The sequence below is a fragment of the Paenibacillus alvei DSM 29 genome (assembly GCF_000293805.1).
GTDB lineage: Bacteria > Bacillota > Bacilli > Paenibacillales > Paenibacillaceae > Paenibacillus_B > Paenibacillus_B alvei.
Window position 1 is genome coordinate 288,358 of the sequence record NZ_AMBZ01000006.1, and the last position, 56,200, is coordinate 344,557.

The 56,200-nt window shown below is 45.8% G+C and carries 69 protein-coding genes and 4 riboswitches (2 of these 73 running past the window's edge); of the genes, 53 read left to right on the forward strand and 16 right to left on the reverse strand.

Annotation, left to right across the window (positions count from 1 at the left end; all coding sequences use genetic code 11):
* The 7 genes from PAV_RS20565 to pdxR form a co-directional block, all read right to left on the reverse strand.
* Positions 1–125, reverse strand: partial view of a hypothetical protein gene (locus PAV_RS20565; protein ID WP_005549505.1) — the 5' portion only. It extends 358 nt beyond the left edge of the window; the window shows 125 of its 483 coding nt (coding positions 1–125); the start codon lies at positions 123–125; its stop codon lies beyond the left edge, outside the window.
* Between the two features lie 129 nt (positions 126–254).
* Positions 255–1,115: an amidohydrolase family protein gene (locus PAV_RS20570; RefSeq protein WP_005549507.1), complete on the reverse strand. Its 861-nt coding sequence runs from the start codon at positions 1,113–1,115 to the stop codon at positions 255–257.
* Positions 1,116–1,129: 14 nt separating this feature from the next.
* Positions 1,130–4,231, reverse strand: coding sequence for a GNAT family N-acetyltransferase (locus PAV_RS20575; protein WP_005549509.1), 3,102 nt, complete (start codon positions 4,229–4,231; stop codon positions 1,130–1,132).
* A gap of 460 nt (positions 4,232–4,691) precedes the next feature.
* Positions 4,692–5,090, reverse strand: a complete 399-nt coding sequence (locus PAV_RS36950) for a DivIVA domain-containing protein (RefSeq protein ID WP_005549511.1) — start codon at positions 5,088–5,090, stop codon at positions 4,692–4,694.
* A 207-nt stretch (positions 5,091–5,297) separates the two neighbouring features.
* Positions 5,298–5,468 carry a hypothetical protein gene (locus tag PAV_RS35350; RefSeq protein ID WP_005549512.1) on the reverse strand — a complete coding sequence of 57 codons (171 nt, stop codon included), beginning with the start codon at positions 5,466–5,468 and terminating at the stop codon, positions 5,298–5,300.
* Positions 5,469–5,565: 97 nt separating this feature from the next.
* Entirely contained in the window at positions 5,566–6,498 is a 933-nt protein-coding gene (locus tag PAV_RS20585) for a D-alanine--D-alanine ligase (RefSeq protein WP_005549514.1), read from the reverse strand.
* Positions 6,499–6,501: 3 nt separating this feature from the next.
* On the reverse strand, positions 6,502–7,953 hold the full coding sequence (gene pdxR / locus PAV_RS20590; RefSeq protein WP_005549516.1) for a MocR-like pyridoxine biosynthesis transcription factor PdxR: 1,452 nt from the start codon (positions 7,951–7,953) through the stop codon (positions 6,502–6,504).
* Positions 7,954–8,169: 216 nt separating this feature from the next.
* Here pdxR and PAV_RS20595 point away from each other — a divergent pair, with 216 nt between their 5' ends.
* The 3 genes from PAV_RS20595 (at position 8,170) to PAV_RS20605 (ending at position 10,727) form a co-directional block, all read left to right on the forward strand.
* Positions 8,170–9,141 (forward strand): aldo/keto reductase, encoded by a 972-nt coding sequence (locus PAV_RS20595; RefSeq protein WP_005549517.1) that lies wholly within the window; start codon positions 8,170–8,172, stop codon positions 9,139–9,141.
* 247 nt (positions 9,142–9,388) lie between these two features.
* Entirely contained in the window at positions 9,389–10,123 is a 735-nt protein-coding gene (locus PAV_RS20600; protein WP_005549519.1) for an MBL fold metallo-hydrolase, read from the forward strand.
* A gap of 301 nt (positions 10,124–10,424) precedes the next feature.
* Entirely contained in the window at positions 10,425–10,727 is a 303-nt protein-coding gene (locus tag PAV_RS20605; RefSeq protein WP_005549521.1) for a DUF5316 family protein, read from the forward strand.
* A 126-nt stretch (positions 10,728–10,853) separates the two neighbouring features.
* On the opposite strand, the gene PAV_RS20610 is transcribed toward PAV_RS20605, so the two are convergent.
* The 3 genes from PAV_RS20610 to gcvH form a co-directional block, all read right to left on the reverse strand.
* Positions 10,854–11,447: a GNAT family N-acetyltransferase gene (locus PAV_RS20610; RefSeq protein WP_005549523.1), complete on the reverse strand. Its 594-nt coding sequence runs from the start codon at positions 11,445–11,447 to the stop codon at positions 10,854–10,856.
* Positions 11,407–12,267: a glutamate racemase gene (gene murI / locus PAV_RS20615; RefSeq protein ID WP_157267058.1), complete on the reverse strand. Its 861-nt coding sequence runs from the start codon at positions 12,265–12,267 to the stop codon at positions 11,407–11,409. The genes PAV_RS20610 and murI overlap by 41 nt, the downstream gene beginning before the upstream one ends.
* Positions 12,268–12,419: 152 nt before the next feature.
* Positions 12,420–12,809 carry a glycine cleavage system protein GcvH gene (gene gcvH / locus PAV_RS20620; protein ID WP_040736355.1) on the reverse strand — a complete coding sequence of 130 codons (390 nt, stop codon included), beginning with the start codon at positions 12,807–12,809 and terminating at the stop codon, positions 12,420–12,422.
* Positions 12,810–12,996: 187 nt separating this feature from the next.
* Positions 12,997–13,105: riboswitch (glycine riboswitch) on the reverse strand.
* 163 nt (positions 13,106–13,268) lie between these two features.
* Positions 13,269–13,363: riboswitch (glycine riboswitch) on the forward strand.
* 3 nt (positions 13,364–13,366) lie between these two features.
* A riboswitch (glycine riboswitch) is annotated at positions 13,367–13,490 on the forward strand.
* A 98-nt stretch (positions 13,491–13,588) separates the two neighbouring features.
* Here gcvH and gcvT point away from each other — a divergent pair.
* Genes gcvT through gcvPB form a run of 3 tightly spaced genes read left to right on the forward strand, consistent with a single transcriptional unit; the run spans position 13,589 to position 17,522 of the window.
* Positions 13,589–14,716 (forward strand): glycine cleavage system aminomethyltransferase GcvT, encoded by a 1,128-nt coding sequence (gcvT, locus tag PAV_RS20630; RefSeq protein WP_005549527.1) that lies wholly within the window; start codon positions 13,589–13,591, stop codon positions 14,714–14,716.
* Entirely contained in the window at positions 14,713–16,068 is a 1,356-nt protein-coding gene (gcvPA, locus tag PAV_RS20635) for an aminomethyl-transferring glycine dehydrogenase subunit GcvPA (protein ID WP_005549528.1), read from the forward strand. The genes gcvT and gcvPA overlap by 4 nt, the downstream gene beginning before the upstream one ends.
* Positions 16,065–17,522, forward strand: coding sequence for an aminomethyl-transferring glycine dehydrogenase subunit GcvPB (gcvPB, locus tag PAV_RS20640; protein ID WP_005549530.1), 1,458 nt, complete (start codon positions 16,065–16,067; stop codon positions 17,520–17,522). Before gcvPA ends, gcvPB begins: the two co-directional genes overlap by 4 nt.
* A 107-nt stretch (positions 17,523–17,629) precedes the next feature.
* On the opposite strand, the gene PAV_RS20645 is transcribed toward gcvPB, so the two are convergent.
* The 3 genes from PAV_RS20645 to PAV_RS32535 form a co-directional block, all read right to left on the reverse strand.
* Positions 17,630–19,207 carry a PASTA domain-containing protein gene (locus PAV_RS20645; RefSeq protein WP_040736453.1) on the reverse strand — a complete coding sequence of 526 codons (1,578 nt, stop codon included), beginning with the start codon at positions 19,205–19,207 and terminating at the stop codon, positions 17,630–17,632.
* 228 nt (positions 19,208–19,435) lie between these two features.
* Entirely contained in the window at positions 19,436–20,134 is a 699-nt protein-coding gene (locus tag PAV_RS20650; RefSeq protein WP_238555874.1) for an NAD(P)H-dependent flavin oxidoreductase, read from the reverse strand.
* Positions 20,135–20,634: 500 nt separating this feature from the next.
* On the reverse strand, positions 20,635–21,093 hold the full coding sequence (locus tag PAV_RS32535) for a helix-turn-helix domain-containing protein (RefSeq protein ID WP_005549533.1): 459 nt from the start codon (positions 21,091–21,093) through the stop codon (positions 20,635–20,637).
* A gap of 615 nt (positions 21,094–21,708) precedes the next feature.
* On the opposite strand from PAV_RS32535, the gene PAV_RS20660 reads away from it, so the two are divergent.
* The 44 genes from PAV_RS20660 to PAV_RS35355 all read left to right on the forward strand — a co-directional run bounded on the left by PAV_RS20660 (position 21,709) and on the right by PAV_RS35355 (position 51,222).
* The gene (locus PAV_RS20660) at positions 21,709–22,026 is read left to right on the forward strand and encodes a hypothetical protein (protein ID WP_005549534.1); all 318 of its coding nucleotides are present in this window, start codon (positions 21,709–21,711) and stop codon (positions 22,024–22,026) included.
* The gene (locus tag PAV_RS20665) at positions 22,023–22,235 is read left to right on the forward strand and encodes a helix-turn-helix domain-containing protein (protein ID WP_005549535.1); all 213 of its coding nucleotides are present in this window, start codon (positions 22,023–22,025) and stop codon (positions 22,233–22,235) included. The genes PAV_RS20660 and PAV_RS20665 overlap by 4 nt, the downstream gene beginning before the upstream one ends.
* 172 nt (positions 22,236–22,407) lie before the next feature.
* A complete protein-coding gene (locus PAV_RS20670) occupies positions 22,408–24,483 on the forward strand; it encodes a Mu transposase C-terminal domain-containing protein (RefSeq protein WP_005549537.1) in 2,076 nt (691 codons plus the stop codon).
* 15 nt (positions 24,484–24,498) lie between these two features.
* Positions 24,499–25,488, forward strand: coding sequence for an AAA family ATPase (locus PAV_RS20675; RefSeq protein WP_005549538.1), 990 nt, complete (start codon positions 24,499–24,501; stop codon positions 25,486–25,488).
* A 9-nt stretch (positions 25,489–25,497) separates the two neighbouring features.
* On the forward strand, positions 25,498–25,851 hold the full coding sequence (locus PAV_RS20680; RefSeq protein WP_005549540.1) for a hypothetical protein: 354 nt from the start codon (positions 25,498–25,500) through the stop codon (positions 25,849–25,851).
* A gap of 63 nt (positions 25,852–25,914) precedes the next feature.
* Positions 25,915–26,205, forward strand: a complete 291-nt coding sequence (locus tag PAV_RS20685; RefSeq protein WP_005549542.1) for an AbrB/MazE/SpoVT family DNA-binding domain-containing protein — start codon at positions 25,915–25,917, stop codon at positions 26,203–26,205.
* Positions 26,202–26,834, forward strand: a complete 633-nt coding sequence (locus PAV_RS20690; protein ID WP_005549543.1) for a hypothetical protein — start codon at positions 26,202–26,204, stop codon at positions 26,832–26,834. The genes PAV_RS20685 and PAV_RS20690 overlap by 4 nt, the downstream gene beginning before the upstream one ends.
* 14 nt (positions 26,835–26,848) lie before the next feature.
* The gene (locus PAV_RS20695) at positions 26,849–27,256 is read left to right on the forward strand and encodes a regulatory protein GemA (RefSeq protein WP_005549544.1); all 408 of its coding nucleotides are present in this window, start codon (positions 26,849–26,851) and stop codon (positions 27,254–27,256) included.
* Complete coding sequence (locus PAV_RS20700) at positions 27,240–27,605, forward strand: hypothetical protein (protein ID WP_005549545.1); 366 nt, start codon at positions 27,240–27,242, stop codon at positions 27,603–27,605. The genes PAV_RS20695 and PAV_RS20700 overlap by 17 nt, the downstream gene beginning before the upstream one ends.
* Positions 27,493–28,341, forward strand: coding sequence for an ATP-binding protein (locus tag PAV_RS20705; RefSeq protein ID WP_040736360.1), 849 nt, complete (start codon positions 27,493–27,495; stop codon positions 28,339–28,341). Before PAV_RS20700 ends, PAV_RS20705 begins: the two co-directional genes overlap by 113 nt.
* Before the next feature lie 13 nt (positions 28,342–28,354).
* Positions 28,355–28,534, forward strand: a complete 180-nt coding sequence (locus PAV_RS20710) for a hypothetical protein (RefSeq protein WP_005549547.1) — start codon at positions 28,355–28,357, stop codon at positions 28,532–28,534.
* Positions 28,535–28,580: 46 nt separating this feature from the next.
* Entirely contained in the window at positions 28,581–28,808 is a 228-nt protein-coding gene (locus PAV_RS20715; RefSeq protein WP_005549548.1) for a hypothetical protein, read from the forward strand.
* Positions 28,805–29,227, forward strand: a complete 423-nt coding sequence (locus PAV_RS20720; protein WP_005549551.1) for a hypothetical protein — start codon at positions 28,805–28,807, stop codon at positions 29,225–29,227. The genes PAV_RS20715 and PAV_RS20720 overlap by 4 nt, the downstream gene beginning before the upstream one ends.
* On the forward strand, positions 29,224–29,967 hold the full coding sequence (locus tag PAV_RS20725) for a peptidoglycan recognition protein family protein (RefSeq protein WP_005549552.1): 744 nt from the start codon (positions 29,224–29,226) through the stop codon (positions 29,965–29,967). Before PAV_RS20720 ends, PAV_RS20725 begins: the two co-directional genes overlap by 4 nt.
* A 51-nt stretch (positions 29,968–30,018) precedes the next feature.
* Positions 30,019–30,345 (forward strand): Mor transcription activator family protein, encoded by a 327-nt coding sequence (locus tag PAV_RS20730; RefSeq protein WP_005549553.1) that lies wholly within the window; start codon positions 30,019–30,021, stop codon positions 30,343–30,345.
* A 111-nt stretch (positions 30,346–30,456) separates the two neighbouring features.
* Complete coding sequence (locus tag PAV_RS20735; protein ID WP_005549554.1) at positions 30,457–30,888, forward strand: hypothetical protein; 432 nt, start codon at positions 30,457–30,459, stop codon at positions 30,886–30,888.
* Positions 30,888–31,184: a hypothetical protein gene (locus tag PAV_RS20740; RefSeq protein WP_005549555.1), complete on the forward strand. Its 297-nt coding sequence runs from the start codon at positions 30,888–30,890 to the stop codon at positions 31,182–31,184. The genes PAV_RS20735 and PAV_RS20740 overlap by 1 nt, the downstream gene beginning before the upstream one ends.
* A complete protein-coding gene (locus tag PAV_RS20745; protein WP_005549556.1) occupies positions 31,181–31,498 on the forward strand; it encodes a hypothetical protein in 318 nt (105 codons plus the stop codon). The genes PAV_RS20740 and PAV_RS20745 overlap by 4 nt, the downstream gene beginning before the upstream one ends.
* A complete protein-coding gene (locus PAV_RS20750; protein WP_005549558.1) occupies positions 31,498–32,058 on the forward strand; it encodes a phage protein Gp27 family protein in 561 nt (186 codons plus the stop codon). The genes PAV_RS20745 and PAV_RS20750 overlap by 1 nt, the downstream gene beginning before the upstream one ends.
* Positions 32,051–33,814, forward strand: coding sequence for a phage terminase large subunit (gene terL, locus PAV_RS20755; RefSeq protein WP_005549560.1), 1,764 nt, complete (start codon positions 32,051–32,053; stop codon positions 33,812–33,814). The genes PAV_RS20750 and terL overlap by 8 nt, the downstream gene beginning before the upstream one ends.
* A 13-nt stretch (positions 33,815–33,827) precedes the next feature.
* The gene (locus tag PAV_RS20760) at positions 33,828–35,399 is read left to right on the forward strand and encodes a DUF935 domain-containing protein (RefSeq protein WP_005549566.1); all 1,572 of its coding nucleotides are present in this window, start codon (positions 33,828–33,830) and stop codon (positions 35,397–35,399) included.
* Positions 35,383–36,117 (forward strand): phage head morphogenesis protein, encoded by a 735-nt coding sequence (locus PAV_RS20765; protein ID WP_005549567.1) that lies wholly within the window; start codon positions 35,383–35,385, stop codon positions 36,115–36,117. Before PAV_RS20760 ends, PAV_RS20765 begins: the two co-directional genes overlap by 17 nt.
* A gap of 121 nt (positions 36,118–36,238) precedes the next feature.
* A complete protein-coding gene (locus PAV_RS36955; protein ID WP_274517672.1) occupies positions 36,239–36,937 on the forward strand; it encodes a phage protease in 699 nt (232 codons plus the stop codon).
* Complete coding sequence (locus tag PAV_RS36960) at positions 36,913–37,263, forward strand: phage protease (RefSeq protein ID WP_274517673.1); 351 nt, start codon at positions 36,913–36,915, stop codon at positions 37,261–37,263. The genes PAV_RS36955 and PAV_RS36960 overlap by 25 nt, the downstream gene beginning before the upstream one ends.
* 37 nt (positions 37,264–37,300) lie before the next feature.
* Positions 37,301–37,702: a hypothetical protein gene (locus PAV_RS20775; RefSeq protein ID WP_005549572.1), complete on the forward strand. Its 402-nt coding sequence runs from the start codon at positions 37,301–37,303 to the stop codon at positions 37,700–37,702.
* 30 nt (positions 37,703–37,732) lie between these two features.
* On the forward strand, positions 37,733–38,653 hold the full coding sequence (locus PAV_RS20780; protein WP_005549574.1) for a Mu-like prophage major head subunit gpT family protein: 921 nt from the start codon (positions 37,733–37,735) through the stop codon (positions 38,651–38,653).
* A 14-nt stretch (positions 38,654–38,667) separates the two neighbouring features.
* A complete protein-coding gene (locus tag PAV_RS20785; protein WP_005549577.1) occupies positions 38,668–39,114 on the forward strand; it encodes a gp436 family protein in 447 nt (148 codons plus the stop codon).
* 2 nt (positions 39,115–39,116) lie between these two features.
* Entirely contained in the window at positions 39,117–39,617 is a 501-nt protein-coding gene (locus PAV_RS20790) for a phage virion morphogenesis protein (protein ID WP_005549578.1), read from the forward strand.
* A gap of 2 nt (positions 39,618–39,619) precedes the next feature.
* A complete protein-coding gene (locus tag PAV_RS20795) occupies positions 39,620–40,135 on the forward strand; it encodes a hypothetical protein (RefSeq protein ID WP_005549580.1) in 516 nt (171 codons plus the stop codon).
* Complete coding sequence (locus PAV_RS20800) at positions 40,122–40,340, forward strand: hypothetical protein (protein WP_005549582.1); 219 nt, start codon at positions 40,122–40,124, stop codon at positions 40,338–40,340. The genes PAV_RS20795 and PAV_RS20800 overlap by 14 nt, the downstream gene beginning before the upstream one ends.
* Positions 40,333–41,757, forward strand: coding sequence for a DUF2586 domain-containing protein (locus tag PAV_RS20805; protein WP_005549583.1), 1,425 nt, complete (start codon positions 40,333–40,335; stop codon positions 41,755–41,757). The genes PAV_RS20800 and PAV_RS20805 overlap by 8 nt, the downstream gene beginning before the upstream one ends.
* Positions 41,758–42,192, forward strand: coding sequence for a hypothetical protein (locus PAV_RS20810; RefSeq protein WP_005549584.1), 435 nt, complete (start codon positions 41,758–41,760; stop codon positions 42,190–42,192). It abuts the gene before it with no gap.
* 47 nt (positions 42,193–42,239) lie between these two features.
* Positions 42,240–42,584 (forward strand): DUF6848 family protein, encoded by a 345-nt coding sequence (locus tag PAV_RS20815; protein ID WP_005549585.1) that lies wholly within the window; start codon positions 42,240–42,242, stop codon positions 42,582–42,584.
* 537 nt (positions 42,585–43,121) lie between these two features.
* Positions 43,122–45,488, forward strand: a complete 2,367-nt coding sequence (locus PAV_RS20825) for a phage tail tape measure protein (RefSeq protein WP_005549587.1) — start codon at positions 43,122–43,124, stop codon at positions 45,486–45,488.
* An 11-nt stretch (positions 45,489–45,499) separates the two neighbouring features.
* Entirely contained in the window at positions 45,500–46,129 is a 630-nt protein-coding gene (locus tag PAV_RS20830) for a hypothetical protein (RefSeq protein WP_005549590.1), read from the forward strand.
* Positions 46,130–46,140: 11 nt separating this feature from the next.
* The gene (locus PAV_RS20835) at positions 46,141–46,893 is read left to right on the forward strand and encodes a hypothetical protein (protein ID WP_005549592.1); all 753 of its coding nucleotides are present in this window, start codon (positions 46,141–46,143) and stop codon (positions 46,891–46,893) included.
* 14 nt (positions 46,894–46,907) lie between these two features.
* A complete protein-coding gene (locus PAV_RS20840; RefSeq protein ID WP_005549593.1) occupies positions 46,908–47,195 on the forward strand; it encodes a hypothetical protein in 288 nt (95 codons plus the stop codon).
* A gap of 1 nt (position 47,196) precedes the next feature.
* A complete protein-coding gene (locus tag PAV_RS20845; protein WP_005549595.1) occupies positions 47,197–47,610 on the forward strand; it encodes a contractile injection system sheath initiator in 414 nt (137 codons plus the stop codon).
* Positions 47,603–48,733, forward strand: coding sequence for a baseplate J/gp47 family protein (locus PAV_RS20850; protein WP_005549597.1), 1,131 nt, complete (start codon positions 47,603–47,605; stop codon positions 48,731–48,733). The genes PAV_RS20845 and PAV_RS20850 overlap by 8 nt, the downstream gene beginning before the upstream one ends.
* A 4-nt stretch (positions 48,734–48,737) precedes the next feature.
* Positions 48,738–49,346 carry a hypothetical protein gene (locus tag PAV_RS20855; protein ID WP_005549600.1) on the forward strand — a complete coding sequence of 203 codons (609 nt, stop codon included), beginning with the start codon at positions 48,738–48,740 and terminating at the stop codon, positions 49,344–49,346.
* 11 nt (positions 49,347–49,357) lie between these two features.
* The gene (locus PAV_RS20860) at positions 49,358–49,678 is read left to right on the forward strand and encodes a hypothetical protein (RefSeq protein ID WP_005549601.1); all 321 of its coding nucleotides are present in this window, start codon (positions 49,358–49,360) and stop codon (positions 49,676–49,678) included.
* A complete protein-coding gene (locus PAV_RS37895) occupies positions 49,668–50,690 on the forward strand; it encodes a phage tail protein (RefSeq protein WP_005549603.1) in 1,023 nt (340 codons plus the stop codon). The genes PAV_RS20860 and PAV_RS37895 overlap by 11 nt, the downstream gene beginning before the upstream one ends.
* Before the next feature lie 17 nt (positions 50,691–50,707).
* Positions 50,708–51,070 carry a hypothetical protein gene (locus PAV_RS20870; RefSeq protein WP_005549604.1) on the forward strand — a complete coding sequence of 121 codons (363 nt, stop codon included), beginning with the start codon at positions 50,708–50,710 and terminating at the stop codon, positions 51,068–51,070.
* A gap of 11 nt (positions 51,071–51,081) precedes the next feature.
* Complete coding sequence (locus tag PAV_RS35355) at positions 51,082–51,222, forward strand: hypothetical protein (RefSeq protein ID WP_005549605.1); 141 nt, start codon at positions 51,082–51,084, stop codon at positions 51,220–51,222.
* A 4-nt stretch (positions 51,223–51,226) separates the two neighbouring features.
* On the opposite strand, the gene PAV_RS20875 is transcribed toward PAV_RS35355, so the two are convergent.
* Positions 51,227–51,787, reverse strand: coding sequence for a nitronate monooxygenase (locus tag PAV_RS20875; protein WP_005549606.1), 561 nt, complete (start codon positions 51,785–51,787; stop codon positions 51,227–51,229).
* A 414-nt stretch (positions 51,788–52,201) separates the two neighbouring features.
* On the opposite strand from PAV_RS20875, the gene PAV_RS20880 reads away from it, so the two are divergent.
* Genes PAV_RS20880 through PAV_RS20890 form a run of 3 tightly spaced genes read left to right on the forward strand, consistent with a single transcriptional unit; the run spans position 52,202 to position 54,568 of the window.
* The gene (locus tag PAV_RS20880; RefSeq protein WP_005549607.1) at positions 52,202–52,456 is read left to right on the forward strand and encodes a FeoA family protein; all 255 of its coding nucleotides are present in this window, start codon (positions 52,202–52,204) and stop codon (positions 52,454–52,456) included.
* Positions 52,453–53,187, forward strand: a complete 735-nt coding sequence (locus PAV_RS20885) for a FeoB small GTPase domain-containing protein (protein ID WP_005549608.1) — start codon at positions 52,453–52,455, stop codon at positions 53,185–53,187. The genes PAV_RS20880 and PAV_RS20885 overlap by 4 nt, the downstream gene beginning before the upstream one ends.
* A complete protein-coding gene (locus tag PAV_RS20890; RefSeq protein ID WP_005549611.1) occupies positions 53,165–54,568 on the forward strand; it encodes a nucleoside recognition domain-containing protein in 1,404 nt (467 codons plus the stop codon). Before PAV_RS20885 ends, PAV_RS20890 begins: the two co-directional genes overlap by 23 nt.
* 172 nt (positions 54,569–54,740) lie before the next feature.
* On the opposite strand, the gene PAV_RS20895 is transcribed toward PAV_RS20890, so the two are convergent.
* Positions 54,741–55,511, reverse strand: coding sequence for a CAP domain-containing protein (locus PAV_RS20895; protein ID WP_040736364.1), 771 nt, complete (start codon positions 55,509–55,511; stop codon positions 54,741–54,743).
* 6 nt (positions 55,512–55,517) lie between these two features.
* A riboswitch (cyclic di-AMP (ydaO/yuaA leader) is annotated at positions 55,518–55,646 on the reverse strand.
* A 162-nt stretch (positions 55,647–55,808) separates the two neighbouring features.
* Positions 55,809–56,200: the 3' end of a dihydroxyacetone kinase subunit DhaK gene (dhaK, locus tag PAV_RS33675; protein ID WP_005549614.1), read on the reverse strand. The gene runs 1,369 nt beyond the window's last position; only the last 392 of its 1,761 coding nucleotides appear in the window; its start codon lies beyond the right edge, outside the window; it ends in the stop codon at positions 55,809–55,811.

Consider the following 56,200-nt stretch of genomic DNA (forward strand, 5'->3'; position numbering starts at 1 on the left):
TTTTGATTCATGTAAGGCGCAGAAGCTTTCGTTCTGCCCGGCTTGCTGATAGTTCTTGAGGTAACTTTAGGCGAGGCGGACAACTTTTGCTTCGGCGTCGTACCTTTGCGTCGAGACGTTCTCATGATGACGACCACCTTTACCTCTGCTAGTGTGAGTGGATTCCACTAAAGAGTGGAAGCCTTACAAGATAATCTATGCGCATCCTCAACAACTCGTATGGGTTCATGTCTCTTCCCCTTGCTTTTGTGCTATTACCTAACAAGCGGAAGAATCTTAGGAAACACCCGTAAGGCGTTGTGATAAAATACATTTTCTTGATATTTCTCGGGAATGATCGACTTCACAAATTCAATATACGTCCCAATCGGCGCAAGCGGCCAATCTGTACCGAAAAGCAGCTTATCATAATGGTCACAATACACGATGGCATGGCGCAAATGCTGGAAAAACAACGGTGACTCCTCATCCAAACGGGCAAACCTTCTTGAGTCTCCTACAAGCAGTCCCGACAAATCCGCATACACATTACGGTTCTTGTACACAACCTCGGCCCCATCCAGCACCCATGGATCACCGAAATGCGCCATCATCATCGTCACTTCCCGATGCTTAACCGCAACCTCATCTATCGTTAATGGGTGTGAATACTTCAACAGCCCTCTTTCTGAGTAGGTATCACCGCTATGAAATACAACCGGCACCTCATATTTCGCCGCTAATTCGTATACGCGATCATAGACTTGGTCGTAGGCATAGAAGGGATAGTAGCCAAGATATAATTTCAATCCAACGGCGTTAGGCTTCTGAAGCTCCTGCTCAACCCGCTTCCACGAATCTTCATCACATTGATACGGATTAATGCCAATACAGTAAGCAATCGAAGCCGGCATATCATCTGCCATATCGAGTATCATCGGATTTATTGCGTCTGCGTCCGGGAACCCATCCGCCTTAGTTTCTGCCAACCCCATTCCAATTCCGAGCACAACATTATGGTCTGCGTATTCTTGCAGCAATCCATTTGCACTATAATCTACACCCGATAATTGCCTAGCTGTTCGATGGAATTCTTCGATATGAGATAGGTGCATATGGGCATCAATGATTTTCATGCCTTGTCCACCTCCTAGTCAGATTGGGAAAAGCGGATTGCGCGAAGATCAGTTAATGCCTCCGGCTCAATTCGCTCCATAGAGAACTGCAACATGACAGGCGAAGTTCGCAGTGTCTGACCGTTCGGGATGTTCAGATCATGGGTAATACTTGCAAGTGACACCTCTTTATTTACATATACATTTGAACGGGCAGCAGTATGATCGGAGATGATATGAAGCAGCGCTGTCCTGTCATTAGAGCCGAATCGACAATCTGAATTTTCATAAATATCAATGACACCCTTGCCTTGAGGGAAAGCAATTGTCCGTCCGCAATGGGCATATGATTCCACCCAGCTGTCCTGCATCGCTTCACCCTGATGAACAAAAAATTGTTGTTCTAACCGATCACTCAAAAATGCCCGGGAATTCTGCAGCACATCCGTGAAATAACACAAAATCGGTACTCCTGGCAATAACAGATAGTAATTGCTCAGGCATATCCCTTTATACTTCTCATGCTCTTGAATGTTTAAATCAACACGAATTCCTTGCCATTCATTATGATGCTGATCGGACAGCTTCACAAATTGAGCTGACCGCTCTTGCTTCAGCACCGACATCGATCTAAGTTGATTCAGATCGGAGTAGATACCTCCCACAAACGGATTCCACCATGACTTCACGTCTCGTGACGGGTAGTTGTTCATAAGCCATTCTTCTCCTTCTACTTCGAGCGAGAACAGAGAAGTATAATAATCAGGCGCCGCCTTTATTCGGATAACCCCATTGTCAGCAGCGAAAACTTTATAGTTTGATTCTAACGTCTCTACACATTCGATCGGTTCCGTCAATTGGCGGAAAATCGCTGCTTGGTACTGGCCAAGCTCCGTATCCAAGCTCGTGCTTACATCTACGACATCTATGGATTGAAGCAAGGGCCGCAATGTTATGCTCACCTGGGTTGCCTCTTCCTCTGGCGTGATGGTAGACTGTGCTTCAATATCAGCCGAATAGCGATAGGACATTTCCACATTCCCATTCCAAGTGCTTTGCTTTCGATCCTGCAAGATCAATGTCGGCTCCCCCTTCACGAACGGATTCCGATCACCGATCATTAGTTGGGTCTGCGGGACAAGATGGACAGGCTCATCCCAGCCAGTCTGCATTGCAAGTGCACGAAATGACCGCCAATCCGTAAAACTTCCCAGAGATACGATAATCGTATCACTCTTGACAGTTGCACGAGCATCAATCGCTCCAAAGCTGGTGTTCAAATCAAAATGCCAGCTCTGAAAATTCAACTGGTAGGCCTCGCTCCAACAGATCCCGATCGGCAAGCCGTGACCACGGTTGAACAACCAGCGCTCCGTAATACGATTGCTGTCCCAATACTCATAAGCGCTCCCAATCGAATCACTCATTTCAACATACTGACCTTCATAAGGAATAATTGCTCGGAAGAGATCTTTTCGAATGGATTGGGATACCCATAGCTCGTGCGACATAGGCTTGTCCCCTTCATTCGTTGCTTCAAACCAACGTTCAACGATGCCATCCCCATGTAACCGGGTCATCACCTTCAAGAGAACATGCGGGAAGGCCGAGGAGCGAAAGTGTACAACCTTTAACATTGCTCCATTCGCTTCTTGAATAAATTCCACTTCAGCAGGTGCTTTCTTAGAGAACTCGTCCGAAAATGGCGTCCCAAGCTTCGGATATGACATAAATAATTGCTCTTCCATTCCTATGCATCTAAGCTCCGAGTCATGATGCTCCTTGTTCATAGTTACAGCATATTTCCCATTTCCGATATGCCAACCTAGATTACTCTTGCCTTGATAGGCAGCACCTACTCCTGGGAATGCCGCACCAATCCGTTGCACAAATGTCAGCGAATCGCCAGACTCTGACTCAGCATAGATTTGAATATCGGCTTGATAGTAACCAAATTCAAGAACATTATAATGGATGGCAATAGATTGTCGAGCAAGCGGCTCTAAGCTAATCTCGAGCTCGCTCTGTTCCCATACGATAAGCTCTTGGGATGGAAGGAAGAAGCGGAATGTGGCCCGGTCTGATAGATGGCTCTCAAAGTCAATATAAGCAATGCCTTGCCTTCGATGGTACACGCCGTCATTTGGCAGCTTCATTTCCACTTTGGCTGGGAGCTTGGGAAGAACACCAACACGAAATTGCGCAGCTTTTCCGTTAATGAGCAGCTCTGTGCATACAGCAGGGCTTGTTTTCCATTTACTCAGCTCTTCCTGCAGTTCCTGGACATCGAACTCAGCTGTTAAGCAGACATCTCCTATCACATCAACAGCAGAATGCCAATCAAAATGAATATTGCGATCACTTACGCCCCGAAGTTCAATGTGAAGAGGCTTCTGCGTCTTATTGACAAGACGATAACGGATCGAGTACGTTCTTCCGCAAATAAGAGCAGAAGAGTCAACCTCCGCTGCCAACAAATAATCGTCTGTCTCAATCAGCCTCATCCCTCGCCCTCTGCGTTCAAACTCAACTCGGAGTCTCTTGCCGGACTTTCCCCATTCATAAGCATAGTAATCGAAGCCATTTTGTTTGATTCCGTCGGGGGTTACATTAATTTCGCGAATGGAATCTTCGTACCAATCTAGCTGCTCAAAATAGGGAGCAAGTGCTTCGGTGCGAACGACGGTCGGGATAAAGTTCATGAGATGTGTAGTATCGTCACGATCTTCCCAGAAGAATCCGCACTTTTTATACAATGGGACTGCCTTGGTATTACTCTGCCATGTGTAGAGATCCAACCTCGGCCAGCCTAGCTCAATCGTATCCTCAACGGCTTTTGTAACGAGCAGCTTGCCGATCTTTTGACCGTGATAATCAGGATGTACGTTCAATAGCTGCACATAGAGTGCTCCTGTATCTTCCCGATACTCGCATATTTTGCAATACCCTACTACCCGTTCTCCATCAAGTGCCAGGTATAAGGCAAGAGTATCCGTGTTCTCCTCCTGCTGCCTCACCTGCTGTGCAGTCATTCTCGAGTTTCCGCCGCCGAATGATTCATTACTATCATTCCACATCTCGGCGATCGCTTCTGCTAATTCAGGTCGATATTGCTCTAATCGAATAGTACGAATCATGCCGCATCCTCCCAAGCAATACAAAATTAGTTTCTTGCGCGAATCATGATGCCATAATATGTCATCACCAATTATGATTATATCATCATCATCGTGGATAAATGTTACATTTGGAGGATTGCACCCTTAATGAATCCATGGGACAACCTTGGAGGCAGCGAGTATTGATTTAGTCTTCATAAGCGGGATCACTTGGGGGAACAAGGGCAGGATTCGGACAGCATAACCAGAAGTTAACGCGAGTTTCAGAGACACCCTGATTTTACCTTTTCGATAAGCTGCGGCGGCTCATCACTTATTGTATGTCTGACAGTTAGGGAAGCTGCACATATACCGCTACTCTACGAGAATCAGCGAGCGGGAAGCGAAGACTTGATTACATGCTAAAAAACCCGCGGCTTCGCGGGTGTCTTTATGTATTGGGCCAGCGGCACACCTTACAATTGTGCCCCTGGTCTCATTACATGTCTTTTTCTGTTTCTCGTTCGATGGTCATACGATATTTCAATTCCGTAATATTCTGCTCCATTTTACGAACGATATCCTCGATGAACTTCACATCAACAGAAGGACCCTTGTTGAGGGATTCATCACGTTCACGGTGCATCATCGAAATCTTGTTCGCTCGTTCTTGCAGCTTTAATTCCTTGTACTTCTCCAACAAATCTGAAATTACCGCATAGAATTGGCTATAGTCCTTAATGATATCATCAAGAAATGCATCTACTTCATCTGGATCGTATCCACGGAATTTGATTTGAAAATCCTTCTGATGAATCGTGAACGCGTCCAGCGTAATGCCCAGTTGTTCAAACAATTCTTTTTGATGGTCATATTGCTCGTTCTTATTCTCTTCCATCTCTGTTCCTCCGTTCCATGCCAATCAGATCAAACTTCAATGTTTGATCGATTCTATCTAAAGAACACAGTATCAGCACTAACCGAACATTTCAAGTGTTTCCTTGTAATCTGTAAGGAAATGGCATAATGCCGCATTATCAATCTTCCCCATATAGGAAAATGCCTCAGTCTCTCTCGCAGAAACTGAGGCAAAATGCTGATTCAGTTAAGATACAGTATCGTTCTTTCTCGTTGCAGAACGATTGGCCTCTGCTTGCTCGAATGCTTCCCCACTGAACTCTGTATCCGTGTTATTCTCAGGAACAGGAAGCTTATTCAGCTTCGTCGTTTGAACCTCAGCTTTTGTTGCATGATCATGAGACGGCTTGTTGTTCATTGCTGCCCCTCCTTTCCTAACCTAGGATCGAAGGTTATTATGTGCATGTACAAGCTTTCCCATTCATTTAGAAGGTATGGCTGACGGCTTGCATCTTTTATTTCACAAGCTCACCATGAATGGGCTGACGCGTATGTTCTTGAAGGGAAATTTCAATAATTTGAGTAAGCAGTTCACTGTAGGATATACCCGCCGCTTGAGCACTCTTTGGCAGCAAACTATTTTTCGTCAATCCAGGAAGAGTATTCACTTCGATCACATACGGAACTCCTTGGTGAAGAATCATATCAATACGTGCATATACGCTGCATTGTACTGCCTTATACACACCAAGAGCCGTCCGACGCACCTGCTGCAAAATTGATTCAGGTAGCTCAATTACGACTTCATCCGCACCGCCATCCTCATATTTAGAGGAATAATCGAAAAATTCCCCCTTAGGCTTAATAGATAAAACCGGAAGCATTTGCCCATTCAAAATGGAACATGTTATCTCGTCGCCTTGAATATATTGTTCTATCAGTATCTCTGTGTCGTAACTGAACGCTTCCTGCAGGGCTGTCTCTAGCGATTCAGCATGATGCACCAGCTGCACGCCAATGCTTGAACCACCTGCATTAGGCTTGATGACTAGCGGGAATCCGAGTGCTGCGCCAATTTGGTCAACATCGTATGCTGAACCAGCTTGCATCAAGAGCCAATCAGCAGTTGCGAAACCTTCACACTTTACAATCTTCTTTGTTAACAGCTTATTCATGCACAGACTGCTTGATAAAATGCCGCTGCCTGTATAGGGAATACCAAGCGTATCAAGCGTTCCTTGGATCGTTCCATCTTCTCCGAACGCACCATGAAGAGCAAGCAGCGCAACATCAATACCTTTCACTTTATCAATCAGCTCTGCCTTGCTGTTCAATACGATAGGCACAGCTTGATATTTTCTATCTAAGTTCTTGATCATTTCCTGACCTGTCATAAGTGAGACGTCTCGCTCCGAAGATACGCCCCCCATAATGATACCAACCTTCATCTGTTACCCCTCCTGGATGATTTGCTTTATAACATTCCCGATTATTTGGGTACCCCGCTCGATATCCGCTTCTGAAACGCGTGAAAACCCAATACGGAAGGTGTTTTCCCCTCCCCCATCCGTAAAGAAGCGGCTTCCTGGCGTAAATAAAACACCCTTCTTCTGACATCTGCTTAGAACTTCTAACACATCAACAGACGCATCTAGTTCAATAAACAAATGAAGACCGCCGTCACCCCATAATTTACGGAATGGAATATGCCGCTCGCAACTATGCACAGCCCATTCGTACTTGCGTTTATATACGGATTTTGCCTTTTTTAAGTAAGACTCGAAATGTCCATTGTGCAAATATTGATAGAGAACAGCTTGATCCAACGTTGAGGTATGAATCGTTCGTGCGCGTTTCATACTCACGAGATAGGAAATCAGCTGCTCATCTGCGATTATCCAGCCAATTCGCATTCCGGGAAATAATATTTTAGAAAAGCTCCCAATATAGATAACATGATTAGCTCCTCCAGCGCAGGCAATAATCGGTGCAACATGTGCGCCGGAATAACGCAGTTCCTCACTAAAACCGTCTTCGATTACAGGAATGCCGTGCTTTGCGAATAGACGAATTGCATTCATCCGCTTGCTAGGAGACATTACGACGCCCGTTGGGTTCTGGTAGGAAGGGATCAGATAAGCCAAATCATAGGGTCTCTCCTCTACTGCAGCGGCCAATTTCTCCATGTTCACACCATCATGCTCCATTTCAATGCCATCGATATCTAGACCGTGCATCTTGAATAGCTTAATCGCACTATGATGGGTTGGATTCTCGCAAATGACACGCCCATGGCGCTTCTCAATTGCAGAGAGGACAATGTCCAGCCCTTCGGTGAATCCATTCGTAATGAGCATATCTTTGCCTTTCATGTCGATGCCCTTGGACTCCATATATTGCTTCAACTCTTCAATAAGCGGCTGATAGCCCTGTGCATATCCGTAATTGAGCATGATTTCGCCTTCTGCCGCAATTCGGTCTACTAAGGCCTGCTTTACATATTGAAGTGGAAATAACGATTCGTCAGGCGCAATGCTCATGAATGAAATCATGCCGCGCTCTCCGCGTACACCATGTTTCATCGCATCCATGCGCTCAGCGATTTGCGCCTTTTCACTCATTCTCTCGTTCCAGTTCATATTTGCATCGATTGTGTTGGATCGCTCTGCAGGTGAAGCATAACTGCCTTGGCCGGGAATCGAATAAATAAGTCCTTCATCAGCCAGCTCTTGATAAGCTGCGATTACTGTATTGCGGCTTACCCCCCATACATTGCCAAGCTCCCTTGTCGAGGGTAGCTTCTGATCAGCCGTCAGCCATCCGCGATTAATAAGCAACCGCAAATAGTCTCGAACCTGCAAATATGCCGGTTTCCCCGGGATAAGCTTAAAGTCTTGGAACATGTGCTCAACTCCCCCTTCTTATCTTGGCACATTCTAATCCGATTGAGAAGAACCACATTCAGGTTATTTTCCAGCAGATGCGGTTCTTAGGCGAAGAAGTGGAATCTCGTACACTACTGTAGTACACTAGTACTGTTAATCCAGAGCGATTTGGACGAACACTATAAAGCAACACGCATACGATTATCATTGACTACAACATTGGAGTGATTGCTTGTGACAACGTTACCATTGAATGAACGCGGAATTCCAGCTAGCCGTATTGTGCTTGGGTGCATGGGGATGGGTGGAAGCTGGGATGCTGAGCCGTATACGAAGGAGCATGTCAAACATGCGGAAGCCGCGGTGGAAGCTGCGCTTGAAATTGGCATTAACATGTTCGACCACGCGAATATATACGCTCGAGGAAAAGCCGAGCAAGTATTTGGCGAGGTACTGAAAGCGCAACCAGGCTTGCGCGAGAAGATCATTATTCAGTCGAAATGCGGAATTCGTTTCGCTGAAGGTGATATTCCAGGTCGCTACGATTTTTCGAAATCTCACATATTAGAAAGTGTCGACGGCATTCTTGCCCGCCTAGGCGCCGAGTATTTGGACATTTTGCTATTACACCGCCCAGACCCGCTAATGGAACCGGAGGAAGTCGGTGAAGCGTTTAATCAATTGAAAAAATCCGGCAAAGTACGGAATTTCGGCGTATCTAATATGAGTGCCGGTCAAATTCGACTCCTGCAATCATGCTGCGATGAGCCATTCGTAGCGAATCAGTTGGAAATGAGCCTTGCCCGCTTCGGCTGGCTGGATGCAGGCGTTCACGTGAATCAGGCTGCTTCTGCTGACGATACCTTCCCAGATGGAACGTTAGAGTATTGCCGAATGAATGGCATCCAAGTTCAATCCTGGGGTCCGCTTGCGCAGGGCTTGTATTCTGGACGCAAAATCGACAATGAACCCGAGTCGGTCAAAGTTACCGCCAACCTTGTTCAGAAGCTTGCTTCCCAATACAACACAACTTGCGAAGCGATTGTGTTGGCATGGTTAATGAGACACCCTGCTCAGATTCAACCTGTAATCGGCACGGTAAATCCAGACCGCATTCGCGCATGTAAAGATGCTCTTCACATCACATTGACACGTGAAGAATGGTACTCTCTCTATGTAAGCACGAGAGGCCGCATGCTGCCATAATCCTAAATTATCTTGCAATGTAGCTGCTTACTGAAGAAGCGGCATCCTTCTGGATGTCGCTTTTTTTATGCCTTGATTTTTTATAGACAATATGAAGAGTTAGTGTTTGATGCAATTTCACCCTTGACAAATATTTTTTTGTGTTATAATTGAATATTTTACAATTGATAAAAATCTCCATTCATGATAAAACAAACTATGCTTAGACATAGTGCCAAGTCTCAATCACAATGGAGGGCTATAGACAATGATCATTGCACCAGGAGTCATGATGTTAGAATTGGAATCTGAAGGTATCGGAGGAGCATTAGCGATTCACCCTACCCTTGTGTGGGATGAGCATTGTGCTGTACTAATCGATACAGGCATGCCAGGCGATTGGATTCGCATCCAGCATGCCATGCGAGAATCCGGTGTGCCGCTGGATCGTCTGCAAGCGGTTCTGCTTACCCACCAAGATCTCGATCATATCGGCAGTCTGCCTGATATTATCGCCTCCAAAAACGGATGTATCGAAGTGTTAGCTCACCAGGAGGACGCTCCCTATATAGAAGGCAAATATCCGCGCCGAGAAGCGCTGGCGAGCGTACTACCGCTGCTGCCCGAAGAACAGCGAGCTGAAGTATTGGCCATGTGCAATTTGCAGCCTTCTGCTAACGTAACACGCTTGATTGCGGATCATGATCTTCTTCCTTACTGTGGTGGAATTCGAATTATCCATACTCCTGGTCATACAGCAGGCCATGTCAGCATCTATTTGGAGCGCAGTCGCATCTTGATAGCCGCTGACGCCATGACAAGTAATAAAGGGATTTTGCACGGCCCCGTCCCGCATACGACGCTGGACATGGGAAGCGCAATCCGCTCACTAGGCAAGCTAACAAAATATCCGATTGACGCGGTTATCTGTTACCATGGCGGGCTGTCCAAACAGAACATACATCATCAGATCCTGCAATTGTCACAATCTTCGATCACGTAACCATAATAAAAGGGACATCTAACCTGCGAACTTCGCCGTTAGATGCCCTCCTATTTACTTTGAAAATCAACACATCATACACTTTTCATATTTGATAGTGTAAAAACCATTTTCTTCAACCTCACTGGTTCCTATTCTGACTATAGATGGTTCTATCTCCTCAATAAACCTCCTAGTCCGTTATCTGCAATTCGATCGTAGTTTTACGATTGAACATTATGCTCAATTATTTTGATCTAACTTTCACATGAATCAATTGTCATGTATAATTGGGTAATAATGGGGTAAATGGAGGTGTATCATGATCGCACGGCGACTCGCAATTGGTCTCATTTTCGTTATTCTCACTGTATTGTATACATCTATTTGGCAAGGCGGAGATGCCCATATCCTATTCAACATTAACTGCTATTTCGGTTTGGGGCTTTGGGCAGTTGGTTCACTCTTTACTGGCGCATTCAATGATAACACGAAGCTTCGATTTAATATGGGCCATATCCCTGACGAAGACCATCGAAGAAATTTTAAATTTAGCGGCACAATGTTTGTAACGGGGCTGCCGAGTATCGTAACATGTATTTTCATCTATGTTGTTGTTCTATAATACGATACGCTCTAACCAGCATTAAATAAGAAAAGAGGATGATTGCCAATTCAATGCGGGCACATCCTCTCCATGTACTATGGATATTCCATTTGCTTCGATCAATACAATTAATAGTGTTATAACTTATACATATACCTGATTCAAAAATTGCTCGAGCCTTTCTTTCACCTGGGGCCATTCCTCATCAACAATGCTGTACACATTAGAATCACGAATATACCCGTCCTCCATCACCCGATGACGCCGCAATCTCCCTTCAAGCACGGCTCCTAACCGTTGGATTGCCCGATTTGAGCGTTCATTGCGTACATCCGCCGTCAGCTGAACACGAATCGTATGTATCTGTTCGAAGCAATATTGCAGAAGCAAATATTTGCACTCGGTATTGATGCGGGTACGCCATACTGATGGATGATACCATGTACCGCCAATTTCAGCGTAGCGATGCAAGACGGACATATTCATAATTCTCGTTGCACCAATTATTCGCCCAGTAAGCTGATCAATGACAACGAATGGATACTCGATCCCCTTCTCACGGTTCAGAACAGCATCATGAATCGTCCGTTCTGCATCTGCAAGACTGCGGATCGTGCGCGGCAAGTAATGCCATATATCTGGATGAGACGCTGCTTCATATAAATCTTCCGTATGTTCAGGAAGCATAGGGATCAGCTTAGTACTGCTCCCCGTCAGCTCGAACAATTGACTGTTCATTCGTATCCATTCCCCCGAAGGTCTGATAGGTATGAAGTGCAATCTGCAACTTATTTATGTACTGTTGATCATGACTCGAACACATAAATTGAATTGTTGGGCTTGTTGTCTGATCTGATTGCTGATTCAACTGCTTCTCTTGCAACACTTGGGCTAACCGCTGCACTGTGCCTTGACTCCCGTCAATGAGCTGGATATGATCAGGGACTATTTCTCTCAAAATGTGCTTATAATAGGGGTAGTGCGTACACCCTAACACAATTGTACCGTACTGACTCAAGTCAATCCCAGCAAGCTTCTGTGCAAAGAAGTCTCCTATCACTCCCTTATCAAAGTTTAATTGCTCGCAATATTCTACCAATTCCGGCAAAGGAATCGAATCAACAATATGTTCCTCATCAAGACGAGTGACCAGTGTATGGTATTTGTCTTGGCTTAACGTTAAGGCTGTTGCAAATACAAGTACACGCTTGCCGTTATTGCGATTCATTTCTACTGCCGGCTTGACTGCGGGCTCCATGCCGATAATCGGAATATTGTAATTCCGCCGCAATTCAGATGCTGCGATACTCGTTGCCGTATTGCACGCGATTACAAGCGCCTTCACATGATGCTGCATGATTTCCTCAACAGCAGATTGCACATGACGCATCACTTCCTGCTGCGACTTTGTCCCATATGGAACATGAAGCGTGTCTGCATAAAACAAATATTGCTCTTGTGGCAGCTGCTTCATAGCCTCAGCCAATACCGTAATACCACCCATTCCCGAATCAAAAAAGCGATTGTCATTCCACTCACCTAGCATTCTATTTAGCATTGTAACGTCTGGTTGTCGATGCTTCTATTGTACTCTTTTTCGGCGGCGAATCCTATCGAAACTTCTCACTTTGTGGATGAAAAAAACCTGCTGCACCAGCATTATACCGATACAGCAGGTTCTACGTACACAACCCATTGATCCTTCTATTATTAGTCAATCAGCTTCGCATATTGCTCAGCATTCAGCAGATGCTTCACTGCTTCCGCAGCGCTGCCTTCCACTTCAACTTCCGCAATCCAGCCGTCTCCGTATGGACTGCTGTTCACAAGCTCTGGCGACGCTTCCAATTCATCATTTACCTTCGTAATCGTTCCAGATACCGGACAGTACAACTCAGATACGGTCTTCACAGACTCAATGGAGCCCATGCTGTCCCCCGCGGACAAGCTGGTTCCTACTGAAGGAAACTCGATGAATACAATGTCTCCCAGTTGAGCCTGCGCATGATCTGTAATGCCAACTCGTACTGTATTGCCTTCTATGGCGATTACCCATTCATGCTCTTCACTGTACAGCAATCCATCCTTCACTTCACTCATGTCAACGCCCCATTTCATTCATAATGTCATTCATTAGGCCGTCTATCCATTAGAGATCATTAAAATGGGCAGAGAGCGGCCTAGCGCCTTGTTCTCTGTCCTCGGTACCTGAGAGATCCCGTTCCAGCACAATAGTGGCAGAACTTACCCCTTTGGTGGCAACTAAATATGCACTCTCCAGAGCTGCGTCAGAATGGCGGTTATTGTACCTGAGAGATTCATTGCCAATCGGCAGCTGGCAACTTGCTCCTTCGGTGTTGACAATCATCATTGTCAAACTCTCCCGACCTTCCTCGTTCGCAATTACGATTTCATTTGGGTAATTATAACAACCTTAGATTATTGCAAGATACGTACGATTGTCAATATGACAAGCAGTGAAATCGAATGTGAAGAAAATATCAATTGACAAAGTGTGGAAGGCTCAACTAATGTAGAGATGACAGTTGAAAATGGCGAATGATGGTAAAGGGAGAGACTGCTGAGACATAGCAGCGCCGAAGGAGTAAGCCGTAAGACGTGAATCTCTCAGGCAAAAGGACTTTTACCGGACGCATCTCTGGAGAGCACTGTAATTCACCAGATCGAATACAGTCACCCAAGGGGAAAGCCGATGATACATGCGGAAGCAGACGAATCGTTTGCAGCATTCGGCGACACTCTCAGGTACAAAGGACAGAGCGAGAGACGAAGAGGATAACACATCCACTTTTCTTTCGGCTGTCCTTTTTTGTTCGCATACCAATGGTTTGTCCAAATAAGCGTATCGAGGTGATTTCATGAGTCAATTGAAGAGAACGCCAATATTCGATCAATATTCAACATTTCCCGGTGCACGCTGCATTGACTTCGGCGGCTGGGAGCTTCCTGTTCAATTTATCGGTATTCAGCGGGAGCATGAAGCTGTGCGCACACAGGCAGGCTTGTTCGATGTTTCCCATATGGGTGAGTTTATCGTTAGCGGCCCGGCTTCCCTAACGTTTCTTCAACAGATGACAACGAATGATGTATCGCGGCTTGAGGACGGGAAAGCACAATATACGCTGATGTGCTACCCTGACGGAGGAGTCGTCGATGATATTCTCATCTATCGGATGAAGAGTGACCGATATATGCTTGTTGTCAATGCCTCCAACATCGACAAAGACTATGCATGGCTGCAGAAGCATTTGATTCATGGCGTGACCTTGACAAATGTATCGAACCGCACGGCACTGATCGCCCTTCAAGGGCCGAATGCCCAAGCTATTCTCTCTACCGTATCAGAAGTGCCTGTTGATTCGCTTGCACCTTTTCATTTCCTAACGGATGCACAAGTATGCGGCGTGTCAACTCTTCTATCCCGCTCTGGCTATACGGGCGAGGATGGATTCGAGCTCTATTTGTCCGCAGAAGATGCTCCGGGGGTATGGGCTGAACTGCTTCGTGCCGGTGAATCATTCGGCTTGCTGCCAGCAGGGCTGGGGGCAAGAGACACGCTGCGCTTCGAGGCACGTCTGCCGCTCTATGGACAAGAAATTACCGCTGATATCTCACCGCTTGAAGCTGGACTCGGACGATTCGTCAAGCTGGATAAAGGCGACTTCATTGGCCGTGTTGCACTTACGAAGCAAAAAGCTGATGGCCCAGCAAGGAAGCTGGTAGGAATTGAAATGATTGATAAAGGCATTCCCCGCTCTCATTATCCGGTGCTTGCCAACGGGCGCGTAATTGGTGAGGTCACAACTGGCACGCAGTCGCCAACATTGAAGCGCAATTTAGGACTTGCCTTAATTGAAACCGCTTTTTCAGAACTCGATACCGAGGTTATGGTAGAAATTCGCGGCAAACAGTTGAAAGCCCGCGTTGTCCCTACCCCATTTTATAAACGAAATCCGATCCCTGCCAAAGGAGCGAATCCATCATGAAGCATCGTTACATTCCAATGACGGAGCAAGATCAAGCCGACATGCTGCAGCAGATTGGCATCTCTTCCATGGAAGATCTGTTCCGCGATATACCAGCATCCATTCGTTACAATGGTGTGCTTCCTATGTCCGATCCACTAGATGAAGCAGCCATGATGAAGCATATGAAGCAGTTGGCTTCTCGCAACGCAGACAATGAGAGCCACACCAGCTTCCTTGGCGCAGGAATATACGACCATCATATACCGGTTGTCATTCAGCATCTGGTCTCCAGATCTGAATTTTATACCGCATACACGCCTTATCAGCCTGAAATCAGTCAGGGTGAGCTGCAAGCAATCTTTGAATTTCAGTCCTATATTTGCGAATTGACAGGCATGGCTGTTGCCAATGCAAGCATGTATGATGGCGCAACAGCAATGGCCGAAGCAGGAGCACTTGCTGTAGGCGCAACGAAGCGCAAGCAGATCGTCATATCGAGCACCGTACACCCAGAGGCAAGACAAATTGTTCGCACGATGGCACGAGGACTGAATGTTGAAGTGGTCGAGATCGGTTATAAAGACGGCGTAACTGACCTTGCACAACTTGAGCATGCAGTCACGAACGAGACTGCTGCCGTACTTATTCAGTCACCGAATTTCTTTGGCTGCATCGAAGATATCCGTGCAATCGAACCAATTGCACATGCGCACAAAGGTTTGCTCGTAATGAGTACGAACCCGCTAAGCCTTGCTCTTTTAGAGAGCCCTGGCAAGCTCGGTGTCGATGTATGCGTCGGAGATGCGCAGCCTCTTGGTATTGCACCTTCATTCGGCGGGCCAACATGCGGTTTCTTTGCGGTAGCAGAACCGTATATGCGGCGAATTCCTGGAAGGATTGTTGGTCTGACCAAAGACTTGGATGGCAAGCGCGGCTTTGTCCTCACGCTTCAAGCAAGAGAGCAGCATATTCGTCGCGAGAAGGCGACATCCAACATTTGCTCGAACCAAGCGCTGCTTGCACTTGCCGCTTCGATATACATGTCCGTTATGGGCAAAAAGGGAATGCAAGAGGTAGCGAAGCTGAATATACAGAAGTCTCATTATGCTTCTGCCCAAATCAACAGCAAACAGCAGCTTTCATTAGCTTTCCAAGCACCTTACTTCAATGAATTCGTAGTCCGTCTTCCAGAAGGAACCGATATGGATCGCCTGCACGGGCTGCTCCTTGACAAAGGATTTATCGGCGGCTTGGATCTGGGCCGCTTCTATCCTGAGCTTGCGGGACATATGCTCATTGCCGTTACAGAGAAAAAGTCCAAATCGGACATCGAACAATTTATCGACCTGCTGGAGGTGAGCTGCGTATGAAACCGGATCAAGCGCTAATTTTTGAACTAAGTCATCCTGGCCGCACTGCCTATTCCTTACCGGAATGTGACGTTCCGGAAATCAAGCTTCAAGAACTCATTCCTGCTTCAATGCTGCGCAGTCAGGAGCCTGAGCTGCCTGAAGTATATGAAGTTGATGTGATCAGACATTACACAGCCTTATCACGCCGCAACTTTGGCGTAGATAATGGTTTCTATCCGCTCGGCTCTTGCACAATGAAATATAACCCAAAAATTAACGAGGATGCGGCAAGACTGACTGGACTCGCAGCCATTCATCCTTATCAGCCTATCAACACGGTACAAGGCGCATTGGAGCTCATGTATACGCTGCAGGAGGATCTTGCTGCGCTGACAGGCATGGATAAGGTTACGCTGCAGCCTGCGGCAGGCGCTCATGGCGAATGGACGGGATTAATGATGATTCGCGCCTACCATGAAAGCCGTGGCGAGCAGCGGACGAAGGTAATCGTACCTGATTCTTCGCATGGGACGAACCCAGCAAGCGCAACCGTGGCCGGCTTAGATACAATTACAATACCATCCAATGAACAAGGATTGGTTGATCTGGATGCGCTCAGAGCAGCTGTCGGGCCTGATACGGCAGCGCTAATGCTAACGAACCCGAGTACACTTGGATTGTTCGAGGAGCATATTGTCGAGATCGCAAGCATCGTGCATGAAGCAGGAGGGTTGCTGTATTACGATGGCGCCAACTCGAATGCGATTATGGGAATTACGCGGCCTGGAGACATGGGCTTCGATGTCGTCCATTTGAATTTGCATAAGACGATGAGCACCCCGCATGGAGGCGGCGGCCCTGGCGCTGGCCCTGTAGGCGTGAAGAGCAAGCTGATTCCATTCCTCCCATCCCCAACGGTGATGAAACTTGAGGATGGCTCATACGACTTCGATCATGGTTCACCATTGTCGATTGGACGGGTTAAGGCCTATAATGGGAACTTCGGTATCCTCTTGCGTGCTTATGTCTATATTCGCACTTATGGCCCAGAAGGTCTGCGCCGTGTATCCGAATGCGCCGTGCTGAATGCCAACTACATGATGCACCGTCTATCTCCTTATTACGATATTCCATATCCAGGCGTGTGCAAGCACGAATTTGTCATGTCCGGCAAAGGATTGAAGCAATATGGCATTCGTACGCTCGATGTTGCCAAGCGCCTTCTCGACTTCGGTTTCCATCCGCCAACCATCTACTTCCCGCTTAATGTAGAGGAATGCATGATGATTGAGCCTACGGAGACAGAAAGCAAGCAGACACTGGATCGCTTCATTGATGTTATGATTCAAATTGCACAGGAAGCGAAGGAGCAGCCTGAGCTGCTGTTGAATGCTCCTCATTATACGGATGTAAAACGATTGGATGAAACACAAGCAGCACGAAAGCCAGTATTGAACTGCGCGTGTAATTAACTAGCAGCGTGACCAATATACAAATGCCCCGAGCGCCTGCCGACAATTCGGTACGGCCACTCGGGGCATTTCTTCATTAGATGAAATCTATCTCATGATCTTTCCGGTTATTTCTTCGCTCGGCTAACATAGAATTTAATCTTGTCACCCTTCTTCGCAGCACCACCAGCAGGAACATCTTGCTTAAATACTTTACCTGCTTCCTGCTCATCAGTGTTCTCGAGGACGTACTCATATTTCAAGCCGCTTGCGAGAATTTGCTTCTCTGCATCTTCTTTCGACAGCCCTACTAGATTAGGAACAGCAACCTCACCGGACTTCGGTGGTTCGGTTGTCTGATTCGTGTTCGGATCTGGCTGTTGGCCCTCAGGATGCTGCCCATCCACAGGAGGCGTCGTCGGATCCGTCGTTGTTCCTGTCTGACCATCCTGGGTACCGTTATTCGTAGTTCCCGAATCCGTTGAATGATCATCAGGTTTATTCTCTTGTGTTGTATTTGGCGGAGTTACACTCGAATTATTTGAGTTGGAATCCCGATCACGGTCTTGATTCCTCCGATCCGAGTCATCCGACTCTGTCTCGCGTTCCTGATCCGAATTGTCATTGGATGAGCTGTTGTCAGTTGCGGGCGGTTCTGTAACGTTCGTCGAAGTTCCCGAATCATTTTGGCTCGCATCTGAACCTGATCCCGGCTCCGTTGCGGGATTCCCCGTTACGGCCTGGTTGTTGGATTCCGCAACTGAATCAGTCACTGCCACATCATTCGCTTTTGAGAGCGAGTTCGCCCACATGACCGCACCGCCCAATACACAAATAAACACGGCTGCACAGGCGATGATCAGCATCATCTTCTTGCGGCCCACATTTTCCGAGCCGTCTGCCTCATAAGGTGCCGCTTCCTCTTCTTCCGTCTCCTCTTCCGCCATACTGAGCAGTTCCGGATCCACTTTAGGGACAGGCGGTGTATAAATGCCTCCAATTGTCTTCACCGGTATATTCGGAGAGTCCATAATCTCGCGAAGCGTAAGCATGAAGGAGAACGATGAGCTCTCTCCCAAATATACACTCTGTACAAGGGACAACAATGCTTCCTTCTGACCAGGCGACAACTCCTTCAATGCGCCGGCCAAACGCGCCTCGTACATTTCATAATACTGTGGCACATTCAGATGGAGGGTACTTAATTGATACAGCAAATAACATAATCCCAATGTACCGTATCGTTCTGTAGCCGCAGTCGACCAATAATTCATCACTAGCACTTGATGATCTTCCGTAATCCACAAGTTATCGACGGATACCGAGAAGTTCGTAATATTTGATTCCAGCGCATCTTGAACCGCCTTGCCAACTTCATAAACCAACGACAGCGTCTTCGTCGCACTCAATGCGTGATGCTGTATGTACTTTGCAAGCGGCATTCCATTGTAAGATGTGAATACAACAAAGAAATCACTGCCGGATGTGCCGGCATTCAACATATGGAAAAATCGATTATTTGAAAAATGCGAGATTTGGCCAAACGCCTTCTTGCATTGTTCAGCCTTATCCAGCCCTTTATTTTCTACTAAATATATAAATACGTCTCTCTTTAGTGATAAATCTATTGCTTCATATAATATTCCATCAGCCAGATGCAAAATGACTTTGCATAATTGATAACGTTCTCCAATGTAAGCACTCATATGTCTTGCTCCTCCGCGATTCATGCTCGTAGCCCAACGCTGAACGTTGAGCTCTCCTAAGCCATTATGAAGGAATTTTTGATTTTTTGCAAAACTTGCATTAACGAAACTTTGTATGGCTATTTGCCGATTCCTTACACTTATGCCGATATTGCTTAATCTCCCGCATTTTCGCAAATTTTTCAGCATATTTTCGTCCATTATTTTCATATTACATGCGTACAATTTTTATTCCATTTTCATCGCGTTCACAACCAATCTCCATTGCTTTACCAACTGCTCCATCTTATCACCTGCACCTGTAATTTCCCCCATTCGGGCAGCTTGCCCTGCCCATAACGACATATATTGAGGATCACTGTTACGTGCGGCTGCCTGTCTAACACTCCTCGTCAACTCATTCATAATTGGATATGCTGGAATGGAAGCTAAACACGACTCCAATCTATGAATTAGTTCATTGCGTATACCTCTGGCAGGTTTGCCTGAAATGGTTTTCGTAATAACTGTACTGCGTTCGTCAGAAGAACAAATCGCTTCTTGATAGGCAGGATGTACGCCGCTTTCCTTGCACAGTAGGAATGCACTACCTAATTGGGCTGCTTGTGCTCCGAGAGCCATAACAGCAGCAATCCCCCGCCCGTCCATGATCCCACCTGCAGCAATAACAGGTGTTGCTACATGATCGACGATTAGCGGCACTAACGCTAATGTCCCAACTAAGGAAGAATGGGGATCCCCCGCAAATGTCCCACGATGGCCCCCTGCCTCACTGCCCTGTGCCACAATCATATCAACTCCTGCAGCTTCAAGACTAACCGCTTCTTCAACATGGGTTGCCGTCCCTATTAAAACAATGTGTACTCTCTCAGAATAAATGACAAAGATATAAGGGACAAAAAAGAACCGAGAAAACGTGGGAAACACCGATATGACTAGGGATTAGGTGGGATTGAATCAAAATAAGTGTGACAGAGATGATGAGTATAGAAAAAATCGGTCAGATAGTGTGAAAAAAATCAAAAAAAGCGCGGAAGCCTTGCTCCACAAAGGTTGTCGGCGTTTTTTTGTGTTGTATCGCAATTAATACCACAGACAGGATGCTATAACCGGGTATGTAACGTTATAACGAGCGTTACTTATTCGTTATTCAGTGTTACGTCAGGTGTGATAAAATCGCGAAAACCTATTGCGGCAAGGCTTCGGAGATTAACGATGGGATTGTTCTCGCGTTATTGGAAATCAAAATGACGACCAAAAATAACAAAAATAGCTTGTGGAGCAAAGGGACATTCTGGACAAAATTAATAAAACGTGTCCCATTGAAGTCGTGGCGCGGATTAGAGTGATTTTTGTACTACGAAAATTATTAATAAGCAAAGGGACAAAAAAGATAGAAAAATCTATCTATCATTTAGGGCGAAAAATTAAGCCAGCTTAGCTGCTGCCTCTTCTCTTCCGTCTCCATTCGTCAAGGTTTGTGATTTCAGTTGTTTACTGGAGCTGACAGATTTCTTTCCTGTCAGTTCTAGTAAAACCTCGATGCGTTCTTCCAGTTTCCACTTTTCTTTTTGCCCCAGTTGATGAAACTTAGCCAACAGATCAATATCTTCAGATGAAATACTACAAGCACTCTGCTGAGAACTTAGGTTTTCATTTGTGGTAATCCCTTCACCCGTAAGAAGCCATTCCATAGGTACAGATAAGAATTTTGCGAGTTGATATAACTCTGTTGTATTCGGGAGCCTTTTTCCATTGACGTAATTGCTCATTGTGGTCTTTGAAAAGCCTGTTGCGCTGTATACATCTTTTTGAGTGAGCTTCAATTCTTTCATCCTTAGAGTGATTCTTTCTCCAACTCCTGTAAAAGTAAGGTTTTCTTTCAAGGTAACGCACCTCCTATTAGTTAAACAAATGAGAATATCTCAGGCATTAATTACCTCGAATGAGGAAATAATCATTGACATAGTTCACAATTGTGGTAATATGATAGATAGATAGAAAATCCTATCAAAAGATTACCACACATTACGAGTCGAAAACAGACGAAAACTCTGGAAGTTAAAACTAAATATGCAAGACCATATCTCCCAGTCTACGATTGAGGGAATCAGCACAATAGTGCCTTTGGATGAAGTCGAAACTGAATATGCAATGCCATACCCCTCAGTTCACGATTGAGGGAATCGGCACAATAGTGCCTTTGGATGAAGTCGAAACTGAATATGCAATGCCATACCCCTCAGTTCACGATTGAGGGAATCGGCACAATAGTGCCTTTGGATGAAGTCAAAACTGAATATGCAATGCCATATCCCTCGGTTCACGATTGAGGGAATCGGCACAATAGTGCCTTTGAATGAAGTCACAACTAAATATGCAAGACCATATCTCTCAGTTCACGATTGAGGGAATTAGCACAATAGTGCCTTTAGATGAAGTCAAAACTGAATATACAAAGATATGTGGATTTACATTTTACGAGGAAAGGAGGAAAAAACTTGAGTACAAGATTAAGCAATACGTTAAAGGAGCAGATGGAATCCACAAATTTGATTGCACGTGAACTACTAGGAAATGTGAATTTTGATGCCACTGGAAATGAAGTCATTGTAACCGCGGCACAAGAGAGCGCCCTCGACACTTATGGAGACATGTTGGAAGCTCATGAACATGAACTTATTGAACAATTGCATCGTGTCGTGGTGGAGTACAGTGCAAAAATTGCTGCTAATCGTAATCTGCAACGCTTAATCGGTCGAGAAGTTGGTAGACGTGAAGTTCTCAGAGAACGAATTGAAGCAGGTGAAGACATATGAAGAAACGACAACTATCGCCACTCGGCGTCATCATCAAAACTAGACTCATGGAAATGGGGAAAACGCAGTATCAGCTTGCTTGCGAAATTGGAACAAGCAGTAATTATATCTACCTGATCTTGGTTGGGGAGCGTTCAGGGAAAACGTACATACCGAAAATTGCCGAAGCTCTCGGAATGGATTCCCATGAGCTCAGTCGAACAGCCTAGAGTTATTTATGGAGAAACGCAGACATACAAGGAGGATATTACTCGATGGGGTTGATAAAACAACAAGAGAGCGTCCCACCCTTCCACGGTAGACGCCCTCATTTAATCCCATTATGAACATTAACTCCTTCATTGTAGCATGAACGCGTTCGCTTGGGAAGGAGGAACAAACTTGTCGGAAATATACATCACCCTACAAGAAGCTGCCGGATTTGAAGGCATGAGCTACGAAGCAATCAAGAAAAAAGCACAGCGATCTCCAGAAGCATTCAATGCTAAGAAGGAAGCCACGGAGAATGGTGGTAAAGAACGTGTACTTGTTGCCCTGTCTACGCTTAGCAAGAAGGCCCAACAAGCATATAAGCATGTCATAGGTATTGACGGAGCAGATATGGTCATCAATGAACATGTTAATGAAAAAGAAATTCCGTGGTACGTCGATGTCGATCCTGCCCAGTACATTGATAAATATAGCAATTCATATTATGAGGCGGTTGAGTTAACGAAGGTTATTCGTGAGTTTTTAAATTACAGCGACCGTGATCGTACTGAATTCGCTGCTAATATTGCTGAAGCAAACGGCATGAGTCAACGAACTCTTTACCGGCATTCCCAAAGCTATTTAGAAGCGAGTGCTTGGGCGCTAAAGATGAGCAAACAAGATGGAAAGGACTATGACTTTTTTAAGGTGCTGGCGCTCTGTCGAAAGCCCAAACAGAAGCATACTTTTCCTTCGCTTACACCCGAGGTAAGAGCATTCATAGAAAACCTGTGGTTTGAACCAGTATTCGCAAGTAACAACGGAACGATTGAAATGTTATACGGAAAACTCATGAAGATAGGATCAATGAACTGTTGGGACATCCCATCATACCCAACAGTTGCTCGATATATTGGATATTTGATGGATGTGAAGCGCGGCAAAAATGCCCGGTTACTAGCTGGAAAAGGGATGCGTGAATTCAAAAATCAGCGAATGGTAAAAGCGTCACGCAACATTAAGGCATTGCCGGTTATGGGGCTTGTACAAGGTGACGAGCATACATTCGATGTTTGGGTGAAGTATACCTACCCGAACGGAAAATCCAAGGCGATTCGTCCTCAACTCGTTGCCTGGCTCGATACCCGCAGCCGCTGCATCGTTGGTGACGTCATTTGTGTCAAAGCGAACTCGCAAGTCTTGAAGCAATCATTACTGAACATGATTTATGGAGAAATTGGCGGCGTTCCTGAATGGTTGTTAATTGATAATGGGAAAGATTACACGGCTGAAGCAATGACCGGACGCAAACGTAATGAGCGCGTCAGCTTTGACAGTGAAACGAAAGGCTTCTACCGTAGCATCGGCATCAAGGATGACATGCGAAGCCTCCCATATCAGCCTTGGTCGAAGGCACAAATTGAACGTTTTTTCGGTACTTTGATCAGTAAGTTTGAAAAATGGCTCGGTAGCTACACGGGTACGCTCACTGGTTCCAAGACAGCAGCCAAGGTCAATAAGGATATTCCGAAGATGCTGGAACGTGATGAACTATTGACACTCGATGAGTTCTATAGCCTTTGGTGCGAGTGGCGCGACGAGTATCACCGTACATATCACAGTGGACTGAAGGAACAAGGCGACAAGTGGCGTACGCCACTAGGGGTATTCCAGCTAGCAGAACGTTATGAGAAAGCGCCGCCGCCGAAGTCATACGCAACCATCTTGATGATGAAAGCTGAGCGTGTACTGGTTCGGAACATCGGAATTAAGAAGTTCGGTTATGAATATCGCGCTGATGAGCTCTGTCATTATATCGGTGACAAGGTAGATATCAAATGGGATCAGAACGATGTGACCAAGCTCTATGTATATACAACGGATGGGGACAAAATTTGTGAAGCATTCAGCCAAGAATTACTGCTCATTGCCCCGAAGATGCCTCAAAAGGCACTGGAAGATCACTTGAAGATGCAGAAGCGTCAGCTACGGCAGACAAAGGACGAACTGGCGTACTACACAACGCCGCTTGAAGAACGCGATCCGCAATATCAGGGCTATGGCAATGATGTGGCTGGTTTTATCTTCAAGAACGATACTCCAACACAGAAGCAAGGCTCTTCGAAGCTGGTCGCATTACCGGATGACAAACAGTTCAAGGACGAACTTCGTTCTCGAAAGACGATAAAGGCAAGTAGTAACGAAACAGATGACTTCCTACAGAAGCAAGCGGAGAAAGCCCTCGCAGAGCTTCGCAAACTTGGATAATGAGGAGGAATTAATGTGGCAGCCGCAGCGCTCTATTCGATTCAAGGCGAAACGCCTACAACCCTGGCGATACAACTAAAGGGCATGATGGATAAAAACGGGATGACAATCACGGAACTGGCTAGAGAAATCAATTACTCTCGTCCAGCACTCTCTCAATATATCAATGGAAAGTACCCTTCTGATCCGACTGACATCGAACAAGCAATATCAAGCTTCATATCTTCCCGTGGTGGAGAAGTAGCAGCAACTAGTGAACGGACAATCATGACACTGTCAAAGCCCCAATTCGTCGAGAGCCGGGACGCTACAGCTATCATAGGAGCGTGTCAGTCCTGTCAATCCTTCACTGCTCTAGGTATCATCGTAGGGAAATCAGGATACGGAAAAACGCATACGCTCAAGTATTATGCTCGTTCCCCGAAGGTTGCTTATATCGAATGCGACGACACAATGGGACAACGCGATCTGGTCAAAGCTATCGAAAAGGCTCTCGGATTACCCAATGGATACGGATCAATCTGGGAGCGTGTAAACGGCATTCGTGAATTTTTTAATTGCAATCCTGGATACTTGCTCATCATTGATGAGGCGGACAAACTGGTCAGCAAATACAGTCAAAAGAAGATGGAAATATTGCGCGGTATATTCGATCAATCCGATGTTGGAATGATCATTGCCGGGGAGCCAAAGCTGGAAGCACTAATCAAGGGATTTATAAATCGGTTTGCGAACCGTGTTGACTTCTACGTTGCTCTGAAAGGGCTATCGTCCAACGAGGTACGCAAATATCTCGGAAACTTCAATATTGAGGAAGATGCTGTTCAAGAGCTTGTAACCCGGGCGACTAACAATAAGAACGGATGTTTCCGATTACTCGACCGGACAGTAAACAACATTCTTCGAGTATTGAATATGCGGAATTCCGAACCTTCTGGTGAAGCATCTGCTCCCCTGATTACTTCGGAGATAATCACCCAGGCTAGCAATATGATGATGCTGTAGGAGGTACAGATGATGAAAAGATATTCGAACCCATCCGATCCTGTCGTTCGCTTGTTCAGTCTGCTGCAACATGTATGCTTGCCCATTCCAGTGACACCAGCAGCAATTGTATCTGGTCTCACTGAAGAGGAAGTTCACATCACATTGAATGATTCGCCAGATTATAACATCCATAGTAAATACATTCATGCAAGACCTTCCTACCAAAAGGCATTAGCTGACATGAGAGATGAGATGGGGGAAACGATGACGCTAGAAGAAGTGAATCGCCTCTATCACGAATTGCATTATGGATTCCTTATCTCTGACGGAAAATTCGTTAGTGCATTCCATGAAGCCCATCCTGATGCAGCGGTTTCATAAGTTAGCGCAACATCGCCCTGGTTTATACCGGGGCGTCAATTAAATATACAAGGAGGAACGCAAATGAAAGAATTCAGCAAGAGACTAAGCAAGAGCGGTTCCATCACGTTCCCAGCAGCGCTTCGCAGGGAATATGGGCTGTCAGATGGTGAAAAATTTAGTATCTCGGTTGATGGCGAGGATGGAACAATTTTTCTTCAGCGAACACATGGGAGCTGTATGTTCTGCAAATCGGAGAAGGAATTGATTATATTCTATGGTCGTTTCATATGCTCCTGCTGTGTGCAAAACATGGATGCAGATGTCTCAGAACGAAGATTTGCGAATGCTTTTGAAGGAGCTGCTGCTGAATGAGCTCAACACTTGCACAGAAAGTTGACGAGGCAATCGCCCTGGAACAACAGATGAAGAAATGCAAGAAGCAGATGGATTCCATCAAGGCAGAACTCACCACAGCGGCCTATGCAGAGATGGATAACAAGAACCTTTCCTTCTTCCAGATCACTGGTGAGAACGGTCGCTTCAACGTAGTATACAAGGAAAAATTCGAAGTCGACAACTATGACAACCTTATTGACGTACTCGGTGAAGTAGCTCTGTCGAAGGTCAGTCGCAGACAAGAAGTCAAGTATGAAACAGACTCACGATTCAAGATGGCTCTTATTGCTCTCTATAAGGCTGAGTACACTACGGATGTTACTATCGAGAGCATCATCAGTGGGCTTGGGCTCGGTGAGGATGTAATCAAAGCATTAAAGAAGAAGCTCAAAGGTGAATACCTGAAGGACAAGCAGCTCCTGGAGAGTGTTGGTGTGACTGGTGAGCTTGAAGAAGAGCTCGATGCAATCAGAATGGTTAAGAATGGCGAGCTCGTTGAACGTTTCTTCGGTCAACTATCCAAGGAGCAAACTGACATCATCAGAAACGCGGTATATGTGGAAGACAGCATCAGTGTGGGGCTAGAGATCAACAAAGATACGTGAGGAGACGGACACTCATGGATAAGATCACCTATCCGCAGATGAAGAACATATTTGGGCTTGCCAAGCAAGCCCAAATCAATAATGACGAACTGCATGACTTGGTACATTCAGTTACGGGATCAAATAGCATCAAAGCATTAAATAAGTCCCAAGGCATCAAAGTAATTGATAGGCTGAATCAACTACTCGGCAAAGGCAAGCCATCCACGCGAGCGACTCCTAACCAGATATGGCAAATTAACAAGTTGGCGAAAGAATTAGGATGGAACACTGATCCTCGTAGGCTTCGCGGTTTCATAGAGAAGCAACAAGGCGTCAGCCATACGAGCTACCTCTCACCCAACCAAGCTAGCCGGGTCATCGAGGCTCTAAAAGCAATGAAACAACGGGAAGGAGTGAAAGCCGATGTCGGACGCTCTTGAACGGTATTCACCAGCACAACGGCAAGTCATCGAAGCATATTGGGATGCTATACGTTTCACTCGTAGCACAGGCAAGATTTCTGAAGGCATCAAGCAGCGCGAATACGAATATTGGGCTAAGTATGAGCCTACTCTTGTCATCAGGGCGCTCTCCATACACATGGAGAAGTATCCGAATATCAAGGAGAACTACACGCGGGGCATCCTTCGCAATCTCCTGAAAGGTGGTGCTGTCCATGCGAAAGTCGAAAGAGAGCGTAGCCGATCTGTTCAGAAGCCTTCAAGCAGCCAGGGCAAACGCGATATCAGCGCCGAAGAAGCCTTCAGAAGAAAGCTCGCTGGCTTATGAGTGCCAGGAGTGCCGGGACGAGGGCGTCATTTTAGACCCCATACGAAACGTGGCACGTCAATGCCTGTGTATGCAGCGTAAAAAACTGAAGCGCGTCATGAAATCCACTAACATGGGCGAAGATGCTCTTCTCAAAACATTTGACAATTTTGATTTGAGTGACCTGGATCAGCGTGTCATTAACTCATATGAGCTAGCGCGTGAATATTCGGACGGATTGATCTATCGTATCAAGAATGCAAAAAGCCTGAAGGGTGTCCCTTGGTTTGGAATTTTGGGCACTTCTGGAAGTGGGAAGACTCACCTGGTTACGGCAGCGGTTGCCCCTCTAATCAAGTACGATGTGTACCCCCTCTTTTTTAATTGGGTACAGAGCTTTACAGAATGGTTTTCTTATTACAACACGGATGAATCTTATATGGTTGAAGAGATTCGCCAACGCATATACAACTGTGAATTGCTGGTTGTAGACGACATATGCAAAGAGAGCCAAAAAGACACATGGATCAAAGAGTTTTACGGTATTGTCGATTATCGTTACCGCAAGCAACTCCCTATTGTCTACACCAGCGAATACTTCGCTGAATTGATTGGATTTCTATCAAAGGCTACGGCTGGACGTTTATTTGAACGAACGGTAAGTCCTAAGGGCAAGAAGTTCCTGGGGGAGATGCTCCTGAATGATGGTGAAGATCCACTTGCCTTAGATTACCGATTTAAGGAACTGTTCAGGTGAAAGGTGTGGTTCTATGACTGACTACAAGAAAGTTAATTCTTACACATTGACTCCAGAGCAACTAGAAGCGGAGCGTAAGCGACTCGATGCAATGAAGCCTAGACATTATAGCGGAAATGATGTTGCCATTCTTGCCCCACAAATTGGTTACAACGGTAAGTATCTTAAAAAGGGTGGCGAATGGTACAGATAGACTAATCATGTCGTTATTATCAAGAAAAGTGGCAAAGGAGAAGCGAATGACTAAGCGTAAACCGAAGCCAGAACCAGTGTTAATTGCAGCCCAACCCGATCCGAATCGCTGCTTCGTCCACTTCTCCAAGGCATTTCCTACTGCTGGCACGATGGCGGTCAGCTTGGAGAGTCTAGCGAATCAACTTCGTAAGCAGCCGATGGATAGAAAGGTATCCTCGATCCAATTGCTTCGGCATATTTTTGAGATCAACTTTGAGGAGGTGGAAAAATGAAGCCAACAAGCAGTATGACAATTGAAGACTGGAAAACCGTTGAAAAGAACTTGAGACATCTGCACTACCCTGTGGAATTAAATTGTGATGGTTACCCAGTAACATTGGTTCTTGAGAGGGTTACCCCGTTTAAGAACGGCATTGCAGTGTATATCGATGGAACTGTTAAGGGCTCATGGATAATTGATGATTGCGAAGAACGACGCAGATTCATGCGACCTATCACGAAGCAACTTTTCACTAGAAAACAACTAGAAAGTGCTAAAAAAGTAAGCAAGAAATATTACAGGGACGCAGCAGCACAGAAATATACCTATCATGATCATCGTTGGTATTCTTTTGGTTCGTTGAAGAGACATTTGATCAAGAACAATGAAGTAATAGAGATTAAAAGCCGTAAAGGAAGTGTCGCAGGATGATCTATCGTAAGGATCACATCCCGAAAAATACAATGAAGAATCGTCGCCCTGGATACCCAATGGACGCGACGACGATTACCATACACAATACTGGAAATCCGACGAGCAGCGCTGCAAATGAACGCGGTTGGTTGACAAATCCTAAGAATGATCGCATAGCTTCCTTTCACATCGCAATCGACGAAAATGAAGCAGTAGAATGCATTCCATTGACTGAAAATGCATGGCATGCAGGAGATGGCAGTAGCATGAAGTCCGGTAATCGGACGAGCATCGGAATTGAAATATGCGAATCCGGGAATTACCAGAAAACTCTCCACAATGCAGCGCAGCTCGTCGCAAACATGCTACAGGAACGTGGATGGGGTGTTGAAAGATTAAGACGTCACTATGATTGGTCAGGAAAGATATGCCCTAGGCTCATGCACGATGGCGGGAAGTGGACAGGATGGTACTCATTCATTGAAATGGTCAAATCGAACCTCAAATCTGAACCGAGAAAGGACGAAGAACCGATGACAAGAGAAGAAAAAGCTGAGTTTGACAAGCTGAAGAAGACAGTAGAAGAACAAAGCAAGCTGCTGAAAGAACTGCAAGGGCAAAAAGAAATTGATCCCCCAACATGGGCAAAGGAAGCTGCAGCCTACTACGAAAAGGAAATGTCAACGTTGAAAGGCAGTTATGATTTTTGGCGGCTGCTAACCATCCAGTGCCGGAAGGAAAAAGGTCGTTCCGCATAATGGTCATTGACATTTTTGATTATCTGCTATAATTAGGAGGTGATCCACCGGATGTTGGAATGGATTGAAGAGCTGACACCGGACATGCTCCCAGACCCATACCGGAAGTATGCGGAACTGATAGGCACTGACAATCTGATCAAGCTTGCTCGTCAGAACGGCGGGGATCATGTGTATATCCCTACTATGGACTTCTTCCTGCGTCCGGTTCGGGATAGGCGCATCGTAGAGGAATATGATGGTTATAATCATCGGCAGCTTGCTCGCAAATATGACCTAAGTGAACGGCGTATAAGGGAAATATGTGAAGGCGTCCACCCCATTGCTCGACGAGATGAAAATCAGCTCCAATTGTTTAGTGATGATGAACTCAAATAAGGGGCAAAAAATCGGGGAAACCCCTCCAGAACAGAATAGAAAACTTTAGTAATCTACCAGTAGAGGCATTTGCCCTACTGGTTTTTTATTGTCTAAAAGGAGGCAAGTATCATGCAAAGCGCAATAAACGAAATGATTTTGAACATCGTATTAGCGGGGTTGGCGTTGTTGTCGTCCTACGCAATCTATTACATCAGAAGAGCGACTGTAAAGCTATCAGCAGAAACGAAGAAGCTTGGAGATGATTCTCAACGAGCTCTCGCTCAGGCAGCCATTGAACGTCTGGACGACATTGCTGAAAAAACAGTAAGCACTATTGAACAAACATTGGCGAAGGAACTCAGAGAATCCGTAAAAAACGGCATAGCATCAAAGAATGAACTAACGGAGTTATCAAGTCGAGCGTATTCAGAAATTATTCACCAACTACGTCCTGACTATTTGAAGGCACTCCACGATACCCTGGGAGATACAGAAAAGTACATCATGAATACGATAGAATCCAAGGTTCTGGAGCTCAAAGACAAGGGGCGTGCTGGCTAGTGGAATGGACTTGGGTGATTCAGACCGTAATCATGCTTGGTATCGGTGCAATTGGATTCTTCTTGAAGACAACGCTGTCGGAAGTCAAGCAGCATATTGCATCATCGGCCAAGCGCGTAGACGAACTGGAAGACAAGATGGATACCAAAGTAGCTGGATTGGAGAGAGAAGTTAAGGAGTTGAAAAGCGATCTCCCCTTCATCTACGTCACTCGTGAGGATTACATTCGCACCATGAACAATGTGGACAAGAAGCTAGACAGGATTCATGACACCATGCTTGAAAGGGGGAAATGAAGTTGGAAGACAAGGAATTTCAAGTCCAGCAGAACAAGGCAATTCGTGGCTACATCATGCGGAGTCTGGCACGAGGTAATCAAAACACGTTGCTATGCAAACAGTTATCGAACGCACTTATCAATGATGGCTTGATTGTCTCCCCTGACATCTCCAAGCATTTGGACTACCTGAAGGAAAAAGGATATATCCAATTCGTGGGTAAGCATATCAATTCGTACAACGTGTACCGCAATGATGGGTCTATACGGCTAACTGCCAAAGGTGTGGACTTACTTGAAAACACCATAGATGATCCAGGGGTCGATATCTAATGAGCGGCAAACGGAGGAATCGAACTCGCTCAAAGATAGATGATCTCCCAGTACACATCAAGGATCAGGTAGATGCCATGCTCATGGACACTCGGTATACCTACTGGGAAATATCCGAGTACCTAGAAGATCAGGGCTTCGAAGTTTCCAAGAGCTCTATTGGACGCTATGCCTTGCGGATTGGTAACACCATGCAGCGACTCATGGAAGCGCAAGAGCAAACGAAAGCTCTAGTCGAGATGATAAAGAAGAACCCTGAGGTTGATTATACCGAAGGCGGCCTTCAGATCATGGCTGGAGAACTAACCAAGAAAATGGCACAAGCCCAGGAAGAATGGGACTATATGCCGCTCGATAAAGCAGCTCGTGTCATGGTCGCACTTTCAAGAACGAAGGTGTACAAAGACCGCGTTCGCCAGGATATGCAGAAGAAGGTTGATCTTGCGTTCCAAGGGATGGAGTCCGAGCTGATGGCAGCCATTAAGTCCGACCCACAACTCGCTGGAGAATTGAAGTCGGTACTGCAAAGAGCGAAGGAAAAGATGATGGCCGATGATTAAGTTGGATGATTACTTACGGCAGCTTGAAGACGATTTGGACAAGGAAGAGCTTTTAAGCCAGGAGTATCAGAAGCAGCTCTTTGAAAGCTATGTGATGCGTAATGAGCAGCACAGCGAATATCGAGCGTCACTGTTGAATGAGTATCGGAACGGTGCGGAGCTCACGGGCAAGGATGGACTTCGCAAGCAGCTTGCGGCAATTGACCTGGAGTATTTTGGCCGTGCTTATCTCCCTCATTACTTTGTTCGGGAGTCGCCAAAATTTCATGAAGAACTAGATAACATATGGACTCAGGGAGTCATGAAAGGCATGAACCCTACCACATCAGCTAAGCAGATATCTAGGGCGAAAGGTTGCCGTCGTGGTACGGCCGCCCCTCGTGGTCATGCGAAATCAACAAGCTTCACTTTTAAGGATACATTGCATGCGGTTCTGTACGAATATAAGCATTACCCGATTATCCTATCCGATAGCAGCGACCAGGCTGAGGGGTTTCTCACTGATATCAAGACAGAGTTAGAAGATAACTCGGCAATCATTGAAGACTTCGGAAGCCTAAAAGGGAAAGTCTGGAAAGGTAGCGTCCTGTTGACGTCAACGGACATTAAGGTCGAGGCAATTGGCTCTGGCAAGAAGATTCGGGGACGGCGCCACCGGAATTGGCGTCCTGATTTGATCGTCCTTGATGATATTGAAAATGACGAGAACGTAAATACACTTGAACAGCGCAAGAAGCTTGAGAGCTGGTTTTACAAGGCCGTATCCAAGGCTGGTGACACATATACCGACATTGTGTATATCGGTACGATTCTGCATTACGATTCGTTGCTATCCAAAGTCCTGAAGAATCCTGAATACCACTGTGTCAAATATCGGGGGGTCATCCACCCCGCCAAGAACCAAGAGCTTTGGGATGCGTGGGAAGCAATTTATACCGACCTTGAGAATGAGCGTCGACAGGAAGACGCACGGACGTTTTACGAGGACAACAAAGAAGACATGCTCGAAGGCACTGAGGTGCTGTGGGAAGCAAAACTCTCTTATTACGATCTAATGGTCATCAAGATTTCAGAAGGTGAAGCGTCATTCAACTCTGAAATTCAGAATGATCCGATTGATCCTGATTCCTGTACGTTCAATGAAGAGTGGTTTGACTATTACGATGACGATCTAAGTCTTGATTTCAGTGACTCTAGATTCGTGTATGTAGCAGCGAATGATCCGTCCCTGGGCAAGAACAAAAAGAGTGATACGAGTTCAATTATTGCAATCGCAAAAGACACCAAGAGCGGCTATATGTACGTAGTGGAGGCATCCATCGAGAGACGCGTCCCGGATGCCATTATCGAGGATGCAATCGAGATGTCGAAACGATTCAGGCGAGACTATAGGCGACCATTCCGTAAATTCGGCGTCGAGACAGTACAGTTCCAGCACTTCTTCAAGGATGTTCTTGTCCAGAAGAGCGCTGAAGCTGGTGAATATCTCTCAATCGAGGAGATACATAGTGTCCAGCGTAAGGAGTTGAGAATCGAGTCCCTTCAGCCATTCGTGAAGAACGGATATCTGAAGTTTAGCAGACGACACAAGACTTTGCTTCAACAGATGCGCGAATATCCAATGGGCAAGAATGATGATGGTCCCGATGGGCTTGAAATGGCGGTACGGCTTGCATTGAGCATCAAGACATCAAATAAAACAGATTACAAGTCAGTCATTAGCCGAGCTATGAAGTTCCGGCGAGGCGGCTACTAGGAGGTGAATACAGTTGTCAAGACGGAAACGAAAGAATCAAGAGAAAGCGGCAGCTCCAAGGCGTCCCGAAATGGTTGAGATAGCAGTCGCTCAGGTACATGATAAGTATTCCACCTATCCGTCCAATGGCTTGACTCCAGTAAGACTGGCGCAAATCTTTAGAGAAGCCGATGCGGGGGATGTGCTTCAGCAAATGGAGCTTTTCGAAGAAATGGAGGAAAAAGATCCACATCTCTTCTCTCAGCTCCAGACACGCAAAAATGCTGTCACGGGATTGGACTTCGAAGTCATCCCCTTTAGCGATGATGAATGGGATAAGCAGATAGCCGAGTTCGTAAAAGAACAGATTGACGGCCTGGAGAACTTCGAGGATATCATGATGGATTTGCTCGATGCAATTGGAAAGGGCATCTCTGTTTCTGAAATCATATGGGGAATTGAAGATGGCTATACCGTAGTGGATGACATCAAATGGCGACATCCAAAGCGTTTCTCTTGGGATAACAACGACATCATGAAAGTAAGCACAAGAGACCATCCTTCAGGGATACCGCTGCCAGACAATAAGTTCGTGATTCACCGCTATAAGGCACGTTCTGGTCATCCGTCAAGGGCGGGAGTTCTACGAGTAGTCGCATGGATGTACTTGTTCAAAAATTACGACCTGAAGGACTGGGTAAGCTTCTGCGAAGTATTCGGGATGCCCCTACGTCTTGGGAAGTATGATCCATCTGCCTCAGAGGAAGAGAAAAACGCGCTCATACGGGCACTGGTACAACTGGGGACAGATGCCGCTGGCATTATCCCGACTGGAACGGATATCGAATTCAAAGAGGCATCGAAGACGACCTCGATCAACGTCTATGAATCACTCGCACGATACTGTGACGAGCAAACATCCAAGGCAGTGCTTGGACAGACACTGACTTCTGATTCTGGCGGCGGCTCCTTCGCTCAGTCAAAGACGCATAATGAAGTCAGACATGACTTGACTGTCGCTGATTGTAAGGCGCTAGCCGCAACCTTACGTCGTGATCTTATACGACCTCTTGTGTATTTCAACTTCGGGGAAGACCGGCGTATTCCCCATCTTCGTTTCGACTGCGAGGAAGCCGGTGATCTGAAAGAAACTGCTGACATCTACGAGAAGCTGATCGATATGGGGTTGAAGATTCCAACCTCTCATCTATACAAGAAATTCAGTGTTCCGAAGCCTGAAAATGGCGAGGAAGTAGCAACGCCGCTTACTAATTCTTCAACCGCAATGCCCTTTAAGGATACGGCCTTGATCGTGAACAAGACAAATCAAAACAAGCTCAGCTCAACTCAGGAGAACATAGACCGATTAGCAGATGCCGCTCTGGAACAGAATGCGGGTGTGTTTGCGAAAATATTTGCTCCGATTCTCAAAATGCTTGACAAAGCTAACAATCTGGAAGAAGTGAAGGCTCAGCTCGAAGACGATAGATTCACGGAAGAGTTGTACCAGCAAATGGATATGAAAGACTTGGATGAACTGTTGCACAAAGCCATGTTCTATGCCGACCTAATGGGGAGAGTCGAAGAGAATGAAAGAACTGTTTGATCTTCTCACGGATGACATTGTATTCGAGGAAGCTGTCAAGTATTTTGGCGATAAGCTGCCGGTGACAGCAAGTGAATTCTATAAGCTTGAAGAGGAATATAAGAGTCTTGCCTTTACAGTGTCGGGATACACGTCTATTCAAATCATTAACAAGTTTCATGATGAGTTGCTGGAATCTATCGAGCAAGGCCGCACAATGAAAGATTTCCGCGATAGAATGAATGATTTCCTAGAACGCCGGGGATATGAAGGGATAACGAATTTCCAAGCTGACAACGTCTTCCGCACCAACATCCAAACGGCATACCAGGTTGGTCATTACCAGCAAATGAGGTCACCCACAGTGATGAAGCTGCGTCCTTACTGGATGTATGATGCGGTAAAAGATAGCAAGACTCGTCCATCACACTTAGCAATGGACGGCAAGGTATATCGAGCAGATGATCCCATATGGGATACCTGGTATCCTCCGAACGGCTTTCGCTGCCGTTGTACGGTGAAGACATTATCAGAGCGGCAATTGAAGGAGCGCGGATTGAAGGTTGAGACAGAGCCGCCGATATCAGCACAGGTGAATGGTCATCATGTGAACGTCTTGCCTGATCCTAGCTTCTCTACGAATCCAGCAAAGCATGCCTTCAATCCGGATGTGAGCAGCTACCCTAAAAGCTTGAAAAAAGCATTCGAAAACAGGGAGAAACGCAAATCGAAAGAGTAAGCTCCTAGAATGCCCTGTATGACGTTTTGGGAAATGGATGACCGAATCATGCAGAGCAATATTAGACCCGCGTTATAACGCGTTATAACGCTAGTAGAGAAGGCATTTTCTTGGCGAGGGGGTGAACAAACTGAAAAGACTGATTGTATGTTCAGGAACGGCTTCAGAAGTGCAAGGTATTCCAACCGTGATCAAGCTCCTTCCGAAGGGGCTTGTGAAATCGCAAAAAGGCAACTTCATCGTAGACGAAGAATCGTTTCAGGCAATCAAGGAAACATTTCAGCGACGGGCTTTGGATATCGTTATCGACTACGAGCATCAGACCCTCGAAGATATCCAAGCTCCTGCCGGTGGATGGATTAAAGAGCTCAGCCTCCAGGACGATGCCATTGTTGGCAAGGTCGAATGGACGCCCAAGGCAGAGGAATATCTGAAGAACAAGGAATATCGCTACCTATCGCCTGTCGTTCTGGTTCGCAAATCGGATCAAAAGGCTGTTGTCCTGCATTCGGTCGCCCTGACGAACACACCAGCTATCGACGGGATGTATCCAATTATTAATTCGCTTGATATCACTCAATATGAAGAAGGAGGAAACGAGATGGATTTTCTAAAAAAACTCGCTGAACTGCTTGGCCTTAGTGCTGATGCTACCGAAGAGGAAATCATGCAAAAGCTTCAGGGGTTGCAAGCCAATTCCACTGAAGAAAAAAAGAAGAGGACGAAGAAGAAATCGTCGCAAATAAGACAATCACTGACCTGCTTGGTGTCGCTTCGAATGCAAAGACAGAAGATGTGGCAGCCGCTATCATGGCCTTGAAGAATCCTTCAGGTTATGTCCCAATTTCAGAATTCAAGGCGCTGAAGGAACGCCTGGATAAGAAGGACTCTAATGAGCTCGTAACCAAGGCACTGAAGGAAGGAAAAATTTCAGCAGCACAAAAAGCATGGGCTGATGAGTATGCTCTCAAAGACCCGAAAGGCTTCCAAAAGTTCGTTGAAAAAGCTCCTCAAGTGGTTCCGGTTGGAGAACTCGACTTCACTGATGAAGGGAAGCGGTCGGCGAAACAGGATGAGGTTAGCATGACAGTGTGCAAAATGCTCGGCATCTCTGATGATGACTTGCAAAAATACGGCGGTAAGTAATCTATCAATTAAATCAATTACAAGGGGTGAATAAGGTATGGCATTAACACAAGGACGTAATACAACGGAATATGCAGATGGCAGAACACTCATCCTCCCTGTTAAGGGCGGCACAAAAATTTTCGATGGCGCACTTGTTGCAGTCGATGCGACAGGCATGGCAGTTCCGGGAGCAAAGGCAGATAAACTCCTAGCAGCTGGACGGGCTGAAGAGTATGTCGATAATTCGGCGGGGACAGATGGTGAAGCTACCATTCGAGTCCGTCGAGGCGTCTTCAAATGGAACAACGCTTCGTCTGGTGCTGTAACTGCCAAGGATGTATTGAAAGATTGCTATTTCAGTGACGATGAGACGGTGACTTCCACCGCTACTGGCTCTAGCGTGGCCGGTAAGGTCATTGGGATCGAAGGCAGCTACGTCATCGTAGAAACATTGTAATCTATTGAATTGTAACGAGGAGGAAATCGAATGATAGTCAATCAGCAAGCTTTGCGCGGTATTTATACCGCATTTAATGTCCTGTTCACGAAGGCATTTGACGAAACAAAAACGCAATGGGACAAGGTTGCCACTCTTGTTCCATCGACAACAGGCGAAGAAAATTACAAATGGCTTGGAAAAATGCCACGTATGCGCGAATGGATTGGAGACCGTGAGATTCAAAACTTGCAAGCCTCTGACTACACCATTAAGAATAAGGATTTTGAATTAACGGTTGGCGTGGATCGTAACGACATCGAAGACGATAGTATTGGATTGTACAACCCGATTATTCAAGATATGGGGCAAAGTACAGCCAGCCATCCAGATGAAATGGTGTTCGGTCTCTTGATGAAGGGGTTCAGTACGAAATGCTATGATGGACAACCTTTTTTCTCTGAAAAACACAAAGTAAATGATAAGCTGGTCAGCAACAAAGGGAAAAAGAAGCTTTCGCCTCGTTCTTATGCTGCTGCTCGAAGCGAAATCATGTCCCTTGTTGACGAAGGTGGAAAGAGCCTGAAGCTTGTGCCTAATTTGCTTGTGGTCTCTCCAGCTAACGAGACAATGGCACGTAAAATTCTGTACGCGGATCAGATTGACGGAACGACGAATACATTTAAGGACACAGCAGAGTTACTGGTCGTTCCAGAATTAGCTGAACAACCAGATGCTTGGTTCCTCCTATGTACGACAAAGCCGTTGAAGCCGCTCATTTACCAAAAACGCAAAGAGGCTAAGTTTGTTGCAATGGATAGAGACACTGATGAGAATGTCTTCATGCGTAAGCAATTTTTGTACGGGGTTGATGGACGCTCGAATGCTGGATTCGGCTTCTGGCAGATGGCATATGGTTCTACAGGCGAAGTGGATGACACGCCACCAGTTACACCACCAACTAACCCATAAGGGATGATGCATGAATGTACTGCACAATCGAGGAAGTTCGCGGATCAATCAAGGATGATGTCCTGGATGCCCTGATCGGTGATAGATACATCGACGATCCCGTTGAACGGGAACAGTTCATCATTCCCATTATTGAAGAAGCAATCAATGATGCGTGTGGGGAAATTGACGGATATCTCATGAAGAGGTATCCCGTCCCCTTTTCTCCAGCGCCAAAGGTAATTAACAAGTTTAGTAAGGACATTGCTGTATATAATTTATACAGTCGTATCGGGATCAATGAAAGCGACAGGGAAAAGAACTATCTGAATCGTTACAACGCAGCTATACGATTCTTTGAGAATGTTGCGAAGGGTATCATCGACATCGGCGTCACTGACAATGCCAGGAAGGCAGATACGGCCTTCTCTGCTTATTCCAGTACACGGCGATTCTCTCGTGACAGCATGCGAGGAATGTAATTATGGGATACAGCATTCGAATTGAAGGTGATGTTCGCCGTCTCATGAAGCGTCTGCATCAGATGGAGAACATTGATATACGAGGTGTCAGTCTGGCGCTCTCTGAAAGTATGCGAACCTCTACCTTGGACAGGTTCAGGTCAGAGAAAGATCCTGACGGTAAGTCATGGGAAACATCCATACGTGCTTCGACGGAAAATGGCTCGACTTTAACCGACAGTGCGAGGCTGAAGAACTCTATCAGATCATCCGCAGATGGTTCAGGGTTCGCTGTCGGTACTAACCTTGTATACGCTCGAACGCACCAGTTCGGTGAAAAAGGACGCCAGGTGACGATTAGGGCGAAGACATCAAAAGGACTTATCTTCAAGTTTGGTGATCGATGGATTCGCAAGCGCCAAGTTAAAGTGAATATCAAGATACCTGCCCGTCCGTTTCTTGGACTCTCTGAAGAAGACATGCTTGAAATCAAGAGCATGCTCGAAGCTGCTATGGAGGAATAACCATGATTGCACAATGTAAGGAATATCTGATTCAGAAGTTGGGGGCTGCTGGAATCAAAGGCAAGGTTTTTACTACCATGAAAGAGCTCAAAGCCCACCAGTCTAGTCATGTCGGTGCTGTCATCCCCGATAGTGACATTCTTGAGAGGTCATTCAATAAGAAAATATATCGTGATGACAACAACGATAAGCATAAGCGTAGAAAGATGTTCGAACGTCATATAACCTTCGTAGTAGTGATCGGCGAATATCAGCAAGATAAGGCTGATGAGATTTTCGAGAAATTCCTTGCATCGCTTGATTCAGGCATCGTAATCAATGGCAACTATACACCCATTGAGGTTGAAGAAGCCGATTGGGTTGCCGAGCAAGACAGCATCCTGAAGGCTGCTATCGCGGTGCAGCTGAAGGTGAAATTCGTTGGAGGCATATACAAGGATACAGACTTCGCCCGTGTTGGCGAATATGAAGTTCGAAATATAGAAAGGTTGAAGGAGGATGGCAATGGCAGCATCTAAGGATAGCAGCGCTATATCCCCGCAGCTGATAGATATTGAGCAGCTGAAAAACAAATTTGATACAAGTGATGCAGTTTATCACGGCGTTAAGGCAGCCGAAGGGTGGAAGACTGGGAGGCAGGTATCGGAGAAAGACTATGCCGATGCCGTTAAGAATTTCTTGAACGGCTCCATCAACGGAAAGAAGGTGGAACAAAATGCTTAGAGATGTATCTACATCAATCACTGATGGGGGCTTGGGAATTGGAACGGCCAAGGGCGAGGGTGTTCATGTCAAGATAGGTGTATCGCCAGTTACTTCGAGTGTCCCTATCATCGTGACTGGAAATATGAGTGCATCCAAGATTAAGGAGTTGCTGGGCGCAAGCCCTCTGGCTGATGCGACGATGGACAGCGTTGATTCTGGTTCAAATAAAGTGTATTGCCTCACCGTCGCCCCCTCTGTCCCTGGCAAGGTAGGGAAGTTGTTGAAGGAAGGAACAGGAACAGGGAATGCAACCGTTACTGGAACGCCTAATAATGCATATGAAGTCATCATCAAAATTACTGTAGCTGGTGGATTGAATGCCGCTGCGTTGCGATACTCCATAGATGGCATATCCTATTCGGATGAGCTCACCCTCCCCGCCTCAGGTGAGCTGTTAATACCGGAAACTGGATTGACATTCAAGTTTACTGAAACGGATACGGACAAACCGAACTCATTTAAAGTTGGTGACTCGTATAAAGTTGCAACTAAAGCACCCCAAATGTCAAATAAGGACGTTTTGTCTGCTCTGGATAAACTACGTAGTTCCAGCTTTACCTTTGAGTTTATTCATATCGTTGGAGAATCAGCTAAACCACTGTGGGCAGCATTAACCAAAGAAATCGAAAAATTCCATTTTGTCTATAAACGACCTGTCTTTATGGTCTGTGAAGCAACACGCCAGCAGGAAAATGAATCAATAGATGATTACGTCCAACGATTGATCACAGATCGCAAGGGTTTGCAAAACTATGATTTACAAGTCGTGTCAGCCCGTTCAAGGTATACCAGGATGGATGGCCGGACACAAGATATCAATAATGCCGGGATCGTATGCGGCCTATACGCACGGGCGAATCCGCAACAATCTGTTGGAGAAACGAAGACCTTCAGCATCCCGGAATCAAAGATGAAGGAACTCCTACCTGCTGGGATCGAGGACTATATCGGCCTACTTGACGAGGAATCTTTTCTTACCTTCCGTCGATATGAAGGGCTTGAGGGGTTTTATGTAACCAATGCCCGAATGATGGCTCCTGAAGGATCGGACTATCGCTATGCGGAGGATGTCCGAATCAAGAACAAGCTCATTCGGCAGACTCGCAAGGAGGCGCTTATTCATCTTCAAAGCGAGGTTGACATGACAGATGTACAAGGCAGCCTAGAGACAATTGCCAAGTTCATCGAGACGCCTATCGACGAAATGGTGCGTAACAAGGAAATTTCTGCTGGCCGTATCACAGTTCCAGCAGGCCAAGACATCCTGACAACGGAGAAATTAGAGGTCATCATACGGTATGTTCCGGTTGGTCACATCCGTGAAATCAGGATCGACCTGGGCATGGAGAACCCATTTAAGGGAGGCGCTAACTAGATGAGCGTAATCAACGGCAAAGTATACGACTGGGGAGATATAACCATCTCTATTCCAGGACTCACTCTCGACGTGCAGGAAATCTCATACGATGACGAACTTGAGAAAGAGGTCGCATATGGCAAGGGGCAACGCCCACGCGGATACGGTGAGGGGAATTATAAATCTGAAGGCAAGCTCAGCCTATTGCGCGACGACTTCGATGATCTGCTCCAATATTGCAAGAGTAAGAACATGGGGCTGTACAAAATAGTCATCCCTAAGATTGTCGTGAGCTATGCGGACGGAGGCGGACGAACGCGAACAGATGTATTGAACACAGTCACCTTTACGAAATCATCTCACAAGAATGCCCAGGGAGATAAAGCGTTGAAGGTCGATCTCGACTTCTTGATTGTAAACGGCATTGACCGGGATGGCGTCAAACCTATCTAACGTACCGAAATTATCAAAATAAATGACAATTTAGGAGGAACAACACTATGGCAGAAAAAACAGCGGGAACGACATCCGTCGAAACTTACAAGGCTAAATACGGGAAAGTGTATCGCATTCAGGCAACGGTAGAGCAAGATGACTTGACTAGCATTGAAGTTGAATACTTCTTCCGCAAGCCGAAGACAGCAAGCTATGACAGATATATCAAGACAACAGCTCAGAGCCCTACCAAAGCGATGCGGGTATTCATTCTCGATAATGTTGTGGAAGAACAAGCTGGTCAACTCGAATCGCATCTGGATGAGTATCCAGCATTCTCTCTATCAATCGGTGAAAAGCTCCTGACCATGCTGGGATTGTCTAAGGACGTAAATTTAAAGCAGCTTTAGAGAGTAGTCTCCAGGGGGTCAAATCAAGCTTCGTAGAGTGCGGAGCGTTAGAAATCCATCGGTTTGTACCCCCTGCTCTGCTAAAGAAAGAAGTTGGAGACATGGACATGGAAGAATTCATATGGGCGCTTGCCCAGGCGAAGTATGTTCAAGAGCTTGAGGAAGGCGTAATGGCAAGGGCTATCGTGAAAGTGTTCGGAGAATAGAAAAGCCACCCTCTTAGAAGGATGGCTTCTTCGAATCCAGCTTTTATACAAGATGGTTGCGTTCCTTGCCGATCTCCAAACTCCCTCTTTCTTTTTGTCTTTGTGTCTGCCCATTTCGTTTTCACTACCCGACCCACGAGCGTATAAGGAATAACGTAGATAAAAAGAGGTACGAAATAAGTACAGAAATAACAACACCAGCACAGATGGCAAATAAGAAGACTGAAAAATGCAAACCAAATAGCAGTCATTTAGAGAACCTCCTCTTACTTGTATACTTTCTCCAATATAACACCAAATTCAGGAAATGTGAACAGGAGGAGATAGAGTTGTGAGTCTAGATTCGATTTTTAGATTATCTGTTATCGTCGGGATGATAGATCAGCTATCGGGTCCAATGTCTAGGATGTCTTCTTCGGTGGATGGTTCAGTCGGAAGGATCGAAAAGATTAATCAAAGCTTCGGGAGTATGACGAAGACAGGGCTAGTGATGGCGGGTGTTGGTGCTCAGATTACAAACTCTGTCCTTGCACCGGTTGAAGCTACCTTTGCAACCAGAAGAGCCTTGGGTGAACTATCCTCCCTCGGTATACAGGATTTGAATGCACTTGAAAATGCAGCCCAAAACTTCTCAGATCAGTGGGCGGGAACCACGAAGCCTGACTTTTTGACAGCTGCCTATGATATCAAATCAGGTGTATCATCCCTATCGGATGAAGGAGTTGCCCAATACACTGCAATGGCCGGTCTAACGGCAAAGGCTACGAAAGCAACGATAGCGGAGATGACAAGTCTATTTGCTACCGGATATGGGATTTATAAAAACTTCTATGCGGATATGTCAGACTTCGAATTTGCTGAAATGTTTTCGGCTGGAATTTCCGATTCAGTACGGGCGTTCAAGACGTCGGGCTCGGGAATGGCTCAGTCCATTCAAACGCTCGGAGCATCAGCAACAACAGCGAATGTACCACTAGAAGAACAGCTCTCCATTCTGGGGATGCTTCAGGCAACTATGAGCGGCAGCGAGGCTGGTACGAAGTATAAAGCCTTCCTTGCATCAGCTGCGAAGGCCGGTAAAGAACTTGAACTGAGGTTCACAGATGCCAACAATCAGCTATTATCCATGCCGCAAATTCTCGCGTTGCTTCGCGGGAAGTTCGGCGAAACGATGGATGCGGCTGAGAAGATGCAGCTTCAGAAGGCGTTCGGTACGGATGAAGCTGTTGCACTCATCGACTTGCTCTATGGCAAGACAGGTGACCTTCAGAACAACATTCTCATGCTGTATGACTCTTTAGGTAAGGGGAAGCAAGTTGCCCTAGGGATGGCTAACGCCATAAACGAAACCGAAGGAGAAAAATACACAAGGCTAACGCAGCGTGTTCAGAATTTAAAAGAGAAAATCGGGAATGGCCTAATACCTGTATATAATGATCTGATGTCAAAAGGAGAAGGTGTTCTTTCGAGTATTGCTAGTTGGATAGACGAGAACCAGGAGCTCACGAAAGTTATCTCAATTGTAATCCTGACTATCGGCCTGTTTTTGGCTACTGCAGGTACACTTATAGGAGTGATTGGCGGCGTAGGACTGATAATCACGAAGACAATTGGTATTTTTCAATCATTAAGAACAGCGCTATTGAATATCCGAAGTATGTTTACGACCATAAGGATCATGTCCATGTATGCCGGTGATGGAATGCGTGCCGCCTTCAGAGGAATCGGGACAGTTACAAAGGGAGCAGTTACTGGAATTAAGAATGTTGCACTTGGTATGGTCAATATGGCGCGACAGGCTATTGTGACGACAGTGACCGCAATGCCGGGATTGATCGCGTCCGTCTGGTCATTCACAGCTGCACTCCTTGCGAATCCGGTAACTTGGATTGTACTCGGAATAGTTGCTTTAATAGCGATCCTGATACTACTCTGGCAGAACTGGGATGTTGTTGTGAACTTCCTACAGAATCTATGGAGTGATTGCGTTAGTGGCATTGCAGCTGGATTCGAATGGATCGGGAACCTATTCTCTTCCCTAGGATCGTGGATATACGGAGCCGTGGCCGACTTCATGGAGTTTCTCGGTATTCCTGATTTAATATCTGGTGCTTGGAGTGGTATCACTGATTTCTTCGGCAATCTATGGGGGGGCGTAAAGAATGTATTCAACACAGGTGTCCAATGGTGTAAAGACTTCCTGACAGGTACGATGGATTGGTTTAGGGAATCTGGCTCCAAGATCATTACGACCTTTACGGATGGAATCCAAAGTGTAATTTCTAAGCCATACGAGATAGTCAAAGATGGTCTATCTTGGGTTCGTGAACTCCTACCATTCTCGGATGCTCATGAAGGTCCGCTCTCACAGCTGACGCTCTCAGGTCGCCGTGTATTCGAAACCATCGGTACAGGGATGGAGCAGTCACAGGAGATTCCTGCTGACATGGCAGACAAGGCGTTCGGTGACATGAACTTGTCGGGTGGCGAAGTGAAGAAGATCCCTCTTCGTGAAATCCTCTCTGAACGCTCTGAAAGTAATTCTACGCTGAAGGAAAAGGATAGCGGCACAAATATTGAAAAGCTGAATATCACGGTGGATATTAGCAAATTAAAGGATTTACCTGCTCTGTTCCAACTGCTGAAGGAAATCGAATATCACACGAATGGAAACGGTACAAGCCCTAATCCAGCATAGGAGGGACAACGATGATATTTGTAGATGAAAGTACAGTCAAAGTGGGAGGCGTTGTCCTCCCTGGGCTATTTAAGAGCTTAGAAATTAAGGAAGATGCAACAGTCGAAGAACAAGAAGTTGAAGGCAAAGCCGCCAAACCAAAGCAAGCTACGGGCTACGAGGATGCCAAGGTTACGCTTGAGCTCACATTAGATGACAGCCCCAAGCAAACAAAGTTACAGAAGCTAGCTATGATTCAGAAGCTTTTTCGCAAGCCTGGACAATCACGACCGAACATGCATCAGATCGTCAATGTTCATACCGCCGCGCGAGGAATCAATAAGGTTATCTTTAAGAATTTGATAACGCGTGAGCAAAGTAAGAGTAGTCAGATGTCGGTGACTCTGGAATTTTGGCAATACGGAACCATGAAGATTAGCGCCAAGAAGAAAACGGGCAAGGATAAGAAGTCAAAGAAAGACAAGTCAAAGTCCACTGGTTCAAGCTCGAATGTAAAGCTTAACGAAGATTATCAGCAATACCTGAGTTCAGGCTCACGAGGCACAGCGCCCAAGCAATCTGACAAAACAGGAAAGACGGCAGCTTCGGATAGGCAGCCAAGCGCCTCAACGAACAGTAAGCTTGCTGCTCTTCCCTATTAAGGATGATGACAATGGAAATGGAGCTCTTCTATCCTGAAGTGCTCGTCACTGTGGGAAACTATGAATTTGAACAAGGCATAGAAATAGAAGTGTATTCTTCCGCGGATTCCTATTTTGATTGGGCGAAGATACGCTTCACGAAGCAGTTCCAGGACAAGATATCTATCGCTCGGAAAGATCAAGCGAAAATTGAGCTTGGTTATGATGGTGACTATCACACTGTATTTTCGGGATATGTGGTGAGCCCATATAACGAAGGTAGCGGCCAGAATGAAATTATGCTGAAGGATGCCATGATCATGTTGGAAGATACGGTCATCACGAACACGTTCCTGGACACAACCCCTCATGAGCTCATGAACTATATGCTAGGCAAAGCAGGAATATCGAATGCGAAGCTCAGTAGAAAGATGTTTCCAAAAAAAGCGCGTGTTCCTATCGTTCGTAAGAACGCTATTGCAATGATTCAGGACATTCACGCCATTTGGAAAATCAAAGAACCGTTCTTCTTTGCAGATGATGTCTTCTATTGGGGAGAACGTCCTGAGCAAGTACATGTATATGAATTCGAATATGCGGAGAATATCATCTCCCTAGAACGATCAGGAGGCGTATGGGAGCTTGAAACCGTGTCAGCTCCGTTCATTCGACATTCGCACACCATAAGTATCCAGCACCCAAAAATATCGGGCGAATTCAAGGTTATGAAAATGATCTTCAGCACTTCGGAAACAGGCTTCATCCGTACACGAATCTATTTTTAAGGCGGTGAACGAATGTGCTTGAACAAATGATAAACACACTGATTGACAAGAGGATACAGGAACAATATCCTCATACGCAGCTCTCAGCCGGGATGCTAGCAGAAGTCACCAAGGCACAGCTTGGTTCCGATATTCATGAATATAATCTCAAATGTCTTGATGAGTCTCGCAATGTTGATGAGCGTTTCCCAGAGATTCCAGGTGTGAAGTCTGATCTGAAGTTTGAAGTTGGCGACATCGTGGCCGTGCTACTGATGTACGGACAGTTGGATGTTCATATCCTCGGCAAGGTGGTGGCTTGATATGGCGGGTCTTCAGGATACCGATATTCGATTAGACCGTAACTGGCAATTGGTCGCAGCGGCTAATGGTGACACCCTGCTAGTGTCAGGACTTGATTGTGTCTTCCAGGACATCCGACTCGAAGCTATGACGCAAGAGGGAGAGCTCTTTTACGACGAGAGTTGGGGCTGGTCACTTCTAGATTTCGTACAATCTGAAGATGATGAGCTGACGCGTATTGAAATTGAGCAAAGAGTCAAGACGAAACTGGAACAACGACCAGAGATTGATGCGGAAACCATAGATACATTCATGGATTTTCAAGGCGATACCATCACGGTTCATGTATCGTTCTCCTTCCAGAACACGGATAGGCTTTATCAGCTCGATGTTGACATTGACCGTGTAAAAGTTGAGGTGAAGTTGAGTGATTGAAGATAAGATCATGGATCAGATTCTCCCAGTCCCTGACCGCGAAGAGGCGAAAAATAAACTACGGGACGAGCTCACACAAGAAGGTTTTGTCATCACCAATCTGTTCAATGGCGGTGTTTTCTACACCCTAATGATGATAGCTATTCAGGTACGTATTGATTTAGTGCAATTGTTGCGTAAAGTCTTAAACAATCAATATTTACATCATGCCGAGGAAGGTTGGTTGGAACTGAAAGCTGCCGATTTCTCGAAACGAAGAAAGCAACCGATCAAAACACGGGGTTTCGTGACGTTAAAGCGCAAGGACACTGGAAAGGCCGTCAAGATTGCCAAGGGTGATGTGTTCAAGACTGAACCGGATATGCTGGGCGAAGAACTCAGGTACATGGTACTTGAAAATACGATTATGCCAGCTACTGCCTTAACCTTTCGCGTACCGGTTGAAGCTGAAAAGGCTGGTTCTGCCCATAATGTTCCTCCAGGACAAATACGAAAGTCATTGATTCATATTGAGGGCATCGACGAAATTACAAACGATGCGGATTGGATCAGCCAGGAGGGTAGCGACCTCGAAGATATAGAGAGCCTTCGAGAGCGAACTCTGAACTCCTGGGCGGAACTCTCCACACTCCCTATCGCGGCCAAGTATAAAAATGTATGCGAAGCCATACCAGGGGTGTTGTTCGTTCGAGTGGACGACCTTCACCCACGCGGCCAAGGGACGATTGATATCATAGTCACTGGCACGGCGGGCACACCATCTGAATCTTTGCTTCAGAAAGTGCGCGAAGCAGCTGCAACAATTAAGGGACCAGATGACAACTTGCTTGTGAAGGCATCGGACACAGTGACGCAAGACATTGACCTGACAATATGGATTCCATCCGATGCTTCAGACGAAGGTTTGGAGAACCAAGCAAAGGCGATCCTTACGGAGCTATTGCGTATCAAGAAAGGCCGGAACCTGAACGAGCTCAATCATGCGGATATCATCTTCGCAATTCGACGGGATATTCCTGAGAGTCGTAATGTGCGGGTCACTAACCCGCCGCAGGATGTGCAACTGGACAATAATAAGGTGATTGTACTCGGCGAGGTACGCGTCACACTGATGAGGGGCTGAGTGCATGTTTGAGAAGTTCAGTGATTATATGTATTACCTACTCATCAGCCCGTGGAAGAAAGTTGTTAGAAAAGAAAATCAGTTTTATATCTTTCTCAAGGTAATTGGCAAATTGTTCGATCAGACGAAGGAAGATATCTTTCGTGTTCGCGAAGAGTCAATGATCATCACCGCAAGTGAGCAAATGCTGAACGAACATGGCCGGGAACGAGACATGCCCCGTCTGAAGGGCGAAGACATTGAAGCTTACCGTTTAAGGCTGATGATGAAGAACATGATCGCTACCCAGGCGGGTACTGAACAAGGCATCTTGACAGCGCTGAAGGCACTTGGATATGAGAAATCATATATCGAGCCCTATTACATTCACGACCCAGAGAGATGGGCAGAATTCATCGTTTATCTGGGCAGTTCTACACCGAGCGGAGTCAATGACATTGCCGTCATTGATGCTGAGGTTATGAAAGTAAAGCCAGCACGCTCGAAGCCAAGCTACGGCATCGAGGAAGGCACAGGATCGAATGCGGTTATGAAGTCATCCTTCAGCTATGGTTATACCGGATTGCCGCTCTGTGGCATGATTAAATGCGGCACATGGCCGCCCACCAAGTAAGGGGTGAAACGATGAAGACATTAACAGAGGTTGGGATTCGAAAGCAGCTACAACGATTTTCTGACTCCCTCTCTCATGCCGAATATGATTGCAACGGTAAAGTAGAGAAAATTGATTTTATGAAGCTGACAATTGAGAAAGACACGCTGAAGGTTTTCATCTACTTCGATGAGACAATCGTCGGTGAGGTCGGTCGTGTGCGGCTCGTCGATAAGGATGGGGATATCGTAGCACTTGCCGAGCGAGTCTTCGTGAAGCCGACAGCAAAAGGATTATACGTTACATTCCGGTATAAGCTTGTGGAAATGGAGGTTGACGAGAATGGCATATAAACGGACGGAATGGGTAGATCACATCGTCTCCCCCACTGGGGAGGTGCTCCAAGAGGGGACACCGATTTCCGCAGCCAACTTAAATAAGATTGAAGAAGGTATCGAGAAGTTGTCCACTGATCTAGGCAGTATCAAGGTTCCCCCAGCTTCTCTCACTGAGCCAGGCATCGTTCAGTTGAGTAATGCAACGAACAGTACGGATGAAACGATGGCAGCAACTCCAAAAGCTGTACATGACGTTAGTCAAACAGTAAAGGAAATCAAGACTTCGCTAGATTCTCACGTTACCGACACAACGAAGCACGTCACAGTGGATGAGCGCTTAGAATGGAATAGTAAGGCTCCAGCATCACATAAACACGATGCCAGTGATATTACAACGGGCACAATGGCGGCTGCTCGACTACCAGGTGCGTCTACTTCTGCCGCTGGTATCGTGCAGCTATCGACAGCAACAAATGGCACGCGTGCTAATGTGGCCGCAACAGAAAGTGCGGTAAAAGCCGCATATGACAGAGCAAACGAGGCTTTTCAGTCTGGCGTTGAGTGGAGAGGTAGAATCGCGGGTGCGATCAACGCCAAGGGGGTTCCTGCATCCGCAGCCGATGTATGGCCTACGCTTGAATGGAAGATAGGACAGATTACAACGGGCGTGCCAATGGCTAGAATTAGGACTAACGTGTCTGAGTGGCCTCAGAATTTTCATATTTCAGAAGATGGTACAGTTACATGGAGCCTATATTACATCATGGTGACTGGGCTAAGCTTCCAGACAAAAGGCATTGTCGTTTTAAATTCCGCGTTTAGAGTAATGGCAGCGTATGATTTTTATACCAACCCGGGTATATCAGTAGACGGCGCACATTATAATCATCAGGTTGTGTATAGGGATACACTACCTCAGCTAAGTGGATCTATATTTGCTACGATTACACCCACCAGTTTTGTGGCACCTGTAACACGTTATGATACTGAGAGTAAATCACAAGTACATGTTATAGCGTATGGATAGGGATAGGAGTGATATAAGTGGAAATCGGCCGCAGAATCTATTTTGATATTGCCACAGGTTCTGTATTAGTTGATACAGGTGAACGATCAGGCTATGTTATGGAAACGACCTTAGATTATGACATTTCAGTCTACAAAGCACTGAATGAGAGAATGAGAGAGTCGTTCGATTACACTGAACTTGAATATGAACAGAATGCCAAGGATTTCGCAGCATGCAATGGCTATCGAATTAATCCTAGTACCAAGCAACTGGAGTTTAGTTATCCTGATCCGAATCAACCAGAATCAGAGAAGCCAGTATATCGAAAGCCGTTAAGTGAAGATGTGGACGAGCTTAAACAGTCGGTTGCAGAGTTAACTATCATGATTGCGCAATAGGAGGATGGGACATGAATTTTACTAAGGATAGTGGATTGGTCAAAGTTTGGGTAGGATTAGTCATGGTAGGCACTTATAAGCTTGAACAAGTTCCGAAGTTATTTAACTTAAAAGATGCTGTTAGCGAAGTAGTAAACGGAACAGCACAATAAGGCGCTACCGCATAGCGCAGTTTTGACAAATATCTTGATAATTTGTGCCATAAATTTTGCGCGGCCACACAATGTCAGCCTTTTTCAATTGTCGAATATATAAGTCATCCAAAATTCCAAATGTAAAGCTAAGGACGGGAACCTTCTCTTCAACAATCACTTTTACCTGTTCATGAAAAGTTTCCCGGTAGCTTTTTTCATCAAAGAAATAACTGTCCGCGCTGATTCCTATATTGCCGACTTCTACTTGCCCCTTTCTTCGCACTTCCTTTTCGATATCCTCCAATTGTTTTATCACCGTTTTCGAAATGCACCCATCAATGCCAGGAGGCTCTGGTACAAATAGATTTACGGCAAATGGATTGCCAGTAAGCTGCTTAATTGCTCGAATAGCGGTTCTCATCTGTTCCGGAGACATGTATCCTGCCCCAAGCGTTCCAAGTCCTCCAGCGTTCGATACAGCCGCCACAAGCTCAGGTGTTGTCGTTCCACCTGCCATACCAGCTTGTATAATCGGATATTTGATATGCAATCGATTTATAATCGCATTCGATTTCTTGTTCACATACAACCTTCCTTTCCTTTTTCATGTCACTCTTTAGTTTTATACAAATAGCGAATCTTCCTAAGCCTTCGACGCAATCAAGTCTATTTCCTGTATATTACAAAAAAACCTACGCTATGTATTCAAGATGATATTTATGACATAAAAAATCTAGATGTTGTTGGAGATGTGTAATTGCCTGAATCAAGCTTGTCAGAACTATTAGTTATTAAGAGAAGAAGGCAACGTTGCTACCTTTCTTGCATAGTATAAACAACATATATTTTTGCCTTAGGGAAAGTTTTTGTTGCCTAACAAACATAGTTGACCTATACTAATGAAGTGGCATGTACGGAAAACTTCGCTTTTTTTGGGATTAGTTTTGCTCTAGGTAAACTTTTTGGGACATGGTGAAATCAGGAGAGTGATTCGAAAATGCATTCGAACGACGTAACATTATACAATGCTGGCACTGGCCAACATGTGCGGCTGAATCGAATCGAAGTTCAAGGGGTATTACGCAGAAGATTGCTTGATCTCGGATTTGTTCCAGGCAATGTAATCGAAGTGCTGCAGCGCAGCCCGCTCGGCGATCCGATTGCATTCCGGGTCAATAATACAACGATCGCGCTTCGCAAGGAAGAAAGCACGCTTATGTACGGAGAAATAGTCGGGGGGGACAACGAATGACTGAACAATATACGGTTGCCCTAGCCGGCAATCCGAATACAGGAAAAAGTACATTGTTCAATACACTTACAGGGATGCGACAGCATACCGGGAACTGGGCGGGAAAGACTGTATTAACTGCGGAGGGTCACTTCAATCATGAAGGTGCTTCGTATAAAATGGTCGACTTGCCAGGGACGTACTCACTATACTCCAATTCTGCCGACGAAGAAGCGGCTCGAGATTATATTATATTTGAAAAGCCTGACGTTACACTCGTCGTGCTAGACGCAACATCATTGGAACGTAATTTGAATTTAGCTCTTCAAGTAATGGAGATGACCCACCGTGTTGTGGTCTGTATAAACTTGATGGACGAGGCGAAGCGGCTCGGTGTTAAGATCGACATCAATGCCATTGAGAAGAAGCTCGGTGTGCCTATGGTAGCGATCTCCGCAAGACATCGCACTGGGATTGACCAAATGATGAAGAAAATCAAGGGAGTGGCTTCCGGCCGGATCGTCCCTAACCCGCTGCTCGTTCAATATAACAAGGATATTGAAAAGAAAATCGCTGAGCTTGAACCGATCATACGTGAAAAGCTTGGTACTGCATATCCAACACGATGGATTGCACTTCGTCTGCTGGACGGTGATGAAAGCTTGATTCATTCGATGAAGTCCAAATGGAGTTCGCCGGCCACAGATTCAGTGAAAGGAGTTGTTTCGTATGGCCACACCGCTTGCCACTAATTCAGATTCTTTGGACTCTTTATTGTCCAGAGCCCGCAGCCTTGCGAGCGGAGAAGCGATCCGAGACGGAATTGTAACTGATATTTATCGTACGACTCGTGAAATATGTAGCACAGCTATTGTGTATGAAGACAAGAATAAGTTAAAAAGCACATACCGGTTAGATAAAGTTCTAACCTCGCCAATTTGGGGATTTCCGATTATGCTCGCCATTCTAGGCGTTGTATTCTGGCTAACGATCGCTGGAGCGAACGTTCCGTCGGAAATGATATTCTCCTTCTTCGAAGTAATCGAAGGCTACTTAAACATGGCATTTGAAGCGATGAATGCACCAGCATGGCTGCACGGCATTCTCGTACTTGGCTTATATCGTGGAACATCATGGGTCATTAGCGTAATGCTGCCGCCAATGGCGATCTTCTTCCCTATTTTCGCATTGCTTGAAAACTTCGGGTATTTACCGCGCGTTGCCTTCAATATGGATCGCATGTTCAAGAAATCAGGCGGCCATGGGAAGCAAGCCTTGACAATGTCTATGGGCTTCGGCTGTAACGCTGCAGCTATTTTGTCCACACGAATTATTGAGTCGCCTCGTGAACGGATGCTGGCGATTCTGACGAATAACTTCGTACCGTGTAATGGCAGATGGCCTACACTTATTCTGTTGTCTTCTCTGTTCATGGCAACTGGTGTTGCAAGTGGAATGCAAACCGTAGCAACGGCTGCTATCGTTATGGGCATGGTTATGATTGGGATTGTGGTAACGCTAACTGTATCATGGGTGATGTCAAAAACAGCTCTGCGCGGTGTTCCAACCCACTATACGCTGGAGCTTCCTCCTTATCGCAGACCGCAGATTTGGAAAACCATTTTGTTATCGTCACGTGACAAATCGCTTAATGTACTGATCCGCGCTGTCGTTATTGCGGCTCCTGCAGGCGTACTTACTTGGATTCTTGGCAATGTTATGGTTGGCGACGACAGTGTCTTGAACCATATGGCCTTATTCTTCGATCCATTCGCTCATGCGATTGGTCTTGATGGTTTCATTATTATGGCATTCCTGCTCGGACTGCCTGCGAACGAAGTTGTCCTGCCAATCCTTCTTATGGGCTATTTGTCCACAGGTGCTATGGTAGATGCAGATGGTATGGAGAACATTAAGGATATTTTTCTACAGCATGGTTGGACATGGTTGACAGCCTTGAATATGATGTTGTTCTCCTTGCTCCACTATCCTTGCGGTACGACATTATTCAATATTTATAAGGAAACGAAAAGTATAAAATGGACGGTCTTGTCTGCCGTCATTCCGCTTGGTATCGCGATTGCAGTTACCTTTGCCACAGCTCAGCTTGCCAGAGCTTTCGGGTGGGTATAACCATTCACATAGAACCTCTGAATGGATTTCTCCGTTCAGGGGTTTTATTATTGCTGCAAGCATGAATTCTGGATTTCCTCAGACGAAGCTCTGCAAACATTCTTCGAACATAAAAGAACCTGCAGATTCCTCTGCAGGTTCTATGACTAATATATAATTCCAAATTCGATAATTAGCCTGTGAATGCTTGCACCCAAACGCCATTGTAGTAAGCAACACCGATGGATGTGAAGCTGGAGCTCATAATGTTCTTGCGATGGCCGTCGCTGTTCATCCACGCATTCATAACTTCTTGCGGCGTACGTTGACCTTTTGCAATGTTCTCGCCAGCAGTGTTGTAGTTAATGCCTTGTGCTCTCATCAAATCAAATGGAGAGCCAAGTGTAGGGGATTGATGGCTAAAGTAGTTATTATCGTACATATCTTTTGCTTTGATCATCGCTACTTTATTCAATGCTGCATCGGATTTCAACGGCTGCAAGCCTGCATTGGCGCGTTCTTTGTTCACCAGGTCAATAACTTGGCTCGCAAAGTCGCTGTTCGCATTGTTGTTTTCTTCTGGTTTTGTAGGTTTGTTTTCGCCAGGATTTACTGGTTTTTCTGCCGAAGGTTTATTTCCTTCTGGCTTTGCTACCTCTGGTTTTTCCACCCCAGGCTTGTTGCCTTCCGGCTTTGCTGGCTTATAAACAGGAGGTTTAGTGTTATGAACTTGTTTTTGAAACTCTTCGACCCATTTCGTCAAATATTGCTTCAATTCCTGTTTATTTTGGAAAACCTTGTTCACATGAATGACGTTCGTATTAATGACGTTCGAGCAATTTTGGTTCAACGGATTTGATACTTGCATAGGCTTCATTGGTGCAGCCATTGCTGAATTCGCTGCCATAATTGGTGCCAATGCAATTGCACCTGTAAGTACGACTTTCTTAAATGTGTTATTCATCCTGTACATCTCTCCCTTTGCAGCCTGCGAGGTTAGCTGTCGGGTTCGGGTCAAAGCGGACTCCCCTGTCGTTATACGACTTCACCCCAATGTGTGGTTCCCCCGCGCTCTGTTGAGCTTCGGCTTGTTTTGTATTACGTTTCCGATCCTATCACGGATGCTGAATCAGATCATTTTAAACATAATGCTATTTTAGATATATTTTTCCATATAAAAAAACCGAAGCACAATACAGTTGTGCTCCGGCTTACTACACCAATTATAGCTATGTCAAAATAAATCTATATCATACGATTCTTATTCGATGACTTGGGCTAGCTCTGTGAAGATGACACCCAACGCATACGCTCCTGCATCTGGATAGCCGATACTGCGCTCGCCAACCGTGCCTGCTCTTCCCATTCGTGCAACAATTGTTTCGGTATGCTTAGCACCCTGAACAGCAGCTTCCGCAGCCTTAGCCGCAGCGAGCTTTAGTCCGTCTCCATTAGCCGCACTTTGCACCCATGCATCAGCGAATGGCGCTAGTGCGTCTACCAATGTTTTATCGCCAACTACAGCACCTCTTCCGAAGGAACGTTCCCCCGTGTCTTGAATGCCTTTCACAACCGCCTGCATCATTTGTGCAAATTCAGGAATAGACAGTTCAGTTCGGTCTCCGGCAAATTTGCTTGCAGCGCGGAATGCCG

Excerpts from the sequence above, each read along its gene's own strand:
- PAV_RS20690 (WP_005549543.1), top strand. The coding sequence starts at position 26,202 with ATGAGCTCAACACTTGCACAGAAAGTTGACGAGGCAATCGCCCTGGAA.
- PAV_RS35355 (WP_005549605.1), top strand. The coding sequence starts at position 51,082 with ATGAATTTTACTAAGGATAGTGGATTGGTCAAAGTTTGGGTAGGATTA.
- PAV_RS36950 (WP_005549511.1), bottom strand. The coding sequence starts at position 5,090 with ATGGAAGAGAATAAGAACGAGCAATATGACCATCAAAAAGAATTGTTT.
- PAV_RS20765 (WP_005549567.1), top strand. The coding sequence starts at position 35,383 with ATGAAAGAACTGTTTGATCTTCTCACGGATGACATTGTATTCGAGGAA.
- gcvPB (WP_005549530.1), top strand. The coding sequence starts at position 16,065 with ATGAAACCGGATCAAGCGCTAATTTTTGAACTAAGTCATCCTGGCCGC.
- PAV_RS20575 (WP_005549509.1), bottom strand. The coding sequence starts at position 4,231 with ATGATTCGTACTATTCGATTAGAGCAATATCGACCTGAATTAGCAGAA.
- PAV_RS20790 (WP_005549578.1), top strand. The coding sequence starts at position 39,117 with ATGGGATACAGCATTCGAATTGAAGGTGATGTTCGCCGTCTCATGAAG.
- PAV_RS20735 (WP_005549554.1), top strand. The coding sequence starts at position 30,457 with ATGCAAAGCGCAATAAACGAAATGATTTTGAACATCGTATTAGCGGGG.
- PAV_RS20810 (WP_005549584.1), top strand. The coding sequence starts at position 41,758 with ATGAGCGTAATCAACGGCAAAGTATACGACTGGGGAGATATAACCATC.
- PAV_RS20605 (WP_005549521.1), top strand. The coding sequence starts at position 10,425 with ATGATCGCACGGCGACTCGCAATTGGTCTCATTTTCGTTATTCTCACT.
- PAV_RS20685 (WP_005549542.1), top strand. The coding sequence starts at position 25,915 with ATGAAAGAATTCAGCAAGAGACTAAGCAAGAGCGGTTCCATCACGTTC.
- PAV_RS20830 (WP_005549590.1), top strand. The coding sequence starts at position 45,500 with ATGATATTTGTAGATGAAAGTACAGTCAAAGTGGGAGGCGTTGTCCTC.
- PAV_RS20570 (WP_005549507.1), bottom strand. The coding sequence starts at position 1,115 with ATGAAAATCATTGATGCCCATATGCACCTATCTCATATCGAAGAATTC.
- PAV_RS20610 (WP_005549523.1), bottom strand. The coding sequence starts at position 11,447 with ATGAACAGTCAATTGTTCGAGCTGACGGGGAGCAGTACTAAGCTGATC.
- PAV_RS37895 (WP_005549603.1), top strand. The coding sequence starts at position 49,668 with ATGGCATATAAACGGACGGAATGGGTAGATCACATCGTCTCCCCCACT.
- PAV_RS20835 (WP_005549592.1), top strand. The coding sequence starts at position 46,141 with ATGGAAATGGAGCTCTTCTATCCTGAAGTGCTCGTCACTGTGGGAAAC.
- PAV_RS20895 (WP_040736364.1), bottom strand. The coding sequence starts at position 55,511 with ATGAATAACACATTTAAGAAAGTCGTACTTACAGGTGCAATTGCATTG.
- gcvPA (WP_005549528.1), top strand. The coding sequence starts at position 14,713 with ATGAAGCATCGTTACATTCCAATGACGGAGCAAGATCAAGCCGACATG.
- PAV_RS20795 (WP_005549580.1), top strand. The coding sequence starts at position 39,620 with ATGATTGCACAATGTAAGGAATATCTGATTCAGAAGTTGGGGGCTGCT.
- PAV_RS20780 (WP_005549574.1), top strand. The coding sequence starts at position 37,733 with ATGATAGTCAATCAGCAAGCTTTGCGCGGTATTTATACCGCATTTAAT.
- PAV_RS20600 (WP_005549519.1), top strand. The coding sequence starts at position 9,389 with ATGATCATTGCACCAGGAGTCATGATGTTAGAATTGGAATCTGAAGGT.
- terL (WP_005549560.1), top strand. The coding sequence starts at position 32,051 with ATGATTAAGTTGGATGATTACTTACGGCAGCTTGAAGACGATTTGGAC.
- gcvT (WP_005549527.1), top strand. The coding sequence starts at position 13,589 with ATGAGTCAATTGAAGAGAACGCCAATATTCGATCAATATTCAACATTT.
- pdxR (WP_005549516.1), bottom strand. The coding sequence starts at position 7,953 with ATGTTCCAAGACTTTAAGCTTATCCCGGGGAAACCGGCATATTTGCAG.
- PAV_RS20700 (WP_005549545.1), top strand. The coding sequence starts at position 27,240 with ATGTCGGACGCTCTTGAACGGTATTCACCAGCACAACGGCAAGTCATC.
- PAV_RS20725 (WP_005549552.1), top strand. The coding sequence starts at position 29,224 with ATGATCTATCGTAAGGATCACATCCCGAAAAATACAATGAAGAATCGT.
- PAV_RS20705 (WP_040736360.1), top strand. The coding sequence starts at position 27,493 with ATGCGAAAGTCGAAAGAGAGCGTAGCCGATCTGTTCAGAAGCCTTCAA.
- PAV_RS20720 (WP_005549551.1), top strand. The coding sequence starts at position 28,805 with ATGAAGCCAACAAGCAGTATGACAATTGAAGACTGGAAAACCGTTGAA.
- PAV_RS20715 (WP_005549548.1), top strand. The coding sequence starts at position 28,581 with ATGACTAAGCGTAAACCGAAGCCAGAACCAGTGTTAATTGCAGCCCAA.
- PAV_RS20775 (WP_005549572.1), top strand. The coding sequence starts at position 37,301 with ATGGCATTAACACAAGGACGTAATACAACGGAATATGCAGATGGCAGA.
- PAV_RS20585 (WP_005549514.1), bottom strand. The coding sequence starts at position 6,498 with ATGAAGGTTGGTATCATTATGGGGGGCGTATCTTCGGAGCGAGACGTC.
- PAV_RS20730 (WP_005549553.1), top strand. The coding sequence starts at position 30,019 with ATGTTGGAATGGATTGAAGAGCTGACACCGGACATGCTCCCAGACCCA.
- PAV_RS20785 (WP_005549577.1), top strand. The coding sequence starts at position 38,668 with ATGTACTGCACAATCGAGGAAGTTCGCGGATCAATCAAGGATGATGTC.
- PAV_RS20745 (WP_005549556.1), top strand. The coding sequence starts at position 31,181 with ATGAAGTTGGAAGACAAGGAATTTCAAGTCCAGCAGAACAAGGCAATT.
- murI (WP_157267058.1), bottom strand. The coding sequence starts at position 12,267 with ATGCTAAATAGAATGCTAGGTGAGTGGAATGACAATCGCTTTTTTGAT.
- PAV_RS35350 (WP_005549512.1), bottom strand. The coding sequence starts at position 5,468 with ATGAACAACAAGCCGTCTCATGATCATGCAACAAAAGCTGAGGTTCAA.
- PAV_RS20695 (WP_005549544.1), top strand. The coding sequence starts at position 26,849 with ATGGATAAGATCACCTATCCGCAGATGAAGAACATATTTGGGCTTGCC.
- gcvH (WP_040736355.1), bottom strand. The coding sequence starts at position 12,809 with ATGAGTGAAGTGAAGGATGGATTGCTGTACAGTGAAGAGCATGAATGG.
- PAV_RS20645 (WP_040736453.1), bottom strand. The coding sequence starts at position 19,207 with ATGAGTGCTTACATTGGAGAACGTTATCAATTATGCAAAGTCATTTTG.
- PAV_RS20890 (WP_005549611.1), top strand. The coding sequence starts at position 53,165 with ATGGCCACACCGCTTGCCACTAATTCAGATTCTTTGGACTCTTTATTG.
- PAV_RS20860 (WP_005549601.1), top strand. The coding sequence starts at position 49,358 with ATGAAGACATTAACAGAGGTTGGGATTCGAAAGCAGCTACAACGATTT.
- PAV_RS20880 (WP_005549607.1), top strand. The coding sequence starts at position 52,202 with ATGCATTCGAACGACGTAACATTATACAATGCTGGCACTGGCCAACAT.
- PAV_RS20680 (WP_005549540.1), top strand. The coding sequence starts at position 25,498 with ATGATGAAAAGATATTCGAACCCATCCGATCCTGTCGTTCGCTTGTTC.
- PAV_RS20885 (WP_005549608.1), top strand. The coding sequence starts at position 52,453 with ATGACTGAACAATATACGGTTGCCCTAGCCGGCAATCCGAATACAGGA.
- PAV_RS20855 (WP_005549600.1), top strand. The coding sequence starts at position 48,738 with ATGTTTGAGAAGTTCAGTGATTATATGTATTACCTACTCATCAGCCCG.
- PAV_RS20750 (WP_005549558.1), top strand. The coding sequence starts at position 31,498 with ATGAGCGGCAAACGGAGGAATCGAACTCGCTCAAAGATAGATGATCTC.
- PAV_RS20665 (WP_005549535.1), top strand. The coding sequence starts at position 22,023 with ATGAAGAAACGACAACTATCGCCACTCGGCGTCATCATCAAAACTAGA.
- PAV_RS20800 (WP_005549582.1), top strand. The coding sequence starts at position 40,122 with ATGGCAGCATCTAAGGATAGCAGCGCTATATCCCCGCAGCTGATAGAT.
- PAV_RS20805 (WP_005549583.1), top strand. The coding sequence starts at position 40,333 with ATGCTTAGAGATGTATCTACATCAATCACTGATGGGGGCTTGGGAATT.
- PAV_RS20710 (WP_005549547.1), top strand. The coding sequence starts at position 28,355 with ATGACTGACTACAAGAAAGTTAATTCTTACACATTGACTCCAGAGCAA.
- PAV_RS20845 (WP_005549595.1), top strand. The coding sequence starts at position 47,197 with ATGGCGGGTCTTCAGGATACCGATATTCGATTAGACCGTAACTGGCAA.
- PAV_RS20815 (WP_005549585.1), top strand. The coding sequence starts at position 42,240 with ATGGCAGAAAAAACAGCGGGAACGACATCCGTCGAAACTTACAAGGCT.